Below are 57671 nucleotides of genomic sequence, written 5' to 3'. Positions count from 1 at the left end.
CTGAACGGAACCATTTCCATAATGCTAAGGCTTCTTCGTCGCCGTCTTCCAATTTTTTGAACCAGTCGCGCGCTTCATCGTCCATTTCTGGATGATCGACATCTTCTTTATGGAAACGAACGTAATACTTCAATAGATTGTTGATGGGGTCAGCCTTGACTTCAGCTTCGCTCCCCCACATTTTGTAGGCAGTGATCAACTTACCAAATTGAGTGCCCCAATCGCCTAAATGGTTGATTTTTACGGGCTTGTAATCAATTTTTGTCAAAATATTAGCTAATGAATTTCCAATCACGGTTGAGCGCAAATGCCCCATGGAAATTGGCTTGGCAATATTAGGTGAAGACATATCAATTGGCACTTGACCGGCATTGCCCAATTTGGCATCACCAAAATGCGCATCATTCGTGATTACTTGTGCCAAGATATCGGCTGAAAAATCAGCTTTTTTGAAGAAGAAGTTGACGTAAGGTCCCATCGCAACGACTTTTTCAAAGTTTGTCTGATCAATTTTTTCAACCACGTCACCGGCAATCATTTGTGGTGCTTTGTGCATAATTTTGGCTAACGTAAACGTTGGAAAAGCTAAGTCGCCTTGTTTTGACGTCTTTGGTTGTTCAATTTTGGCTAAGATATCTGCCATTTCTAACTCTGGCAAGGCTGGTGCTAAAGCATCTGCCACTTGTTGTTTGTAATCCATATTTTCCTCCTGAATTTTTTTCATGTGGTCACTGGACAAAAAAAGTCCCCTACATAGTCCTAAAACCTGTAAGAGACGAGAATTCCCGCGGTACCACTCTAATTGATATAATATCCACTTATTATTTATCTGGTTGTCTTCAAAAGCGCGCTTCACTCAGTTGACTGATCTGGCTTCCATCTTCCCAGACTCGCTTAACAGGTTAACTGACTTACTATTCTTTCTCATTAGACGAATTTTTTAACAAGCGTTAGTATAACAGAATTCATGCCTTTTGACTAGTCATGCGCAGGTGATAACTCATTCGTACCACGATGCCGATCAATCTCGGTATGCTTGGCGAGTGACTTCATCAACACCATGCAATGTAATTTGATGAGACAACCATGCCATACCTTGCCAAAAAAAGCCAGTGGTCTCAACTTGAACCTGCATGGACAACAACTTCGGATATGGGACAGCTTCGATCCCATTAAAATAATGACCATTTTCCCCCACCTGATCTGGCCGAAAAATAACCGGCGTCCACGCCGAAAAGGTCGATGGCGTGTGTCGAACGACCAAATAGGCGGTTGAGACCAGTTCGGCTTGACTGGTCTGCATCGTTTCAACGGTATTGCGCAATCGGCTAAGACACTCATCCACAGAATGTGGTGTTTTATCACTTAACGTCATACCCATTTCTTGCCTGTTTTCCGGACTCTCGGCAGCAACTAAAATTTCGGACCAGTCATAAAACCGTCTGATTTTAGTCGCAATTTCTAACTGTCCTGTTGTCAGCGTACAAAACTGATTGCCATTTTCTGCGAACGGATCAGACAACGGCGACCACGAAGTATTATATTTGACCGTCTGGTGTTGCGTGATCACTGTTATATCGACAATATCTTCGTATTCTTGCAACCGTTCGATGTCCTTAGCAGGAATCTGATCAATTGCTAACTTCAATTGAAAGCCTGCCAGACAAGGTTCTTCCGTGACCAATTTTTCCGGAACAATCGTCAACTCTTGTACAGCCGTTCCTGAGATTAAAATAACTTCTACATTTTCAAAACCAATTTTAAGTGCCACAATTGGTGATGGGTCAACAGTTGATCCCACCATTTTGAGTTGTTGTACCACAGTCTGCATCTCTTCTTGGGGTAAAACTTGGGTTGTTTTGGTCATCAGTTATCCTCCTCTAAACGATCATCAGTAATTATTTTCAGTCTACTGCTTTCCCCGGTTAGTTCAACCAATCGCGGCTACAAAAAATCGTTTTAAGCATATGCCTAAAACGATTTTGTAAAACTATTTTACTAATCACTACCGACTGAAGCATTTTAAATTATCGACAACCTTAGCTGCTCTGCAACAATCACAAATACCTACTTGTGACCGAATTCTGAACGGCCTTGATGCCAGCAACCAGGCCCTCGTACAAGACTTCGCCACCATTTTCACCGCCATCTGGGCCAATATCGATCAGCCAGTCAGCGCTTCGCATGATGTCCAGATTATGTTCAATCACAATCACTGTATTGCCACGATCAACTAAATCATTAATAATCCCGATAATTAACTCAATATCAGATGGATGTAACCCTGTTGTTGGCTCATCCAAAATGTACAACTGACCACGATGGGTCAACTCTTTGGCAATTTTCAACCGTTGGCCTTCACCACCAGATAATGTGCTGAGTGGTTGTCCCAATGTAATGTAAGCCAACCCTACCGTTTGGAGATGTGCCAATTTAGTCGCAATCTTCGTGCCTTTAAAGAAGTCCAGCGCATCTTCAATTGACAGTGCCATAATTTCTTGAATATTTTTACCTTGATAATGGTACTTCAAAACGGCCAAGTCAAAACGGCCACCATGGCAAAGTGGACAAGTAATGGTCGCATTTTCCATAAATGACAAGTTCAACTCTAAGACACCCTTACCACCACACTTAGGACAAGCACCCTTCGAGTTAGCACTAAACAAACTATCACTCACGTCATTCGCAGTTGCTAATAACTTGCGGATCTCACTCAATACCCCAAGGTAAGTCGCTGCGTTTGAACGGCTATTCGTGTGTAAGCCAGTCTGAGTAATCTGAATCGCTTCTAGGTGTTCGTGGGCAAAGACCTGCTCAACCAACGTGCTTTTTCCAGAACCGGCAACACCAGTAACCACAGTAAACAACCCTTTGGGAATCTTTAAGACTGCCGACTTTAAGTTATGCAGCTCACTTGGCTGGCTAACTAAAAAATCGTTGGGCTGACGTGGACTCTCCTTAATCGGCAAGTGACGATTAAGATATTGCCCGGTTAACGTGTCAGATTCAAGCAACGCCGCATAAGTTCCGGTAAACGTGACTTCACCACCATGCACCCCTGCCTTGGGGCCCATATCCACAATGAAATCGGCCACTTTTATCACGTCTGGATCATGTTCAACAACGAGCACCGTATTGCCATTATCGCGCAACTTTAGTAACAACTCATTTAAGCGATGCACATCCCGTGGATGTAGGCCAGTACTGGGTTCATCCAGAATATAGAGCAAGTCGGTCAAAGAATTCGATAAATATTTGACCGTTTTAACCCGCTGGGACTCCCCACCTGAAAGTGTCGTTGTCTCACGAGTCAAGCTTAAGTAGTCTAACCCGATACCAATTAAGCCAGCCACACGTGCTTGAACTTCCGCTACCAAATTAGCCATGGCTGGTGCGGTAAAATCAGTTAAAGCTTTTTGCAAATCAGTAAGTTGCATATCGGTCAAGTCGAAAATATTGTAACCATTGATTTTAGCAGCTAATACCTCGGGACGATAGCGCTGACCGTTACAATCCGGACAAGGTGCCATAATGGCAAATTTCTGAATTCGTTTACGAGCGCTCTCACTGACACCCTTACCGACTTTCAAATTCTGACGGTAAAAGCCTTGCTCGACCCCTTCAAAGTTGACATCCAACACCGAATTTTTATACTGTACTGTCACTTTCTTCTCACCATTTAAAAGGTGTGCCAGTTCGTCGGCTTCATAGTCAACAATCGGCTTGTCCATATCAAACCAATCAGTCGCAGCCAACACCTTGAACATAAAGGTGGTTTTACCATAACCAGGTAACTGAATTGCTCCGGCATTTAACGACTTGCTTTGATCAAGAATAGCGGCACGATTGACAACGTATGTCTGACCGATGCCTTCGCAGGTTGGACACATTCCCGTGGGTGAATTAAATGAAAATGCATCACTACCAGTTCCGTATTGTGGCTTGGCAAACCGTGAGTACAGAATCCGTAAAATCGAATTAATATCCGTGACAGTTCCTAAGGTTGAACGAGCATTGCCACCGATTGGTTTTTGATCAATCACGATGGCCGTCGACAAATGATGAACTTCATCGACGTCTGGCCGGTGATATTTTGGCAAATAAAGTCTGGTAAAAGCATCATAGGTGCTGTTCAACTGTCGACCAGCTTCCTGGGCGATGGTGTCAAAAACGATTGATGACTTGCCAGAGCCAGAAACACCAGTAAAAACCGTCAGCTTATTTTTAGGAATACGTAGACTCACATTCTTAAGATTATTTTCACGATCATTCACAATTTCAATGAAATCAGGATTAGACATGACAGATCCTCCTCGTAGTAATCTTCAACGACAAAACGAATTCAAATATAGCATAATTAACACGTTTTACAAAACAAGATGACTCCTTATTCATCCAGTGGCTAAAGCGCTGCCAAAAGTGAAGCTAAAAAAAGGCTCGCCAACAATGACGAGTCCAATATTTAGAACTTAAGTACCATATCCTGATGTGGAATACCATCTTCCAGATACACTGACGAAACCGGTGTGAAACCGAATGACCGATAGAAACGATCCAAGTAGTGTTGTGCTTGAATGTTAATTTGGTTCGTTGCCGGCCATAACTGCCGAATTCCTTGAATCGCATGCCGAATAAGGTCCTGACCATTCCCATTACCACGCGCCGCAGCACTCACCACAATCCGTCCAAAACGTGCTTGATTATTTGATTCTCGCATCAATCGTGCATACGCAACCAACTGTCCCTGCTCATTTGTGCCCAGCAAATGAGTAGCGGTTAAGTCAGTGTCGTCAACATCTTGGTAGGCACAATTTTGCTCGACCACAAAAATTTGCACCCGCAATTTGTAAATTGCCTGTAGTTGCCGTGGTGTTAAATCATCAATTTCAGCTGTTTTGAAAATTAGCATGAGACCCCTCCTAAAAATTTGCATAAAAAAACTAGTTACCTGATATTCAAGTAACTAGCGACCGATTTGGTGTTTAAGCGGGTGACGAGAATCGGACTCGCGACTCAAGCTTGGGAAGCTTGTATTTTACCACTAAACTACACCCGCATTGACAACAGAAAATAGTATAGCATATATTTTCTGCCTTGTCATCGCTAAATTTTAAAATTTATGCTTCTGGTTCTGGAACTTCTACGGGCGCTGGCGCTGCTTTAATCATCTTGGCATCCGCCTTACGGACCACCGCACGATGATTGTATTCATTAACAATTGGTTCATCAGATTTCGTGAATTCTTTGATTAAGATCAAGACTGAGTTTTCATATACTTTTTCAATTTCACCTTTAAAATCATGTTCAAGTGAAGCAAACTTTTTACCTTGGACGTAATCGCCAATTTTAAATTCTACCGTCATTAGAAAGCTCCTTCTTATTCAAATTGATAACAAATATTATCAAATAACCGCCTTAGTTGCAAGCCAAAGTTTTAATTTTTTACAGAAGTTTCGACTACTGGCGTGACTGTTTCCTGATTATGCCGCTCAGAACGAGCCAAATGACGTAATTCGTGCACCGCTTTAATATAAGCAGGCAATAGGACTGCACACGAACCGAGCCAAGCCAACGGTTCAGATGAACAAGCCCCGGTGTACCCGAATAGTCGCACCATGATTAATGCCGCAAACACCCGCATGAATAATTCAGCCGCGCCTGCCAAAGTTGGAATTGCGCTTCGTCCTAACCCTTGCAAAGTATTTCGCATGATGAACAACATTGAGAGCAAGATATACGTACTCCCAATCACATTAAAATAAGTTTGTGACAAGTTCAAGACTGCCATGTCTTGATGGCCAACGAATAGTCCAACGAGTTGCTTTCCCCAGATGATTTCAATCAAACCAGCTGCGACACTGAAACTACCAGACAGCCACATCGTCTGTTTGACCCCTTTGACGATACGATCATATTGATGGGCCCCAAAGTTTTGGGCTGCAAAAGTTGCCATCGTGACACCAAAGGACATGAGTGGCTGGGTTGCGACCTGATCAATCTTTTGTGCCGCGGTCGTCGCGGCCACCGAATTTGTCCCGAGACTGTTTAAAGCGGCTTGCAATACAATGGTCCCAATCGCAATAATCGACATTTGAAAGGCCATCGGCAACCCAACTTTTAAGTGGGCATTGACTTCTGGACGACGTAATTTGAAGTGCCGCCGACCAATATGCAAAATTGGAACCCGAACAATGATATAAACGACACACATCAATGTCGCAATTAATTGTGCCAAGATGGTTGCCCAACCAGCACCGGCAATCCCCCAGTGAAAACTAAGGATAAACAGCAATTCTAGGCCGATGTTAATCAACGAACTTACAATCAAAAACCACAATGGTGTCCGACTATCCCCGAGCGCACGAATGATATTTGATAGCAAGTTAAACGCAATCGGCGCTAACATGCCACCCAACATGATTTGTAAGAAGGTTCGTGCATCGTTAATAATATCCTTGGGTGTCTGCATTAAAATGAGAATATGGTCGACAAAGATTAAAGAAATAATGGTTAGAATAATCCCGACAATTAAACTAATCACAATACTGATTGCAAAACTGCGCCGCACACCTTTAAAATCTTTAGCACCATAATGCTGCGCAGTTAAAATTGACAAGCCAGCCGTTAATCCTTGTGCGAAGCCAATAATTAAGAACTGCACGCTCCCAGTTGAGCCAACTGCTGCTAAGGCTTTGACACCTAACGTCTGCCCAACAATTAATGTGTCTGATAAGCTATAAAATTGCTGAAAAATATTTCCGATAAGTAATGGAATCGTAAACCAAAAAATTAGTTTTAACGGTTTCCCCTTCGTTAAATCATTCATTTTTACGCTCCTTTCATTGATTAAGATTGTTACTCGGTAACCGTTTTCTTTCCCGCCAGCACTCAAGCAAACTTTGTTAGTATAACAACTTTACCCGAGCAATACTAGTCATTTATCTCAAAATATAAAAGTATTTGTTTTAGCGAAATTTTGATCAAATTTACTGCCAATTATGACCAGCCTTTTTCAATTAAATTCGCGGACTGTCAGTCAAAACTAAATTGGCCGATTGAACTTGGGTTCAAAAAATTAATTAACTGATAACAAATTCTTTTCGGATTGACTTGATTAAGATCAACATTACAGCTGGCACGACTTGACACCGATTTTCACAAACAATTAAATTAATTTAAGATGATAAATTGCCAAATTAAATGAGAATTTGATTTGACGTCGACAAAAATCGGTGGTACCTTCTAAGCAATCATAAAAATAACGACAACGTCTCGACGAGGAAAGTAAGTCTTGTCAGCTACCAAGTGAGCTTGGACCAGTGTGAACCAAGCGAGTGTGACATTACCGAAAAATGGCCTCTAAACGGCACCACTGAGCAAACGCCAGGTGATGACAGCCAGCTACTGTTAACCAGCTACCGTATGACATGTACGGGATAAGATCAATATTGCGAGGTATTGATAAACTAAGGTGGTACCACGAACGGCAACTTCGTCCTTTTCAGGCGAAGTTGTCGTTTTTTTGTCGTTGCAGTTAACCTTTCAAAATTAAGGAGTGGTCAGTATGACAGTAATCAGCAGTAACTTAGGGTATCCCCGTTTAGGCGAACATCGCGAATGGAAACATCTATTGGAACATTATTGGCAACACCGTTTAACTGACGATGAGTTTCATGCTAATGCCAAAAAATTACGGCTCGCTAACTTAAAAAAGGAACAGAATCTTGGCGTTGATGTCATCCCGGTTGCTGATAATTCAGACTACGACCATGTGCTGGATACTTTGGCTGCGTTTGGCGCCGTGCCAGCACGCTTTGGTCACTTTGATCACGCGCTGAGTTTATCCGACTATTACGCCATTGCTCGCGGCACCAAGACGGCCGTCGCGGCAGAAATGACGAAATGGTTCAATATTAATTATCACTACATCGTTCCAGAATTTGACGAAGTTAGTTTTAAATTGTTAGACAATCGCTGGTTACGCTATTACCAAGAAGCCAAAGCTGAGCTCGGTATTGATGGTAAACCAGTTATTTTAGGCCCGGTTTCCTTCTTGAAGCTTGGTAAACGCCATGGTGAGTATTTAGATGACGTGGCTTTGACTGAACTTTTACCCCAACTCTTGCCACTTTACGAACAAGTTTTCCAAGAACTGGCAGCCGCCGGAGCAAAATGGGTGCAACTTGATGAACCCACCCTGGTCAAGACGACAGCTTCTGCTGAACTCGCACCTTACCGCACGGCATTGACCCAGTTGCATCAAGCTGTTCCAGAACTAAATATTGAACTCCAAACTTATTTTGACAGTTTGGATCTATATGATGAAATCGTTCAGTTTCCGGTCCAGGCAATCGGGTTAGACTTAATTCACGACCATGGCGAAAACTTGGCACATTTACAAAATAGTGGCTTTCCAGCCGATAAAATTTTGGCTGCCGGCATCATTGACGGCCACAATATCTGGGCCAGTGACTTGACGAAAAAATGCCAATTAGTGCAAACTTTACAACAGATTGCGGCACCGGATCATCTCTGGTTACAGCCTGCAAACTCGTTATTACATGTGCCAATTACCACCGCCAATGAAACCAAGGCCGATCCAGTCTTGCTGGGTGGTCTGGCCTTTGCTGACCAAAAGTTACAAGAGTTAGCCGTATTGACTAAGGCTGCCAATCAAGGAATTCAAGCGGTCCAAGCTGACTTTGACCGAAACCAAGCCAACCTCAAAGCGCTGAATCATTCCAGTCATCGTAACAATCAGGCTGTCCGCGCCGCTGAAGCAGCGTTGCCAACGCAAACTTTTGAGCGTCAAGCCCCATTTGCGACTCGTATCAAGTTACAACACGACCGTTTGCACTTGCCATTACTGCCAACAACCACGATTGGGAGCTTTCCTCAAAGCGCAACTGTGCGGGCAAAACGTGCGGCTTGGCGTAAAGGTAAGCTTGCTGATGCCGACTACCAAGCCTTTCTCAAGGCGGAGACCAAGCGTTGGATTGCCTTACAAAACGATCTTGGCTTGGATGTCTTAGTTCACGGTGAATTCGAGCGGACCGACATGGTTGAATATTTTGGGCAAAAATTAACCGGTTTTTATGCGACACAAAATGGCTGGGTCCAATCTTACGGTTCCCGTGGTGTTCGACCACCCGTCATCTTTGGGGATGTTGCCTATACCAAGCCAATCACCGTTGCAGAATCTGTTTACGCCCAAAGCTTGACCAATAAGCCGGTCAAAGGGATGTTGACGGCACCATTAACGATTATCAACTGGAGTTTCGTGCGCGATGACATTTCAAAGGCACAAGTTCAAAATCAAATCGCGCTCGCGTTACGCCAAGAAGTCCAAAATCTAGAAAAGGCGGGCATTAAAATCATTCAAGTGGACGAACCAGCCTTGCGTGAAGGCCTGCCGCTGAAGCAACGACATTGGCAAGCCTACCTCGATGAAGCCGTCTATTCCTTTAAAATCACAACCACGGGTGTCGCCAATGACACTCAAATTCACACACATATGTGCTATTCGAATTTTAGCGATATCATCGATACCATCAAGGCCCTCGACGCTGATGTCATTTCAATTGAAACGTCTCGTAGCCACGGCGAATTGATTTCCGCTTTTGAACAGAATGGCTATGATCAAGAAATTGGTCTCGGGGTCTATGACATCCACAGCCCACGAGTCCCAAGCGTTGCCGAAATCGAAGCTAATATCCAACGCGCATTACGCGTCATCGATCCGCGTCAATTTTGGATCAACCCAGATTGTGGTCTCAAAACTCGTCAAGAGCCGGAAACTTTAGCCGCGTTGAAAAACATGGTGGCGGCTCGTGATGCCATCCAAGCCCAGCTCAGTACCCCAACGCGTTAGGAGATGTCACTATGGATTTACGACAAGCTTTACAACAACGGGTCTTAGTCGCAGACGGTGCCATGGGAACACTCTTATATGGAAACTATGGTATCTCCTCGGCCTTCGAAAATTTAAATTTAACCCATCCAGATACAATTTTACGCGTGCACGAGTCCTACATTAGTGCCGGTGCTGATGTGATTCAAACCAACACCTACGCTGCCAATCGGCTTAAATTAACCCGCTACGATTTGCAAGACCAAGTCGCAGCCATCAATCAAGCTGCAGTTAAACTTGCCGCACAGGCCCGCGCGCGCGCTGATCATCCGGTTTACATCTTAGGAACTATCGGCGGACTCGCTGGTGACACTGATCAAACCGTTTTGCAGGCAACAACTACCGAAATTGCCGCCAGCTTGACCGAACAGTTGACGGCACTATTGGCGACGGGCCAACTCGATGGGATTCTATTGGAAACTTATTATGACTTGCCAGAGCTGTTAGCGGCCTTAAAATTAGTCAAAGCACAGACTGACTTGCCAGTTATGACAAATGTGTCGATGTTAGCACCAGGCGTTCTCAGGGATGGGACGACCTTTGCAGCTGCCGTCACCCAGTTAGCGGCAGCCGGTGCTGACGTGGTCGGTACCAATTGTCGGCTCGGCCCCTACTATCTGGCACAGTCCTTTGAAAATCTTGCAGTTCCGGCTGATGTCAAATTGGCCGTTTACCCCAATTCAGGCTTACCCGGTACCGATCAAGATGGCCAGGTCGTTTATGATGGTGAACCCAGTTACTTCGAAGAATACGCAGAACGATTTCGCCAATTAGGCTTAAACCTGATTGGTGGTTGCTGCGGTACCACACCGATGCATACCGCGGCGCTCGTGCGTGGCTTAAACAGTCGCACAATCGTCGCCCACGCTGGGCAAACTAGTGTCCCTGAGACGACCCAACTTGCCCCGACGATTGGTCGCCATACCTTTTTACAAAAAGTTGCGACGCAAAAAACAGCTTTAGTCGAACTCGACCCACCGAAAGATTTTGCAACTACTAAATTTTTCAAAGGCGCTCAACGCTTGAAGGCTGCTGGGGTTGACGGGATTACCTTGTCAGACAACTCCCTCGCTACCGTACGAATTGCGAACGCGACGATTGCCGCCGAATTGAAATTGACCTATGGCATTACACCCATCGTGCATCTGACCACCCGCGATCATAACTTGATTGGCTTGCAATCCGAAATCATGGGACTACACAGTCTTGGTATCGAAGATATTCTCGCCGTGACTGGTGATCCGGCAAAATTAGGTGACTTCCCTGGGGCCACCTCGGTCGGCGATGTCCGTTCAGTGGAACTGATCAAATTGATCAAACAATTTAATAGTGGCATTGGACCTACCGGCAAGTCCTTAAAACAAGCCACCGATTTTCGGGTGGCAGGTGCCTTTAACCCAAATGCCTATCGAACCAATGTTTCCACTAAGTCGATTGAACGTAAAATAAGTTATGGTTGTGATTACATCATTACCCAACCGGTATTCGACCTTGCAAACGTGGCTGCCCTAGCCGATGCCTTAGCTACTAATCAGGTTGACATTCCAGTTTTCGTTGGCGTGATGCCATTAGTTTCCAAACGCAACGCTGAATTTTTGCACCACGAAGTTCATGGCATCCGGCTACCAAAGACGGTCCTTGATCGAATGGCACAGGCAGAAATCGATGGCAACGAACGCGCAGTTGGTATTCAAATTGCCAAAGAACTCATCGATGGGATCTGTGACCGTTTTAATGGCGTGCACATCGTGACACCATTTAATCGCTTTAAAACTGTGCTTGAACTGGTCAATTACGTTCAGGCAAAGAATTTAACTCGAACCAAATAAAAACTTAACGCCCCCGGGCAACACTTTCATGCTAAAATTAGACTCGAAGTGTTGAACGGAGGCGTTTTAATGATTTTAAGTATCCATCTTGGTAGTTGGCTCTGGCTCCTTGTCATGGTCATCGCGGGTCTAACGAGACATTCTGTCAAAGCGACGAACCGCTATCTGATTCTAAGTCGCATCGGTTATCTACTATTAATTATTAGTGGTGTGTATCTCAGCACCAAAACTTTTGGCGCTGCTTGGGCGCTCACCCTGCTTAAAGCAGTACTCGGTATCGGCACGATCGGCCTGATTGAAATTGCCTTTGCCCGTAAACAAGAAAGTCGGTTGAGTCCGCAATTGATTATGCTATTGGTTGCGGGTATCGTCTTAACAGTGATTTGTGGCTTCGGCTTACACTATTTGTTAGCTGGTCACTTGTTCTAAAAAAGCGTCTGGCAAATTGCCAAACGCTAATCGTTCCGATTACTTAATCGTTTCATAATATTACGCCGCATCCGCATTTTTTGGTTATGTTCCATGAAGATGAGCCGCGACGTCCCATAGTTAAAAATTCCGACCAAAACTTGATCAATAATTTTAACGAGCATCGGTGCCCAGAACAAGACTGAAATACCGAGAAACATTAAGAAAGTATCAAATAGATATGAGAGTCCCCGTGTTAACATGAATCCGGCGAACTCTTGGCACCAATGCCATAAATTTTTTGATTTAGATCGAAAGACCACCGTTTTATTGGCGTAAAAGCTGAATAACGTCGCTAACACCCATGCAATCGTATTTGAGAACAAATAATGTTCCAATAAAACCGAATGCAAGAGCCAGAAAGCAAGGATATTCACTAATGCGGCAATAAAGCCAAAAATTGCATATTTCCAAAAATATCGGTACCGCCGGTAAATTTTTATCAACACCTGCACCGTTTTCGCCGCCGTTTCTTCTAATTTATAAATAACCAAAAGTCATTTAAGAAACATCATAACTCATTTAAGTGGTCGCTGACAAGCGCAATATTGGCGTTACATCTAGCAGTCCACTATAATGAAACCTAACTTGCACTTATTCTTGGAGTGAATACTTATGACAGCTTTAAAAATTCTCCTCGGCCTTGCCGTGGGATGCCTGATCCTTGGCATTATTCTAATCGCATTACTGGTCCATGTCCACCATTTAAAACAGTCTGCTAAGGAACAAGCAACTTTGCTTAAATCCATCCGAACACGCTTGGTCCGGCAGACTTTAGCGAATCAGAAACAAGATACGGCGTTGGCACAACTTAAGGACGAGAACGATGCCTACAAACAAAAATTACTAAAACCTGGTCCCAAGCCGGTCAGTGTCCCTCAAAATCGGCGAATTAACGCTAATTCTCGGGCAATTTTCCGGTCGTACGTCGTTGGTCTGGATTATTATCAGAAGGAATTTGAAGCGGCCTTGGCTGATGCCAGTCGTCGCGGTTATTTCAAACCATATGATGACTATAATGACTCCGGTCTTAAGGCGGACTATTTATATGACAAAAAATATCGTGTCGATGCAGATGCCAACATTGGTGAAGTACAGTTGGTCGAAGAAGTTGACGGTGCCAAGCGGTCTGTACGAGTTGAACTTAAAGTCGCTGAACACGGTTACGTCATCGGCTACCTGCCTAAGAAGCAAGTCAATGAAGCCTTCAATGTCATTGACATTTATGCTAACTCCGTCATGACCCTTTCTTCCAAAACCCATCTAACTGGTGGTCAATGGAAGATGGCGATTGATGCAGTGGACGAAATGCACTACCTCAATGATCCCAACGCGCATCATCGTAGCTTGCCAGATTATGGCTCCATTGATACACCATTGCAGATTAAGACCGGACAAAAATCTTACTTCTTACAATTTACGTTATATGAAATGGAAATCCCAGCTAACCAAATTCCACTTTATAGTTTAATTGATACAGTCAAAGGTCAACGTGGTTCGGTTGTGACTGTTGAAGCTGAACCAACAACTTATATTGTTGCAGTTGAAGCAGGCCCAGATGCCGGCAAACAAATTAGCGTTGTTCCAACCGAGATCGACCGAATTATTTGGGTTCCTAACTGGAAATAAACGAGGTCCTAATATGAAAAAGCTTTTATTAGCAATCCTCTTGGTCATTAGTATTTTTGTCATGGCTCATGTTGATCGTCAAATGATTCAGCGGAGTCCCTATCCAAGTTTGTCGCAAGTCCAGACCAAATGACTGGAGGAACTATAATGAAGAAGCCAGTCTTACTAGTCAGTGTTTTAGGGCTCGTCGGTTTGCTTGCTGGCTGTGCGGCACAAGCTCAACCGACCATCACGTCGCAAAAAGCAAACGAAATTGCCGCAGCCAATCGTCAAGCAACCGCGGCTGACCAAGCAAAGGCTAAAGATGCTAGTGCGAAAAAACGCACTGGCAAACAATATCAAGCCGATAATGATCATATTACAGGCGCCAACGCGGCAGCCTTAGCAGTTCAACAAGTCTTACAAAATCCGCAAGATCAACTGTTCCAAGCCCTACCAAGTATCAACACTGATGGTCAAGGCCATCATTATTATCAAGTTGACGCTTTTACTAAAGCAACCAATGGACAGCGCGGACACTTTTTACACAGTTATTTCGTCTATCCAGACGGCGCAATTACCACAAAACAAACTGATTAACAGCAAGCCAGCCAATTTGCTTTGAATTGACTGGCTTTTTATTTAATTCTAGTTGTGATTCAAAAACAGACAAGTCTTGCCGCTGGTTTATAAATCAGTCTGTAACCTCTATTTACCATGGCGTAAACTGTGTACCAAATATGCACCGAGTATTTAAAACGTAATGTTTTCTAGGACAAACAAAAAAATAGGACTCTCGCTAAATGGTGATTTAACGGGAGTCCTATTTTTAAAATTTCACGTAATGTGACCTTTTATGCCCCAGGCAGGATTCGAACCTGTACATTGTTGCCAATACAGCGACCTGAACGCTGCGCGTCTGCCAGTTCCGCCACTGGGGCAATGGTTTTTAACAACACAATTAATTATAGCGAAAGTCGGGTTAAAAATAAACCTTTTTCTATTTTTAGCAACTTATTTGCAGAAAATTCATCAGAATTGGGTTACAACACGACATTTTAGTGTATACTAGATTCTGTTGGTTATTTGAACAACCTTGCTGGCGGTATTGGCGAAGTGGTTAACGCACCGGATTGTGGCTCCGGCACGCGTGGGTTCGATTCCCACATACCGCCCTAAGTAGTCACTCGGATAAAAAAGTAATTGCGATGGGCAAAACCTCGGAATTACTTTTTTTATACTATCATCGCAACATTCCGATTGCACTCATCTTCAATGACAATTAATGCGCCAGCCAATCACCTACCCAGATTGACTGGCGCATTTTTATGATCAACTATTCCGCAAGTTTTACGATTGTCCCATAGCCAGTCACGATTAGATAACGTGGCGCCACACTCACTTGTGCGATTTCAGTATTGAAATTGACATAAATCAGACCATCGCCATCCTGCGCCTCAGCTTTGTCCATCAAATCTTGCTTGACCTTTTCAATCAAGCCATCAAACCGCTCAAATTGATCAATTTCATCCGATTGAAACATCAAGTGCTCGGTTGCTGATACGACCGATTTAATCATATGTGACCGTTGCAAATCACCAGTTGTTAAAAACATGTCTGTAACCCCCTGTTAACATTAATTTTACTTGAAAAGTGCCACAACCGCAATCTAATGAAGACCCAGTTAGTAAGTTTTTTTGACAACGCATTAACCGTATTAAATTAATACTCTTTTCAGATTAGTTTAATTATTTTATTGCCAGAAGCAATAAATATTGCAAACACCTAATTAATTGCGTACAATATACTAGAATAAGAAAAAGGAGGCTGGTTTAATGGCAACTCCAACCAAGAATATTTTACTGGACGATCAACTTTGTTTTGCCCTATATACGGCTAACAAGCGTTTTAACCATTTTTACGCTGAGGCATTAGCGCCATTTAAGCTTACCTATCCGCAGTACATTACGCTTTTAGCCCTTTGGGAAAACAGCCCAATGACCGTACGCGAATTAGGCTCACATGTTAATTTGGACAGTGGAACCTTAACACCGCTGCTCAAACGGATGCAGACGCAAGGCTGGGTCGAACGTAATCGTGATGAAACTGATGAACGCCAAGTGAATATTTCACTTTCACAAAAAGCAATCGACGCTAAAACGGACATCTTTAACCATGTTAATTCATGTATGGAATTACTTGGTATGGATCAAAAGACTTATGACAACGCCCGTGATACCGTCAATTTTGCTTCTGAGCGGATAAAAAATGCCGATCCTAAAAAGATTGACTACACTGGTACCGAAGTATAATTAAAATCACTCGCAAAAATTTGCGAGTGATTTTTTAATTTAATAGACTAATTAACATAATACTCATCGCACCGGCATTAATTAAAAAATGTAAAATAATTGAATCCTGTATTTTTCCAGAAAACCGATAGACCATTGCTAAAATCAGTCCCATTGTGACGTAAATCATAAAGCTTGGTAAAGTTGAGCTACTATGTAGACTCCCAAACACCAGACTACTTAAACCAATTTTTAACCATTCCTGTTTAAAGAATAAATTCGTTAATACCCCACGAAATACTAGCTCTTCCACGATTGGCGTCAAAAAAACTGCACTAATCGCCATCATCCACATGGCAACTGGGCTGCCGCTCATCAAACTTTTTATGGCCGCATTGTTCTGGGTCTGGCTCTGTTGATACATCAAATGATTGATCAGTTGAAAAAGCCCCTCACTCACCAAAATCGCCAGATAGCCACCAAAAACATAAGCAATATCTTGATGATGTAATTTTTTCAATTGAACTTCACCACTATAATGTCGATAGGCCATCCCCGCTGCAACAATTACAACAATAAAAATGGCGAAATAAACAATTACTAACGCAATTTGCCAACCAATAAAGTCCTCATTTTCATTCAGTTCATTCACAAGCCGTAACAACATAGGCGGCAAGACAATCCCGATGATTAAACCAATGAGTAATCCAACACGCCATAGCCAACTCAGCCCTCGATCAACAACTTGCATTCAATTTCACCCCTTTTGTTTAATTCTACCGCAGCCATTAACAAGTTACACGATTTCGCATATGTGAAATATAATCCAATTGTGGCTTATATTTAATTCTAATATCTGTATAATAATTATTGTGTACGGAATATTACTTGGAGGACTAACAATGAAAAAAGGATTAACCATCGCTACGACACTGCTTGCGTCATTGACACTTGCTGCTTGTGGAAATACCACTTCCAAATCCAGTAAAACCAACTCAAAATCAAGCGGTATCATCGCAGCTAAGAAGAAAAAAGCTCGCGCTGCATCTGAGAGTAAAATAAGGGCAAGTTCTAAGCAAAAAGCGAACTCTGAAAGTTTGGCGCACGCTAAATCGACAAGCACTGCTCAAGCAAATTCTGAAAGCGAGTCTGCTGCAAACAGTTCATCCAGTATGGCAGCAAACAAATCGAGTTCTGAGAGTAGCTCGGTAGTCGCCAGTTCATCTAGTGCCCAGTCATCGGAATCTGCTGCCACCAGTCCCACCACAGGCACTAACGGCGCGTCAATTTCAATGGATGAAAATACACTTACTGGATTCATTAACAAATATGGTATGTCCCCCGTTGCCTACAAGATACAGAACGGCATGTCCGAAAAAGATGCCCTTGAAAGTACACCCAACAATATGAAGTCTTCTGGAGAAATTCAATTAGGGTATGCCGAATACGGTATCAAATAATTTTATAAACAGTTTTCTACCAATCAATTTCATTAAAAAGCTGCTATAAGTAACCAAGCTAAGTCTTGGTTATCAATAGCAGCGTTTTATTTTTGAAAATTATTTGCCACAAATGGGTATAAAAAATGACTCTACCGCTTGTCGCAGTAGGGCCAAAGAGTTAGGTTTAAGTACAATATGGGGGATTGTACTTACTCGTTCATCCACTTTGGGGGAGTAAAATGAACAAGTGTATAATTATTAGGTACATGTATATACTATTATATAATTGTGAAGAAAGTGTGAAGATTATCAACAAAGTTATAAATTTTGTAATTAATTTTCAAAAAATTTCCTGCTATAAGGCGGTCTTTTTCAATATCAAACTCAGTTTGCGTAGCCGCCGAACCAGACTAACAAAATGTCAAAGATTAAAAATAACAAATTAAATTGCAATAACCACCAATTCATCAGTCCTTTTTCACGAACCATGCCATAGATTGACAGTCCTAAGCCAATCAGTGGGATCAGCCCACCTTGCAATAGCCGATACACCGGCAAATAAAACGCCTCGGTCACGACAGAACCCGAGAGTTGTCCCAGTAAGACAAAAAACAAAAAGACTCCGATATTCAACAACGAACATGCGAAGGCCGTTTCGGTAATCGTCCCCATTGATAACCGATAATGATAACGAAAACGTAAAATCCCGGTACCAATCAAACCAACGACTAATATCAAGCTAACGACTAACATGGTTTATTTTCACGACTCCTTTTTTAAAGTCAAATTAACCATACGCTATTTACGGCACGCCGCCTACCAATCACCCGCAAGCTTAAGCTTTTTTTAGCAAAAAAAGACCCGCAGCATGACTGCCGGATCTACCCCATCACTTTTCTAACGCTTTGACGCTACTGGTACTTTTAATGTTTTTGTTTTGAGTCCAGTGACTTGCACTAGCACCTTTGACTGATCCTTGACCACCATTTTTAAAGCAAAAAGACCATTTTGTTTATTTGAAATCACTTGACGAACGTTTTTGCCCGCCTTCGCCGTGACGATTACGCCATGCTTGGTACGACCGTTAATGGTAGCAGTCTGGTTAGCTGCGTCATAGGTCATGGTAGCGGTCACATGGTGGCGATAGCGGTGACTATCGCCTTGCAGACTATACTCCGAACCTAGAATTAATAAGCATCCAGCGAGGATCATCAATGTTAGCGACCAAAATTGCTTCATTAACGTCTCTCCCTCCTAATCAGTCCCCAAGACTAATCAAGTTGATGATTCTATCATAGTCGAGTTGATTTACTTACAGACAAAAAAGGTGCAAAGCCTAAAATAGCTTGCACCAACGTTAACTTAATTTATATCACTTATACGATTTTGTTACATAAGAGTCACTAATTTAATTTAACCGGCAGTTGCGACTGCTTAATCAGTGCCAATAAATCGTGCATCTTACGGATCGCAATATCAATTGTTTCACCATTTGCAAAATAGCCCAATTGATCTTGCTTATTCACTCGTACGAGCATCTTCGGGTTAACCAAAAAACTCTTATGCACCCGAAATAGTTCTGGATGCGCCACTGTTTCGTCACTAATTTTGCCATTGTACTGGACGATTCGATCCGTTAGATGTAACACCAACTTGTTCCGACTAGTCCCCGTTTCAATAAATAACACCTGTGCCAGTGGCAAATTAAATAATTGTCCACCCTTCGAATAGGAGAACATGGCCTTGTTGGCAACGCCCTGCTTGTTGTATCGCTCATAGGCAATGCGGATGTCTTTCTCAACTTTAGCTTTCACGGCTTCTTGACCAAGATCTTTCACGATAAAGTCTAACGGTTCGATCCGCCGTTCAAACGTTAAAAAGGCCATTTCGGCATGCGTCGATACAAAAACAATCTTAGCGTTCACATCTTGCTCCCGAATCTTACTGGCAAGTTCAAGGCCATTTAGCTGCTGCCCAGCATATTCAATATCTAAAAAGTATAGGCCTTCAGTATCCGTGTTGGCACTCACATAATCCAATAATGTCTGGGCAGTATCAGTCGCCAAGGCCAACGTCATGTCAAAGTCATTGATCATGATATGATTAGTAATTATTTTTTTTAAAGTTGCTAATTGTTCTGGATCATCTTCTACAACAAAGGTCTTTAACAAGCCCCTCACTCACTTTCAATACTGATGATGAATTCAAACCGGGTCGCGGTCCCTAACTCATAGGTCACATTTTCCAAAGGATCCAGTAATTCACGCACGGTCGCTAAGCCTTGACCATGACCCGCTCCCTTAGTCGTTCGCCCAGCAGTCAACAATTCTGCTGGACGACTAATTGGTGTCGCCAATGAGTTCGAGAAAATCAGTTCAACCATTTTAGGGTATTTTACAACGGCGACCGCAATTTGACCATCACTTTCACCAGTAACCGCCTCAATGGCGTTATCCAACAAGATTCCGCTTACCCTTGCCAGGGTGACCGGGTCAATGGCTAATTCGTCAACTGGTTCACTCGCTTCCAGTCGAACTTGAATTCCCGCTTGCCGCGCAACTGAAAACTTGTTTTGAATGATTGCTTTTAGCGAGCGATCTTTAAGCCGATCTAAATTATCAAAATGGCCAAAATCACGGGTCAAACTGGTTTTAGACTGATCCACAACTTCATCAAAATAATGCGTCAAGGCTGGATTATCGGCAGCATGCACGTATTCACCCAATGACAACAAAATATTTTGATAATCATGGCGAAATTTTCGTAAATTCTGATAACTACTCTCTAAATTACTGACATAAATATCGTACTGTTTTCGCTCCAACGATTGCCGGTGGGCTTGAACTCGCATAGTGTAACTATAAAATAAGTAAATGAATGTGCCACCATTGATCATGAGAATGGCTACCAAGATAATCATCAAGATTCCTAAGAAACCAGAACCAATGTTATAGTTATCCGCTGCAGTTGCCACTGCAAAGAACGCAATCGCCACGACCGCTAGCGCACTGACCACGACATTTAACAAAACCCCATCCGTAAACTGTCGCTGATGACGTTTGTATAAAATTTGAAAACTAATGGCCACCGCCAACATACAAGCCGTGACAACCGTCTCGCCAACCAGTTCAAACAGCCAACCACTCCACTGATTCACGTCTAGGTGTAACAAATGAAACGCCGTCTCAGTTGCAAAATTACCGAAAAAGCTGAAGAAAATATAGGCCAAGGTCGCCGTCAAACTAGTGACAATAAAATATTTTTTGTTGCGGACAAACCACAACAGACCCATATTCACAATAAACGTCGCAATATCCGAGTAATCGTCAAACCACATGTATAAACCAGTTAGAAACAGTGTCATGATTGCAACTGTCAAGTAGACGCGCCGTTGTCGTAACTCTCGATTAATTAAGATCTGTAACATAAACACCAGCATAACCGAATAACAGTGGTCAAATGCCGCAATGTACCAATACACATAAACGATGGTGCGCCCCTCCCCAGTATACCGATAGTTCAATACTCTTATTGTATCGAAATCAACGCCATTTGTATATTTCATCTGGAGAAACTTAATAAACTTAAGCCTTTCTTTGCTTAAATTGTGCAATTTTGGTCATATAAAAACGACAAGCGGGCTTAACCAACTTGGCGCACTCAAAATTCACGTTAACTTAATGAAAATCTCCTGGCATGTAGCTTTCAATCACAGCGGTAATATTAAACGTTTCAAAGCTATGGAAACTAGCCTCGTCAATCTCAGCATACCGGACAGCAATTTGTGGGCGCTTCGTTAGATCGAACGTATCCACATAGTTGAATTCCAAATATTTTTTATGCTCACTATGAATAAATCCAGTATAAGTATCGCCATGTTTCTTAATACGACCTGACAACTGAATCACTTGATCTTTCTTAAAAGCCAGCTTCAACATGGTCTTCAACAATGAATGCTTGTGCTCGGCTTCCTTCTTCAAAAACTTGGACACAAGTCGTTCCGTATTCCAAATGTCATAATACCCACGTTGTTGCGCCAAACTAATAATGGTCGTCATACTCTTCAAATAATCTGAAGCAGCGATCACTTTGGCTAAGGAAGCCTTCCGGAAGACCACCAATCCATCTAACTCACCGTCAACATTAATGGCTTCGACTAAGACAAACTTTTCGTCTTGTTGCATGACATAGCCGACACTAAACTGTTCGTTGGTTCCTTTTGCATAGATCTCAACGAGAGTCTTGTTCTTGATTGCCTTGGCTAAATCGTCTCGAATCGCACTCATTGCGCGTTCCCCCATTCACTGATATCCAGTGAGTCATCACTGGCGAAAAATGTCATATTACATTTTCAATACCTATCATACCACTTGTAAAAGGACCAATTCAAACGGAGAATACTAGCAATTAACGTAGCTGCTTTTTACAAAATAAACTTATTAATTATTTCAGCGATGGCATTGTGGTTATTGTCAGCCGTTGTGACATACTTCGCCACCGACTTCACACTGTCGATGCCGTTTGCCACACTCACTGGCAAGCCAACTGCGTGCAACATTGACAAGTCATTGCCGTTATCGCCAGCAGCAATGATTTCGTCAGGTGTAATGCCCAACAATTTACCAAGCTGAACTGAGGCGGTCCCTTTATTGACCCCAGCCCGATTAAATTCGACATACCGATCAGATGAGTATGTGACGGTTAAAGCCGTTGGATCAACCTTGGCTTCGACAGCCCGCCGCATTTGTTTTCTCGCGGCCATCGTTGGTAGCGCCATGATCACTTTCATAATCGCCATCTCTTTAAACTGCTCAAAGTTGGGTTCATCCAATACTTTGAATGAGACCCCCCGATTGGTCAAATAAGCGGAATCATCTGGTGTCGGATGATAAATATATAGCACATCCTGGGTGTAAATATGCGTTGCCGCTTGTGGTTCAGCTGCGCCAGTCTCGAAAACAGTTTTAGCCATCTCGTATGGCATCGCGTTGACGGCAATTGGTCGATTACCAGCATTTTCGATTATCAAACCACCATTATACGAAATTGAATACTGGCCAGCTTTGTCCCGTAGTTGCATTTTTTCTAAGTCATTTTGAAATGACGTATAGCTGCGGCCAGAATTAGGTACAAAGTAAACCCCTTTGGCTGTCGCGGCCTGAATCGCTGCGGCGTTCTTTTCAGATAAGCTGCCATCATCATTCATGAGTGTTTCGTCCAAATCACACACGATCATTTTGTACATTAAAAAAGTCCTCTCAATCCTTAGTCATACCTTCACTTTAGCGAACTCAGCTTATAAATGCAACCGCTTTTATGCTGGATCAGGTAGTCTATCGGACGGCTGACCATCAAGAATAGCCAATTTTTTTGCTGGCGACATCTGTTAACATGTTGCTAACCCAGATAACTGTCAAAAAAATATGATAAAACACAATAAAACCTCATTACCACACTTTGCTTTAGTGTGCGGTGATGAGGTTTCAGACAGGGATTAACTTTGTTACTCTTTGGCTTTAAGTTGTGCTTCTAACCGTTTAATTCTTTGTTGCTTACGGTGAATATACCAAGCAATTAACAACAATATGATGGTCAACAAACCAAGACCGATCCATAGCCACCAATTGATATGGTGTTCGATGACCGCAGTTTTGTTTAATTGATCAGCACGTGCCCGCGTTATTTCAAAGCCTTTCGTAAACGACCAGTGCTGTGCTTTAGATTTTACAGTCAACTTAGCCGTGTATTTTCCGGACTTGAGCGCATTTCGCCCAATCCGCAGTGGCAAGTCATAAATTGAGTTAGGCGCAATCTGCCCATGTTGCTTAACTTGTTGATAGCTCACTTTCTGACTACCACGGCGATAAATTTTAACCTCGGTTTCAACCTGATTTAGAAATGCCGCCGTTCGATTTTGTATAGCCAGACTAATTTGGTTATAACCGTTGTTTTGGGTCGCATCAATTTTTCCCAACGTCACCCGGTTCTTTGTAAGCTGACGATCACCATGCAAGACGACCGCAACTGAGTAGGCATATTGATTTTTGATCGCCATCGAGCTCTTACTCTCTTGTTTTGTTGCCTTTTTCAAGAAGCTCAACCCACCAACAACACTACCATCATACGCTTTCGCCGGCATTTTTATTTTAAATGATACCAGCTGACTAGTCCCTGGTGCCAAGGTCAGTTTGTCGGCGGTCGTCGTAATGATCTGACTAACCTTGACAGGTAAATCAATATTCTTGCCCACCGAGGTTCCCTGATATTCAACGACCCCATTCGGATTAGTCGTCGCCGGTGCAATACCAGTATGCACCGTGATTTCTTGCTTGCTAGTGTTAGTTACTTTAACCGTCAGATTGGTCGTTTGATCAGGCTTTAGCTTCAAATCATAATATGACACAGCCTTGTCTGATTGAAACTTTGACGGAACCGGTGCGACTTCGAATCCAACCGTATTAGCCGATCCGGTTCCTGCCCAACCAAGACTAGCCATTCCAATCAACAAGCCGACCCCCAACTGCCACCATCTTTTCGTTAACATCATTTCTCCTCCTAATCGTGACTCGGAAAATGACATTAACGCATGGTTCGTTCATGCTTTTCCGATCAGTATTTATTAACTGTTGGCTGGTGTGGCCTCAACACTCCAAGTTAAGGTCGTTGAGTAAATTCCTTCAGCTCGTGCTGTTTTCAACGGTACCGTTAATTGTGACCCCGAAATATTAGCCACATTGTTACCATTACCTTTGCCCACAGCTGCATCCATCAGAACGTGATCACTATTAACCTCACCCAAAGAAACATTCTTATTTACATTTGCATCCGCACCTGTAGTTGAGGCGTCAGTATCCAAAACTCCATTCAACGTCAAAATAGCGCCTGTTAATTCTTTATTGACCGTTGCTTTGTCATTTTTAAAAACGTCATTTTGCTTAACAGATAATTTCCAACCAGCACCGCTTCCCCGTAAATCTGATACGGTAATCGCTGCATCTTTATTGATATTAGCATAGCGGTAATCTTTGTCACCCGCCTTAGCGGCTTCAATCTTATTACTACCAAAATCCAAGCTGGCAGCTGTCAAGTCTGTGGCACCATTATCAATGGTGAGTCCACCTTGTAAAAACTCAATCTTTCCTTTTGATATTTGAGGTTTAGGGTTATCCGTATCCGCCGCACTTGCCGTTAATCCAGCTGTTGTAAATAATGTTGTTGCGCATAAAAGTCCTAGAAGAATTTTTTTCATCGTAATAAGCTCCTCTTTTTTAAGTAAGTAATTAATTGACAACTAATTAAAATCATCAGTAACCCAATTCCACCAATAAACGCACTCAACCACCACTGTTCATTTGTTTGTGGTAGCCAGCCCCATGTTGCCTGACGCTCAGGTTGTTTAACGTCCGATTTGGTAGGCATTGAACTACTAGCCTTTGACGCTTCGGTCACGTGAAACTGATTGTCACCACCGTGCTGATTTGATGATGATTCAGTTTTTCCTTCAAATTGAATCGCGGCTGGGCTGTCAGCCGTGCTAACTGCACTGGCGATTGGTGTCAACAGCCACCCCCACAAAAGCAGGGCACTAATACCAATGACAATGACTCTCCAATATTTCACCACCACCACTCCTTTTTCGGCCTGTTATTCGTCGTCGGCTCACAACAATTGACGAAACAGTTTGTAACCATGCACAACCTTTTGACAATAACTAATCGGTCTGAAAAATACGCACTTAACTAGTTACTTTTTCATTTGTTAGCAACGCCTTGATTAAGTGTCCAAGTTACTGTGGCTTTGTACGTGTCTGGTGACACACGATCAGTTGGGACGTTTAAACGCAATACACCCATTGCTGACGCTGGACCAAGTACATTAACCACCTCATGTGAAACAGTTTTTTGACCATTAACAATTGAAATGGCCACGTCTGGAATCAACGTAGACTCGTATTTTTGTTGATCTTGATAACTGAGTACGGCTACACCTGTTAATGAATGGGCAGACTTTTCCCCCACGAAACCACCCTTCACCAGTGTGGCGTTTAATGACCACGTCGAACCCAGCGGGCGATTATCCTTAACAACCAAGCCGGTATCATACTTGGCATCATAGGTCTCTGATTTTCCGGTAATTTTATTCTGACCAAAATCGATGGCCCGAGGCGCAGAAACAAAAACTAAGTTACCGGGTCTGTACACAAACTTAATGACGGCATCCTCATCTGTAAAAGTTCCTTGAACACCATTCGGATTTTCAGGCAAATAACCATCAATCTCAATTGGTTTTAGCTGATAATTATCACCAATCGTCCCCGCAATTTGGGTATCTGGGGCCAAAGATTTGTCAGCGGTATCTACATACTTCACCGTAATTGTCTTACCCTTCACCCATTCGAATTCACTAACAGGGTATTTGACATCATATTTAGTCATCAAATCAGTCGACGTATAAATTTTATTATCATTTAGCCTACGCCATTTTCCAACATAGGGCGCGTCACGACTAGGATCGGGCAATCCCCAGCTAGTACTATTAAAGAAATTAAACTTTTGGCCCAACCAAAGCTGTTTAGGTGGTAACTTGCCGCCAAACGCATTTTTGTAATTCTGCGCTTGATTAGTGTCCCAACCGCTTAAATCTAATTTTTCAAGATTAGTATTCTCAAAGACAGATTCAAAATTAGTCACCTTTGCAGTATTCCAATTAGCGATTGGTAATGTTTCAAATTGTGGATTCCCATAAAACAGAAACGACATATCCGTCACTTGGCTGGTATCCCAGCCACTAATCTGAAGATCAGTCACTTTACTAATTTCTCGGAAGGTGCCACCCATTCTCTTAACTTTTCCCGTCTGCCATTTAGCAACCGGCAACTCGTTAAGACTACTCATTCCAGCAAAAGCAAGTTCCATATTTTCGACGTTAACGGTATTCCAACCTGCTACTGGTAACGTCGCTAATCCGCTCACCCCCTTAAAAATAGCCCCCATATTGGTTACGTTCTGAGTCTTCCAAGTAGCCACAGGCAATGTTTTTAAACCAGTGCAATCCAAGAAAGCTGAATTCATATTGGTCACGTTACTAACATCCCAATTGCCAATCGGTAAAGTTACTAACTTGGGGGACTTTGCAAATACCCCCACCATTGTCCCAAGCCTACTTGTATTCCACTTATCAACTGGCAAGCTAGTTAGACTGGTAAGGCCTTTAAAAGCGTAATCTAAATTCTCAACCGACCTCGTATCCCAGCCAGCAACATCTAAAGTTTTCAAACCAATGTCATTAGCGAAAGTACTTTGCATTTTAGTGACATTGTGCGTATCCCATCTAGCAACATCTAATGAAACTAACGAAGAACAATTATAAAAGGTATAACTGAGAATCGTCACTTTACTCGTATTCCAGGTGCTAATAGGCAGTGACGTCAATGAACTTGCACCAGAGAACATGTAAGCGAGATTCGTTACACCCGAAGTATCCCATTGACTAATCCCAGCAATATTAGTTAACGCTGAACAGTTGTAGAACATGCCTTCAAAGCTCTGCACCTTGGAAAAGTTCGACTGTCCAAAATCAATTTGCTGCAACCGCTGATCTCCTTGAAAGAGATATTTCAAGCTAGTTACATTAGCAATATCCAGATTGGCTAGACCATCAACATTAGTTAAATTAACTAACCCCGCAAACAGATAGCCATAATCCGTTATGTTTCTAGTCGTAATACGACCTTCAATCTTGATTTTCAAAACTTGATCCGGACTAGCACCTTGAGCCGTCAATTCTTTTGCAATCCAACTTGCGGCTTTAATTGAAACTGGCACGTAAAACGACCCACCGCTCAAATGCAATGTGCCATCTGTATCCAGCGTCATCGTAACACTACCATTAACTATCTGTGTTGCACGTGTGGTCGCTCGCTGAGAAATTTGCTTGCTACCATCTTTTTCCAGAGCTGTACTTGCACGACTGGTACCAGTCAATTCCGAATCGGTATGGGTTCTCAATTTCCTGTCTACCTGAGAATCAGCTGATTGTTGTGATACTTGATGACTAGCACTGCTTTGAGACACTGACTGCCTATCAGTGAACACACTCATCGAGGTCGACTGATCAGCACGCTCTCGCACTTGCGGCACCGCCAAAATAGTCGTTGGTGGCTCTAAGTAACTGACCACACCAATGGTCAATGCTAGACTTAGGCAGCTCCGGGTCCACAATCGCCGGTACTGCATACATCTCACTCCTTTCAATCTAATAGTTGTTTCCAATCATCTTGTACATTAGATATTTTACATTATTTCATGTGCGTAATGAAGGAAAAAAAGCTTATAAATTTTATGCCTAGCGAGATATTAAATTACATTCAAATTAATATTAATAAGATTAATTTGAGGATGTTTTTCAAAGATAGCGACTACTCAGTTCACTTTTTTCATCACTGACAAGATGTTAAGGAAATGCGAAGTCCATTTTTGTTTACTGTGCAAACCAACTAAAATCCCAACCATCTAAGCAAAGCGGTTGAGGCAACTCCGCGTTTTCGCTATACTAATTAAGACAAAACTTGAAGGGAGTCACACACTATGATTGAAGAATTCAAAACTTTTATTGCCCGCGGAAACGTCATTGATTTGGCCGTTGGGGTCATTATTGGGTCCGCGTTCACTGCTATCGTCAAATCTCTGACCGATTATCTCATCAATCCACTAATCGGAATTTTTCTTGGCAAAATTGATCTTTCCAACTTAAAGTTTACGATTGGCGAAGCAACTTTTAAATATGGTGCCTTTCTCAACTCGGTGATCAATTTTTTCATTGTCGCCATCGTCGTCTTCTTCTTGGTCAAAATAATTAATCGCGTGATTCACACGGAGCTTGACGAAGAAGAAGTCGAAGAAACGCCGGACTTATCAGAACAATACTTGAGTGAGATTCGTGATTTGCTCAAAGAACAAGCTAAAAAATAACCCCAAGCAAAGTTTCTACCAAATGTCTATATGGTATTGAAACTTTTTTTGTTATACAATATGTTGTGCAATTTTCTATAAAGAGGGGCTATCATGGTGATAATAACAGCAGGAATGATTGGGGTCGGCAAAACCACGTTAACTGGTTTAATCGCCGACCACCTTGGTACAAAAGCATTTTACGAACCCGTTGGTGACAATCCAGTCTTGCCACTATATTACTCGGATCCAAAGAACTACGGTTTCCTACTACAAATTTATTTTTTAAATAAACGTTTTGGCATGATTAAACAAGCACTGGCTGACGATAATAACGTCCTCGACCGTTCGATTTATGAAGACGCGCTGTTCACCAAAGAAAACAACGCTGAAGGTAACATTTCAGACACTGAATTAAATGTCTATCTGCAATTATTAGATAACATGATGACTGAATTAACTGAATTGCCTAAGAAGGCACCAGATTTGATGGTTTACTCAGAAACTGACTTTGAAACTATTCTTTATCGGATCAAGAAGCGTGGTCGTGACTATGAACAATTCGACAATAACCCAGAATTGGAATCATACTACTACAAGATGTGGACCGCTTATCGCAAGTGGTTCGACGAATACGACGCCAGTCCTAAGATGAAGATCGATTTACAAAAATACAACTTAGAAAAGCCCGAGAATCGTGAAGCCGTTTTAGCACAAATTGATGCTGAATTAGGTAAGATTCGCAATCCAGCTAACGTCTAACAAAAATAGCACTGCCGTCACGGAAATCTCCGTTGACGACAGTGCTATTTTTTTGCAGTGCTAACTCACAGCGCGTACATCGCGAGCTAATTCAAAATCATTGGTGATGACTGCACTGACTTGCTTATTAAACAGTTGACGCATCTCATCAGGATCATCCACGGTCCAAACCCGTTCAGAAACATGTGGCATGGCTTGATAATGCTCCAGATGCAACCCTTCCAAATGTTCACTTGCACAGAAGCCTTCCGGGTCCCCAATCCGAGCGGAAGATAGAAAAGCGTACTTCTGCGTTGGATCTAACTTATAGCCCCGTTCCAAGCTGTGCAAATTAAACGAGGAAAATACCACCGGATAAACTAAATCGGCTTGATGAACTAACCGTAACACGATCCGTTCAATGCCTTGATAATAGTGTTTATCCGTTTTGAATTCCAGGTTCAAATGTACTGGCTCGCCACCCACCAATTCCAACAACTCAGTTAAGGCCGGAATAGGTTCCCCATTTGCTAATGAGAACTGGCGTAATTCGGCAAAAGTATATTCAGAGATCTTGCCTTTGCCATCCGTGGTGCGGTCAATTTTTTCGTCATGCATGATGACCGGAACATTATCCTTTGTCAAATGCACATCGAATTCCAAACCATCAATCTTTTGACCGACCGCATAGGCGAAACCAGCTAATGAATTTTCAGGAAACTTCACTGGCACACCCCGGTGACCATAAATTAACGATTTACTTGTCATTGTTTTTCAGCTCTTTTCGCTTATTTCGTCCAGCCATTGGCCAGGTTATTTGATTCTAACACTTTATTGTACGAATCTTCAGCAGCTTTTAAAGATTTGTAGACATCTTTGCCAGCATAAATTTGTTGCATGGCATTTTGAATCAATGAACGCGCCGCAACCACCCCGTCAACAAAGATCCCAGAGTTCGTGTAATTAGCTTTAGCACTCTTCAACTGATCACTCGGAACTTTGAGCATTGGCAGTTTTTCATAGGACTGCTTTAAGATTGGTTCATTGGCAGAGTCTTTGTTAATGGCCAAATAACCAGTTGCTTTTTCCCAACGGGCTTGGTTTTTAGGATTAATCAAAAACTTCGTGAATTCCCAGGCACCTTTTTGAACAGCTTCAGATTTATCATTTGAAATCCAAAGTGATGCCCCACCAACGGAGATCCCATTAGCCTTAACCCCGTCTGGACGTGGGTAATACGTCACGCCGAGATTCTTACCCAAACCTTTGGCTAACACACTCATATCCGCGGAAGTCTGCATATAAATCCCTAACTTGTTGGACAAGAAAACTGCCATTTCGTTTTTGTGTGACCCAAAGTTCATGAAGTCGCCGTATTTCACCCGATCTTGGACCCAAGTCATTGACTTGATGGCCGTTGGACCAGTGAAGTTCACCTTAGTCGAAATCCCAGTATGACCGTCATTCTTATTGGCAAATTCTTCATTGGCATTTGATAAGAACTGTTCAAATAACCATGAGTATGATTCAACACTGATCCCCTTTACCTTATGATTAGAACGATCATAAAGCTGCTTTGAAACACGCGTAATATCACTATAAGTTGGATTAACTGGTGGTGGCGTAATATTATACTTCTTCAATAGGCCAGCGTTATAGTAAAGTGTCGTTTGAGACGTATTGAATGGCATCGCTAATAGTGTATTATTCCGTGTCGCGACCCCTCTGGCAACTGAAGCAATCTTGCTGACGTCATAATTTTCTTTATCAATGAATTTCTGCATTGGGACGGTAAAACCACTGTGATACATTTGACTCGTGGAAATATCCATTGATTGGAAAATCGCTGGTGACGCATCAGTGCCATGGGTGTTCATAATCTTTTGAATGACGTCGTTGTAACCACCTTGGAATTGCGGCACGACTTCATACTTTGACTGTGACTTATTGAATTCATTAATAAAAGTCACTAATTTTTTCTGACCGGGACCTTTCATTTCATGCCAAAAGACCACGCGTGTTCGACCAGCAGCGGCATGCACTTGAGATCTCGAATAACCAAAGACTCCCAGTCCAATAATAAGAACGACCGCAGCCGCACTAAAAAGTTGCCAATAACGTTTGAATAACTGATTAAGTTTTTTCATTTGACGGATCCCTCATTTAAGCCTGATTTAAAGTAATGTTGGCCAATGTATAACACAATCAAAGTTGGCACGACCACGATTGCTGCACTGGCTTGGACCATACCCCAATCATTAAAGGTTTCTTCTGATTGTAATTGTCGTAACCCATCTTGCACTGGACGCAAGTGGTCACTAAAAGTGGTCAGCATTGGCCAGAGATATTGATTCCAAGCGCCTAAAAAGCTATAGGCGGCTAACGTACACAAACTAATCTTGGAATATGGCATAACCACTTTCCAATAGAACTGCCAATGTGATAAACCGTCAACATCCGCCGCCTCTTTCAAATCTCGCGGAATTTGTTTAAAGGTTTGCCGTAACATGAAAATCCCAAACGCCGAAGTCAAGAATGGAATCACCATGACTGAATAGTGATTCAATAAACCTAACATTTTAACAGTTGCAAAGTTTGGAATCACTTCTGCTTCAAATGGCAACATCATTGTTCCCAGTACCACGTAGAAGAAAAAGTCACGATACTTAAAATCTAGGAAAACAAAGGCATATGCGCCAAGTGAACAGAAGAATAAATGCGCCAACGTCACCAACGTGGCAATCACCAAACTATTTAGCAAATAGCGCAAAATCTTCGTTTGTGTGAAGGCTGTGACATAGTTATGCAGCGTTAACTGACCGCCACCCCAAAGTGTCCCTTTGGCGATATCCATGGAAGGTAAAAAGCTCGTCCAAATACCAAGTGCGAACGGAAAAATCACGATAAACGCTAAAATTCCTAACAATAGATATTTAAAGGTATTGCCAAGTAGGCGTTTCTTGGTTGCTTGTTTCATGATGGTATTTTCCATTAGTAATTCACCCGCTTTGCTAAAAGCTTAAATTGAACAAATGTAATAATTGCAATAATGATCGTTAAGAAAATGGCTTCCGTACTAGCTTGCGCGTAGTTACCATTCATAAACGCGTCTTTATAAACGCGATAAACCAGCAAATTAGTGGCGTTAGTTGGACCACCACCGGTCATCAAATCGATCAGCCCAAAGCTCTTGAAACCAGAGATTAACGTAATCACCGCCACAAAGAACATGGTTGGGGAGATCATTGGTAACGTAATGTGCCAGAACTGATAGCGTGATGAGGCACCAGAAACAGAGGCCGCATCGTACAAACTCTTAGGAACGGCTTGCAGCGCGCCAAAGAATAGCAAGAACGTAAACCCTAAATGCATCCAAACTGTCGTCGCAATCACCGCAGTCATCGCCCAACCCGGCGTCGTTAACCAAGCAATTGGGTGGAATCCAAAAGCCGTCACGACTTTATTTAAAATCCCGATTGAGGGGTTAAACATGAATAACCAGAAAACGGCTGAAACGGAAACGGAAACACCCATCGTTGCGGTGAAAATGTTACGGAAGAAACCAATTCCACGCAACTTTTGATTAGCCAATGCCGCTAGCAATAGGCCAAAAATAATCGTGAAGATAGAAACGCTAATCACGTACGTCCCGGTTGCTTTTAAGCTTGCAATGTAAGACGTGGATTTAAGTAAAATAGCATAATTTTTCAAGCCAACGAACACAGTTGGATTCCCGAAGGTGTCCGTTAAAAACAGGCTTAAATATAGAGTCCGTAACATTGGAAAGAAAACAAAGACTGTTAATAATAAGATGGATGGGCCTAAAAACAACCAGGCATAATACTTGTCGTTTTTCTTTAACTCAAAGCTTTTGACTTTCGCCGTAATTTCTTGATTGGCTTCTGGGCCCTTTGGTTGTTGCTTAGTTGACGGCAACGATTCGATCATCTTTAACCCCTCCTTGTTCCGCAATTAAGGCTTCATTTTCATCGAAGACAAAGGCTGGTCCAAGAGCAGTCACTGCCACTCGTTGGTCCAAATCAATATGCACTTGACCGTCTTTCACGATTCGAATTTCAACATCATTGTCCATCACCGCTTCAATAATGGTTTGATCACCAAGCGCTTCAACGTTAATCACCGTGGCATTACCTTCATTACCGTTCACCGGCTTGAGACCAAGTTGGTTTGGTCGAATACCGACTGTGTAAGTTCCGGTTGCAATTGGCGCATCCAGTTCAACTTGCAAGAATTCATCAACAATCAACTTGGTTGTCGCCGTCTGACCACTTGTCGTTGCCGTTAATAAGTTGATTTGTGGGGTACCAAAGAACTGAGCCACAAAATGGTTCGCAGGATGATTGTAGATCCCCAATGGCGAGTCAATTTGTTGCACATGTTGGTCGTGTAGGACCATCACGTGATCGGCCATGGTCATCGCTTCGGTCTGATCATGGGTCACATAAATCAAAGTTAGACCAAGCTTGCGTTGCAACTCACGAATTTCTGACCGCATCCGGACCCGCAATTGCGCATCCAAGTTAGAAAGCGGTTCGTCCATCAGACAAATCTTCGAATCACTGGCGATTGCCCGCGCTAAAGCAACCCGTTGGCGTTGACCACCAGAAAGTTCACGCGGTTTACGATCGCGATACTGCGTTAGATTAACCATTTTCAAGGCGTCATCAACCCGTTGCGTGATTTCTGCCGCTGCCATTTTTCGTGCTTTGAGGCCAAATGCCACGTTGTCTGCCACGCTTAAAAATGGATATAACGCGTAACTTTGGAAAACCATAGATAAGTTACGGTCCTTTGGTGGCACGTTATTCATGACCTGACCATTAATTTTTAAAATACCATCTGAAATAGGAATGATCCCCGCAACCATTCGTAACAATGTACTTTTCCCACAACCAGATGGGCCGACAATCACAAATAACTCGCCATCTTGAACTTCGGCATTAACCTCACTCAATACTGGCTTGTCGCTATGATCGTACGTCTTAGTGATGCCTTTTAATTCAATTCCCATGTCTGTCCTGCTCCCTTAAACAATTTATTAGTGATTTGAACGAATCAACCACTTTCTAAATCATGCCAGATGAACGTTTCAATCGTGTCGACTTGCTGTAAAGTTTATGTATGGCTTGCGTAAAAAAATGGCATTCGTTCCCGCTTACGATGACATCATAAAAGCCTGTTCGGCATTTGACTGTCGAACAGGCTTTGAAAACTAATTTTCAATTTAAAGTCGTCGGGTGGCCCGCGGCTCATTTTTAATGAACTGGTGTTGCTGATCCGTCCGGACGACCAAGACATCACAGGAGGCATTGCGCGTAACGTAGGACGCGTTGGACCCAATCAAGAAGCGTGAGACGGCATTTAGGCCAGTGGCGCCGAGAACGATTAAATCCGTGCCATACCGAGCCGGTAATGTCGTTGCTAAAAGGCTTTTAGAGTTTCCTGAATGTAAATGAACTTGTACATCCGCAACACCGGCAGTCACTGCCGCTTGGCGTGCTTGCACCAAGTTTGCCTTGAGCTTGCTAGTCAGTTCATCTAACACTTGCGGTGTTGCAGCCCCAAATCCCATCGGTCCTTGAGTGATGCCAATAAACTTTTCGGTATTAATGATCGTCACAATATCCAATGTGGCTTGCATTTCGCTAGCAATCGCAATCGCCTTAGCCAAGGCTAATTGTGACTGTGGTGACGTATCAACGCCAACCAGTACCTGCTGATAACCGGTCATGATCAACAACCTCCTTTTTCAAAAAAATCAGCCTTTTAAAAACGACTTATCAGTTGCGAGTACCGCAATCGATTCACCATAAATGGCCATTGCAGCCATTAAATCATCGATTGGTTGGAACTCATTTGCTTGATGCATCGTATCTTCCGTATGTGGGAACAGCGCACCAAATGCCACCCCACGTGCCATCATCCGGCCATAGGTGCCACCACCGACAATTTCTGGTTGTGAGTCTTTGTCCCCTGTTTGACGTCGGTAAACTGCCATCAAATCTTTGACAATTGGGTCACTTGGATCAACATAATGTGGCACCATAAAGTCACCTTGGCTGATAGTTGCCCCGGCTGGTAACTCTGTCGTTATTTTTTTTGTCAAATCTGCTGGTTCGATTCCCTTAGGATAACGGAAATTCAAGGTCAACGCACCACCATCTTGTTGATCAAAATGCAACAACCCAACATTCATCGTCAAGTCACCCATCACTTTATCCGTGAAAGCCAACCCGAGTTGCTCAACACGCGAATCATCATGTAATTTAGTGGCAATAAAGCCCAAGAAATCCTGGGCATCTGCTGCGAAGGTGTACTGGCTTAAGAATGAAGCCAGATAAGTCCCAGCATTAATGCCGTTGCGAGGTTCCATCCCATGGGCGGCTTTCCCAACAACTTCCAATTTCAAGCCCGAGTCGTCCTGCGTCGCCTTACCAGTAATTGGTTGGGCTGCGATGAAGGCTTCAAAATTAGTCACCACTTGATCATCCGCTGGCGTTTTAATCACCGCAACCGCTTCTCGTGGCACCATGTTCTCCCGTAAACCAGAGTCAAAAGTCTTCAACTCAAATGACCCTTTCGCTTGGTTACCAAAGCGGACTTGCAAACTCACATTGCCTTTTTCACCATTAATTAGTGGAAATTCAGCATCTGGTGAAAAACCCAGAGTTGGTGCTGGTTCAACTTCGAAGTACCGTTTCATCCCGGTCCAATTGCTTTCTTCGTCAGTCCCAACGATAAAGCGAACCTCCTTATTCAACTTCAAGCCAAGTTCCTTGACCATTTTCAAACCGTAATAGGCTGCCATTCCAGGTCCCTTGTCATCGGAGGCACCACGCGCGTACAATTTGCCATCCTTAATCGTCGGTTCGAATGGATCCGTATCCCAACCGTTACCCGCGGGCATTTCATCTACATGAGCTAGCACGGCTAAGGTTTCATCGCCTTCACCATATTCCGCGTAACCGACCAAGTTATCAATATTCTTAGTCTTGAAACCATCTCGTTCAGCAATCGCTAAGAAGGTCGTCAAAGCCTGTTTGGGGCCGGGTCCTAACGGTGCATCCGTCGTTGCTTGACTATCATCTCGGAAACTTGGTACGCGTAACATCGTGGTTAAATCTGCTAAATAATCTGCCTGGTGTTTTGCAGCTTCAGCTTGCCAATCAATTGTCATGTGTGATTCCTCCCAATCGTTTACTAATTTAATTCTAGCATAGGTTATCGGAAGTTAATAATCGGAAGCAACCGCTCTCAAAAAATCATGGTATACTCAAAATAAACAATCGAAAGCGGGTCTTCATTTGCAATCAATCACTTCTGAACTAGTCCATCAAACCATTCGTCGTCGCCCAGCCGAATCACATAAAGGCACGTACGGCCGCGTGATGTTGATCGGTGGTAACCAAAACTTTGGTGGTGCAATTATTATGGCCGCCACGGCGGCAATTTATAGTGGCGCTGGCCTCGTCACGGTCGCAACCGACCTAGTCAATCTGACGAGCTTACATGCCCAACTGCCGGAAGCGATGGTCGTCGACTACCACCAGACCGCAATGATGACCCAATTACTAAAAACAATGGATGTTATCGTCATTGGTCCCGGTTTGGGCACAGACCAGTTTGCAGCCCGTTTGCTCACAACGGTATTAGCACAAGTTCAACCACAGCAGCGCGTCGTCATAGACGGTTCAGCTTTGACTTTGCTGGCGACTCGCACACAACCCTTACCAGCTGCACAAATTGTGGTCACCCCACATCAAATGGAATGGCAACGACTCAGCGGCCTAAAAATTGCCGACCAAACGCCGACGGCTAATCATTTAGCCCAACAACGGCTAGGTGTCACCGCCATTGTTAAAGCACATCACACAACCGTCTATACCACTGATCGCGTGTGGTTCAACCCAGGCGGCACTCCAGCAATGGCAACCGGCGGCATGGGTGACACGCTTGCTGGCATGATTGGCGGCTTTACCGCGCAATTCAAAGACTTCACCAACGCAATTCTCAGTGCGGTCTATCTGCATAGTGAAATTGCCGATGATTTGGCACAAGCTCGTTACGTGGTTTTGCCACACCAAATTAGTGCCGAGATTCCAAAATACATGCACCGCTACAGCCTCAACTAAAAAAATCAGGACTCAGCTAAAAAGCTAAGTCCTGATTTTTTTAGTTAATCGATGTCAGCCGTCTGACCGGCATCGTCTTTCAAGGCAGCTAGTTCCTCATCGGTCAACGCCCGATAATTTCCCGCTAACAAGCCGACGGGTAACGTTAATGAGCCAAAGGCAATCCGCCGTAATTGGACGACGCGTTCACCCAAGGTTCCAACCATCCGTTTAACTTGATGATACTTGCCCTCATGAATTTCAATCTGCAAGGTGGTATAGTTCTCAATTTCATGGAAGGCCACAATTCTGGCTTGGGCCGGTTGTAATTGTGTCCCGTCCTTCAAAGTAATGCCGTCATTGAAACCAGTGACTTGTTCAGGCGTGATTTCACCAGTCACTTCGGCCTCATAAATTTTGGTCACATGGTGTGACGGCGACAACAACGCGTGGGACAAGGCCCCGTCATTGGTAATAACCAACACACCTTCAGTATCCTTATCCAAACGACCGACGGGGAATAAGTCGTCGCGATAATCAGTTGTATTGAATAAATCAAGTACGGTCTTTGCCTGCGTGTCTGCCGTTGCTGTAATCACGCCAACTGGCTTGTTTAAAACGTAATAAAAGAATTCTTGATATCGAACTGGCTCATCATCCAATAAGACCGTGTCACTACCAGGATTAACCTGTTGTTTACCCGATAAGACCGGCTCGCCATTGGTCGTAATGTGACCATCTTTAATCAGACGCCGCACCTGAGTCCGTGTGCCAATTCGCATCGCATGTAAAAATTTATCAATTCGCATAATTCACCTACTTAATCCGGAGTTTGCGCCGTAAACCATTGGCCCGTCCACCAATCATCAGATCAGCCAAGCGTGAACGCAGGGCAAAGTATGCATAGACTGCCCCACCTACAGCAACTGCCAACATGACGATTACGAACGCTTGGGTTTTGCTTTGTTCATTCATGACGAAATTCAGACCGTGCACGACTAATGTCGCAGCTACGTATGTCATAATCGAAAAAATCAAAATTCGATTTACTTTTGGCAATAGCTTCACGTAACGCACACCAAAATTGACTTCCAAATCGTATAACGCCATCATGCTTGCTACCATCATCCCAATCGCCGTTGCTACCAAAGGTCCTGCGGCAGTCAAGAAATAAATACATGGCCACTGAACAACCAGCTTAACGCCTAATCCAATCAGATAGAACCGAATAATATCTCGATTTCTGGATAACCCCTGCATGAGTGCGGAAGCAACGGTAAACAACCCTAGCACGATAGCAGTAAAAGCTGAAACTTCAAGAATCATCGTTCCAGATTGACTATAGCCGTAGAACAACGTGTTCAGTGGCTGGGCGACTGCCGCCATCCCTAATGCACCAGGAATCATAATAAATAGGAACAAGGTAAAAGCGTCTTCTAGTTGTTTCCGAATGTTACGGCGATTGTGGGCCGCCAAAGATTCCGATAGTAATGGTACGACCGTCACCGCAATGGCAGAAGCCAAAGAAACGATAATCATCACTAATTTGTTCGCATTAAAGGCAAATAACGCGTACAAATCGTTAATGACGGCAACTTTAGTATGGAACGTCATCTGCATGATTGGTTGGAAAGTCGCTTGATCTAGCAGATTAAACACGGTTGTCGCAGTGTCAATCACAATAAACGGAATCGCTTGAACAATAATATCTCGAAATAATTGCCACACCGGAATCGCTAATTTAGCGTCACTTTGAGCAGCTAACCGATTGAGTTCTGGCCGTTGCCGGTAATAATACCAACCGAGCAGCAAGAAACTAGCAGCCGCCCCAACAAAGGCCGCAAAGGTGGATTGCGTAATTGCGTTCACCCAATCACCATTTTGGACACGCATAATAAAGTATGTCGCAGCCAGCATGTAAACGACCCGAAAGACTTGTTCGACAAACTGGGAAATTGCCGACGGTGCCATCTGCTGGTAACCTTGGAAAAAGCCTCGGGTTAAAGACATTGATGGAATAATCACTAAGGCAATCGCTAGCGCCCGCAATACGGGAATCACGTTAGGATCGCCACCACCGAAGACAAATCCAATCGGCTTTGCGCCAAACCAAAGAATGCAACCGCTCAAAATCCCTAATGCCGTTGTCAGCAACAGTCCACGTTTGAATAGTCGTTGACCAACACCGTATTCATTAATCGCATTATATTCTGAAATCTGTTTGGAAATCGCTGATGGAATCCCACCAATGGCTACCAACAAGAAGAAGCTATATATGTTATAACCCTTCGCATACAGCGCGTTCCCTTGTTGTGAGCTATTCCCTAGCCAAATGACCCAAGGAATAATATAAATGGCACCCAGAATTCGTGAAAAGAGGCTTCCTGCAGTCATCCAAGCTGAGCCCCGCACCATTTTTTGGTGGGCATCAGCCTCGGAGTTAACGTGCCCCTGCTGTGGCTGGTTAGCCTTTGGTTCCTCAGACATCGTCCGTACCTACTTTCTTAGTTCAATCTTAACCATTTTAGAGGAAATACTGTGAAGTTGCAATTCAATTTCGAACTTCCGGATGACTTTAAACGAACCTTAAGTAACCCAACTTCTCCAGCCAAACTAAAACACCTTGTTCTCACATTAACCCGTGAGGACAAGGTGTTTCAAAGAGTTGCGCTTAATTGGCAACAATATTAACTAATTTACCTGGAATTGCAATGACTTTGCGAACCGTCTTACCAGCCGTAAATTCTTGCACTTTTTCATCCGCTAAAGCTAAAGCTTCAAGTTCGTCTTTACCCATATCTTTGGCAACTTCGGCATGTGACCGAACTTTACCATTAACTTGTAAAACGATTTGAGCTGTCGCTTCAACCAACTTAGATTCATCATAAGTTGGCCAAGTTGCGTACGTGATTGTCTTGTCGTGACCTAGCAAGGCCCAGAGTTCTTCAGACAAATGCGGCGTGATTGGGGCTAACAATTTAACTAAGCCTTCAATATAAATGATTGGTAAATCATCTACCTTGTAAGCTTCATTCACGAAGACCATCATTTGCGAAATGGCAATGTTAAAGCGCATCGCTTCGTAATCTTCGGTAACTTTCTTGACCGTTTCATTGTAGACCTTTGTCAACTTACCGTCATTGATTGTAGTGACCCGATCGCGCACGTGATTGTTTTCATCAATCATTAAGCGCCAGACCCGTTCGATCCATTTATTGGCGCCGTGCAGCCCATCAGTGCTCCACGGAATTGAGGCTTCCAATGGACCCATGAACATTTCATACAACCGAAGCGTGTCGGCACCGTATTGTTCAACGATATCATCAGGGTTAACCACGTTGCCACGTGACTTCGACATTTTTTCGTGGTTATCACCCAAGATCATCCCTTGGTTAACCAACTTCTGGAAAGGTTCCTTGTTTGGTACAACGCCTAGGTCATACAAGAACTTGTGCCAGAAACGAGCATACAATAAATGTAAGACCGCATGTTCCGCCCCGCCGACGTATAAGTCGACTGGTGACCAGTATTGCAACTTCTTGTAGTCAGCAAGTGCATCTGGATTATGTGGATCAACGTAACGTAAGAAGTACCATGAACTCCCGGCCCATTGTGGCATCGTGTTCGTTTCACGTTTCCCTTTACGACCATTTTCATCCACAACATTGACCCAGTCATCGATATTAGCTAATGGACTTTCACCGGTTCCTGAAGGTTCCAAGTTCTTAGTTGCAGGTAAACGCAATGGTAACTCATCTTCGGGCACTAACGTGGTTTCGCCATCTTCCCAATGGATCACAGGTATTGGTTCACCCCAATAACGTTGTCGTGAGAAGATCCAGTCCCGCAAGCGGTAATTGACTTTCTTTTCGCCACAATCATGTTCAACCAACCAATCGATCATTTTATCAATAGCTGGTTGCTTTTCTAAGCCATCAACCATGCCGGAATTGATATGTTTCCCGTCACCGGTATACGCTTGCTCGTCATAGTCGTTTTCACCAGCAATGACTGGCTTGATTGGCAAATCAAACTTCTTTGCAAATTCATAATCACGATCATCATGCGCTGGTACGGCCATAATTGCGCCCGTCCCATATGAAGCTAAGACATAGTCGGCAATCCAGATTGGTAATTTTTCGCCATTGACAGGATCAATCCCATAACTTCCAGTGAAGACTCCGGTCTTGTCTTTGTTTAAATCAGTCCGTTCCAAGTCAGATTTACTGGAAATCTTAGCTTGGTAAGCCTTGATCGCATCCGCTTGTTCAGGGGTGGTTAACGCGTCAACCAACTCATGTTCAGGTGCTAAGACCATATAGGTTGCCCCATACAGCGTATCGGGACGTGTTGAAAAGACTTCAATTGACTTATCTTCTTGACCAGCAACCTTGAATTGAATTGAAGCCCCAACAGAGCGGCCAATCCAGTTTCGTTGTTGTTCCTTAATATTTTCAGGCCAGTCAATGTCGTCTAAGTCATCGATTAAACGGTCCGCATAAGCAGTAATTTTAAGGCTCCATTGTTTCATTGGGACACGATAAACATCATAGCCGCCACGCTCAGTCTTGCCGTCGATAACCTCTTCGTTAGAAACGACCGTGCCACCCATCATATCAGGTGCCCAGTTGACCAACGTTTCAGATTCATAGGCTAAACCCTTTTTATAGAGTTGTTCAAAAATCCACTGCGTCCACTTGTAGTAACTTGGATCTGTCGTGTTAACTTCCCGGTCCCAGTCATATGAAAAACCTAGTGAACGAATTTGGCGTTTAAAGTTTTTAATATTTTGAGCCGTGAAGTTCTTAGGATTGTGACCAGTCTTCATTGCGTACTGTTCCGCTGGTAACCCAAAAGCATCCCAACCCATTGGGTGCAAGACGTTGAAGCCTTGCATCCGTTTCATCCGTGACATAATATCCGTCGCGGTATAGCCTTCTGGATGCCCAACGTGTAATCCTTGACCTGATGGGTATGGGAACATGTCCAAGGCGTAATATTTCTTTTTATCGGTGTTATCTAAAGCTTTGAAGGTTTTGTTTTCCTTCCAATAGTGTTGCCACTTGCGTTCAATGACTTTATGGTTGTATGCCATAATTGTGCCCCTTTCTTCTGCTATGTAGCCTAGCAAATACGACCTTGAGTTGGATTGCGTGCTTGCTTTCTTGATGGCGTTAAGTTCTTTCTTGATAGCCGAAACGTGCTCACCAGCAAACCTGGCTTGGTCACCACTCTACAAAAAAAGCCCCATAAGCAAAAAGCGCTTATAGGACGAAACATAGTTCCGCGGTACCACCTATGATTCCACGACTAGCGTGGCCTCTTGAGATTCTTAACGCGAAACCACGTCCGTGCCTACAAGTCACCTTTCAGCCGGAAGACTCGAAGGTGAGTTCATGAGCGGTGAATCGTCGTTTTCAACTACCACGGCGTTTCTGTAAAACATCGCTGACTACTAATCCTTCTCAGAGTCGTAAAGTTATTGGTACTAATACTAGCAAACCCACACTCGTTTTTCAAGGGGCTATCACGTGACTGACCATTAAAGTTTTTTCACCAACTAATTAGTTAATTTATAAAAATGATATAATAATTGCAACAAATTTATTATTGGAGGCATTACCTTGATGAAAACAACCTGGCATCGAAGCGACTTGGGCATGGGAATCTTAGCCTTGTTTTGGTTGTGCTGGAGCTGGGCTGTCTGGCAACATGCCGCAATCATTGCTTGGTTTGACCAAGCCATTGCGCTACCACTCCATCACAGTCCTGAATGGTTTCAAACTGCGATGGTTCACTATACTCATCTCGGTGACCCGCATAGTATCACGACCCTAACCCTCATCATTGGCTTAGTTTTAATTCTTATCCGCCAAACTAAGGGCGCCATTTTCTTTTGGTTCAATACCTGGGTCCTAGCCGGTTACGGCAATTATCTAGTCAAGCAGCTCATTGAACGCCCCCGTCCGACCGCCTGGCGATTAGTTCAAATTGGTGGTTACAGCTATCCAAGCGGCCATTCTACCACCACCACTATCCTGATTGGCAGCCTGTTGGTCATCGCCTATGACTTACTTAAAAATCAGCAGCTCAAACGATGGTTATTTGGACTCGGAATCGCTATAATTTTATTGATGATGATCAGTCGGATTGTCGTTGGCGTGCATTATCCAAGCGATACCTTGGGTGGGCTCATGCTTGGCACCTGCTTAACATACCTGAGTGCCCGTTTGAGTCATGGTCATCGCCACGGCAATTTTAAGTTTAAAAACCACATTCACTAGCCAAGGGAGGAACCCAAAATCCAACTCAGTTCAGCATTAGCTTTTAGTCATACATTGATGAATCAGGTCATTGACCCTGGTGACACCGTCATTGATGCGACCGTCGGCAATGGTCACGACACCGTTTATCTCGCAAAATTGGTCGGTCCGAACGGTCACGTTTATGGCTTTGATCCCCAACAAATGGCCATTAAGAATACCACAGCCGCTCTTAAAGCTGACCGACTCGAGCATCAAGTGACGTTGACCCACGCTGGCCACGAGACGCTAGGCTCGGTTATTGCCACCAGCCAACCGATTAAATGTGCCTGCTTCAATCTGGGTTACTTACCCGGTGGTGATAAAACCATCATTACTAAACCGGCCACGACCCTCACCGCGATTCAAGCGATTCAAGAGCGACTGGTCACTAACGGCCTGATTATTTTAGTCGTCTACGCTGGCCATCCTGGCGGCCAACAAGAAGCACAGGCTGTCACCGACTACGCTCGCCAATTGGATCAGCGCAATTATCAAGTCCTGCGTTACAGCTTTATGAACCAGGTTCACTTTCCGCCAGACTTAATTGCCATCCAAAAACGTTAAAAAAGTAGTTGCCTTCACCTCATCGGGATGACAACTACTTTTTTGCTAGCGCTATTACGACAAACTGACCATGCCACGTTGACCATAACCGAGATATTGACGCGACAGCTCGATAAAAAATGACGTCATCGCTGGTGTCAGATGGCGATTCATCGCCAAAACTGACAGTTGGCGTTTCAACTGCTGAGCCACTTGTTCATCATAGTGACCACTCGCCAACCCCTTTTGAGCAGCCAATAATAATTGACGCTCGGCTGGTGAAATCGTTGAATTCTGAACAAGGTCGCCAACTTGGTTCAATATTGCTGGTCGTTTAGATTTTAAAAACATCTGATCATCCCCCTTCAATATCATCTTATCACCATAAATTGGATTGGCATTATATCAACATGAATGCCGATTTTGACGACACTAACGTCAAAAAAGAACGCCACGATAACATTCAAGACTACCGTGACGCTTCCAACCTTATTTTAACCAGTTCATTAGTGCCGTACTGATTTGACGTTGCTGGCTCGCATTGCTAATCGTCGCTTGGCGATCCCCCTTTTGATGACCATAACTTCCGAAGCCACCGTGGTTACCGCCTTTGATCGCTAGATAATGCGTGTTCTTAGGTAAATAACGCCGATTTTGACGATAATTATGCCAATTCAGCACACCATCGCGCGATCCCGTCACTGAAAGCGCCGGCAGACTGCTAGCGTCAAGCCGACCTTTTTCATCTGAATAACTCGCTAAAAAGAACACACCCTTTAGCCCCTTAGTCTGATGCTTAGCCGCATAACGACTCGCCATCACACCACCTAGTGAATGACCACCAATGACATAATTTTGCCGAGCTGATTCGGGGACCGCGGTCGCCCGATTACTTGCCAGTACGGCCAAATCCAATGGAAAATGCATCAGATAAACCGAATATCCTTGACGAGCCAATTGAGCCGCCCAAATACTATAACTATCCGGTGCGACTAATGCCCCCGGATAAAAGACGATTGTCGTTTTGTCCGCATCACCCTTAAAGTAAGTATACTTGTGGGTCGTTTGCGTGGCTTGGCGGGCCGCCCGTGTTGCGTCCGCTGATGGTGCGTATTCTTTTGATTTGATGACGCTCACAGCCACCAGTACCGCTAAAAGGACAACGATAACCCCAGCGAGGCTAAATTTTAGCCACTTTTTCATAACTTATTCCTTCTTCAACCGTTCGGCATGTTGCGCCGCAGTCATTTGTTTGCCACGATCCAAACTGTTCACGATAAACGCTAGAACGATCAAGACTAAGCCGATTAAATAAACCCAGTGTAGCCCAGTATATAAAATACCGCGCAACGTTGGTAATAATTTGGCCGGCAACTCGGTGGCCGTCTGCGGATTAATCAATTTATTCATCATCGCCATGTTCGTCCCGTGATGTTGTGCAATGCCTTGATTCATGCCAACATTCAGGGCAATCCCGAAAATAGAAATCATCACAGTTTGCCCAATTGTTCGACTCAAAGTGTTGAACGAAGTCGCGACCCCCACATTTTTCGGTGAAACCAAGTGTTGCGAAGTTACCGTTGTTGCCGTGATCGTAATCCCGAAACCAATCCCGCCGACAGCGGTAATGGCAAAGAACCAAATAAATGGGGTTGAAACTGGAATTAAGGCCAAACAAATCCCGGTAAAGAGAATAAAGAACAAACTCAAATACAGAATTCGCCGTGGTGCCCATTTAGCCAACAGGCGACCGGTCACAAACGACCCGATAATCCACATTAAGGAACTCGGCGTAACCGCAAAACCAGCTAAGGATGCTGGCACACCTAAAATTCCCTGAGTCCAAGTTGGAATATAGACTTCCACCGCCATCAAAAAGCCACTGATCAGCGCGGCAACAGCATTTTGAATCACAAACGTGCGATTTTTAAATAAGTTCATAGAAATAACCGGCTCTGGCGTATGGCTTTCGCGCCGAATGAATAACCACAAGCTAAGTGCACTCACAACCCAAGCAACTAGCACCGTCGCCCAGTTAATCGTGGCATTGCTCAACAACTGGAAACTGAGCATTAAACACAACAGAAACAGCATTAACCAAAAGCTACCAAGATAATCAACTTTAACATCCGTATGCCGCTTCGGTTCACGCAAATAGAATTGAAATAAGAATAAGGTAATCAGACCGACTGGCACATTAATAAAGAAGATCCAATGCCAACTTAGCTTGTCGACAATCAAGCCCCCAATTAAGGGCGCTAGTACGGACGCAATCCCCCACGCGGAACTATTGAACCCGAGCACCTTGGCACGGCGTTCAAACGAATAAATGTCTGCGATAATCGTCATCGACACCGGCATTAAGGCCCCGGCACCGATGCCTTGAATCGCCCGCCAAAAAATCAAGACGGGCATCGAGTCAGATAACCCACTCATCATCGAACCGACAATAAAGATTAATAATCCAGCCTGCATCACCGGCTTACGACCAATCAAGTCGGTCAACTTACCATAAATTGGGGTCATCATGGCGTTGGTCAATAAATAAATTGAAAAGACCCAGTTCATCAGGGATACCCCATGAAGATCCCCGACGATGGTTGGTAAGGCGGTTGAAACGATAGTTCCTTCAATCGCACTCATAAAAGTCGCCACGTAAATGGCAATGGTCACTGCCACGACGTTGGTTTTTCGCTGTTGCATAATTGCTTCCTCTCTCTGTATCCATTTGTTACTTACAAGTTAGTACAATTCGGTTCCTTTAGAATTTTTTTTGCTAGGCGCGATTCTAAAAAAGCACCAATTCAGCCAAAAATGACTGCTTTTACTCTTTCTTGATCAGCTGGTCAGCCAAGTGGCAAATCGTTTTATCATAGGATATTGCGGTACACAATTAGTTTAAAAGTCTGCCTAAACGTTGCAATATACTCCGACCAGTAGTCCCTTCCGCCTGCACTCTAGGCCGCAAAAAAAGCGACCCTTGGAAAAGGTCGCTTTTAGCGTCGAGTACCTACAGACCGTGATGGCCGATAAGCTCGTCACGTTTTTATTTGTTAAGTTCTAGTTCACTGAATTCTGCTTGTAAGGCGTCAACCTTATCAGTGTGTTCCCATGGTAAATCAATATCAGTCCGACCAAAATGACCATAAGCCGCTGTTTGGCGGTAAATTGGGCGTTGTAAGTCTAACATTTTGATGATCCCAGCTGGCCGTAAATCAAAGTTCTTACGGATAGCAGCGATTAAGGCTTCATCACTAACCTTACCAGTACCGGCGGTGTCAACAGCGATTGAGACTGGTTCTGCAACCCCAATGGCGTAGGCCAATTGGACTTCCACACGGTCTGCTAACTTCGCCGCAACCAAGTTCTTGGCAATGTAACGTGCCGCATAACTTGCAGAACGGTCAACCTTAGTAGCATCCTTCCCTGAGAAGGCACCACCACCATGATGGGCAAAACCACCATAAGTATCCACAATCACTTTTCGTCCAGTCAAACCGGCATCCCCTTGAGGACCGCCGATAACAAAACGACCAGTTGGGTTAACGAGATACTTGGTCTTGGCATCCAACAAATTAGCTGGAATAATTGCCTTGATAACTTGATCGATCACTGTCTGACGAATCGTCTCTAAATCAACATCAGGATCATGTTGTGTTGACAAAACAACCGTATCCACACGTAGTGGCTGATTCTGTTCATCATATTCAACAGTCACTTGGGCCTTGGCATCTGGCCGTAACCACTTAATTGTCCCATCTTTACGTAATGCGGCAATTTTACGCATTAAGCGATGACTCAACGCGATTGGTAATGGCATGAGCTCGGGCGTTTCGTTAATGGCATAACCAAACATCATCCCTTGATCCCCAGCACCAATCTGGTCTAATGGATCCGCGTCACCTTCACGTGTTTCCAAGGAATCATCGACCCCTTGCGCAATATCTGGTGATTGTTCGTCCAATGAAACTAAGACGGCACAATTGTCACCATCAAAACCGTATTGACCATCAGCATAGCCAATCGACTTGATCGTATCACGAACAACTTTTTGGATATCAACGTAGGCTTTGGTCGAAACTTCACCAAAGACGAGCACTAACCCCGTTGTCACAGAAGTTTCAACGGCAACCCGGGCTTGCGGGTCTTGTTCTAACATAGCATCTAGAATGGCGTCACTAATTTGATCCGCGATTTTATCGGGATGACCCTCAGAAACAGATTCAGATGTAAAAAGGTGTCTTTCACTCACTTTAAAATTCCCCCTTGAAATATTTCGGTTACAAGGCATCTAAGCGTGTTAAAGTTGGCAGGTAAACAATGCTCACAACCAGTTTTAGCACATTCGACGGATCAATTTGACCCGCCGCTTATCCTTTCGGGAACTGCTCATAACTATACAAGACTATCACAACCAAGATTTTTTTTAAAGAATCTTATCAAATTATTGACTGCTCGCTCGTCTATCGGTTAGGATTAAACTAATACTTTTCAGAAAGATGTTATTCTATGATTCGAATTGGAAAACTTAAATTAAACCGTGAAATCGTCCATATGGCGATTTTTATGATTATTCAAAGCATCATCTGTTGGTGGGCAGCGTTAGACTATGGCCGCTCTTTCCAAACCGCAAAATTTTCCGCTGCACAGTTACCTTTAATTGGCTACACGTTAGCCATTACAGCCACGGTGTTCATCATTCTTGATGGCCGCATCCCAGCCCAGTGGAGTTTGATTGCGATTGGCATCTCAGTAGCTTTTGCCTTCACCAACATTATTGCCAGTGAGTCAGAACTACTCTACCTACTTTTAACTTGTAGCGTCTGGTTGTTCATCATGGCGATCCCTAGATTTGGCATGCAAAACTATTTTGGCCTGATTGTTTTTAGTATCGTGATGTCCTATACGATTCCCGTCGCCGTCTTCTACTTACAAAATCAGTACCTCTCGACGACCTTCCTATGGAAATTGGTGCCTTTGGTTGCCAGCTACGTGTTCCTGTATGTCCCAAGCTTTAGTAAGCAGCGTCAAATTAACCAATTGATTTCCGCCATTACTGGCGTCATCTTGGTAGTAGCAATCTTTTTACAACCGATTACCTGGCAGACCATTACCGCAATCATCCTCACCATTGCAGTTTGGTTTAGTCAACAATCATTTGGCCGCTTACGACTGCATCTCATGATCAATGCAGTGCTTCAATTAATCTTCATGTTTTTACTTTATTAAACAGAAAATGCGGTTCTCACTAATGAGAACCGCATTTTTTTAGGCCCGAACTAATCGATGGATCGTGGCAATATCTGCTGGCGTGGTGCGGCAGCAGCCACCAATAATCTTGGCCCCCGCTGCCAACCAAGTAGGTACAAAATCGTCAAATTGATGACTTAAATCCGTTTTCCGCCATGTCTTAGTCTGTGGATCATATTCATCCCCAGAATTAGGATAAACAATCACTGGTATCGACACTGCCGACGTCAACGTTTTGATCGCCGGCGTAATGTTTTCCAATGTCGTGCAGTTCACACCAACTGCCACAACATTCGGCTGAGCAGCGACCCATTTGGCAGCCGTTGCTAATGAGGTCCCATCACACAGTGTCGCCGGGTCTTTCAGACTAAAGCTAACCCAGTACGCTTGTTCTGAGAATTCAGTCGTCACTAACTGGACTAAGGCTTGCACCTCTGCAAAATTAGGCATGGTCTCTAATGCGAGTACATCCACCCCAGCTGCTGTAACAAGCTGCAAGCGTTCACGATGAAATGCTTGGTACTCCGCGGTTGTTTTTTGGTAGGCACCAGTATATTCACTGCCGTCCGCTAAATAAGCCCCGTATGGTCCAATACTACCGGCAACTAAGCCGGCAAAATCAGGATGTTGACTGGCATAAGCGTCACGTGCTTGAACAGCGACTTGAACTGCTTGTTGCGTCAACTTACGAGCCGATTCAGCCGGAATGCCGGCGGCAACGAAAGCTGGTACATTAGCTTGATAAGTATTCGTGGTAGCAATTTGAGCCCCGGCGGCAAAATAGCTCTGGTGAACTGCCGCAATAGCGTCTAGATGGTCAATCATCGCAGTCGCTGACCATAAGGCACTGTCCGTGTCGACTCCCCGTTTTTCTAATTCGGTCGCCATTGCCCCATCTGAGACGACTGGACCTTTCTGTAATAACGTTTTCATTGACGAAACTTGCATAATCAGTTTCCTTTCCACACTTAAAATATGATATGATTATCTCATCTTATTCTAATTATTTGAAAACTGCAAGGAGCATTCTGATGTCAAAACAAACACATTTAAATCGTCAGATGGAATCGCGACATGTTTTAATGATTTCACTCGGCGGCGTGATTGGGACCGGGCTGTTTCTCAGCTCTGGCTATACCATTCACCAAGCAGGTCCAATTGGTACCTTATTGGCCTATACAATTGGGGCTATTTTGGTTTACCTCGTCATGCTTTGTCTCGGTGAACTTGCGGTGGCAATGCCCTATACTGGTGCCTTTCACGTCTATGCTAAAAAGTACATTGGCCCAGGGACAGGGTTCACAGTCGCAATTTTGTATTGGCTGACTTGGACAATTGCCCTAGGATCGGAATTCACTGCGGCCGGACTGATCATGCAAACTTGGTTCCCACATAGTCCGACTTGGCTCTGGAGTCTATTTTTCATGGCCGTTATTTTTACCGTAAACGCCTTGTCCGTGCGCTGGTTTGCGGAAGCCGAATTCTGGTTTGCCAGTATTAAGGTCGTTGCGATTATTGCGTTTATCGTGCTCGGTAGTTTGGCAATCGTCGGTTGGCTGCCACTCCACGGTCACACGACCGCGCCACTGCTTTCAAACTATACAAAAAATGGCTGGTTTCCAAATGGCTTTGGTGGCGTCTTCACAACTATGCTCACAGTTAACTTCGCCTTTTCAGGAACTGAACTCATCGGGATCACCGCTGGAGAAGCTAAAGACCCTGCCAGGACCATCCCGACGGCCATCAGAACCACGCTGTGGCGACTGATTATCTTTTTTGTCGGCAGCATGTTCGTGATGGCCGCACTGATTCCTTATAAACAAGCTGGCGTCACCCAGAGTCCGTTCGTGCTCGTCTTCAAAGAAATTGGCATTCCTTATGCTGCAGATATTATGAATTTTGTCGTCTTAACGGCAATCATGTCTGCCGCAAACTCAGGACTATACGCCTCGACACGCATGCTTTGGTCACTCGCCAATGAAGGCACCATTTCCAAAGTTTTCAAGCGCACGACCAAAAATGACGTGCCATTGATTGCATTGATTACGAGTATGTTAGGTGGGATTCTTGCGTTGTTATCTAGCGTTTACGCTGCCGGCTCTGTTTATCTGGTCTTAGTCTCCATTTCCGGGTTAGCCGTCGTCATCGTTTGGATGGCGATTGCATTGTCAGAAATCAACTTCCGTAAGGCGTACGTTAAAAGTGGTAAAAGTTTAGCCGATTTAACTTACAAAACACCCGGCTATCCAATCGTTCCTTGGCTCGCATTTATTTTGAGTGGCCTATCTTGTATGCTGATTTGGTTTGATCCCAATCAACGGATCGCCTTGTATTACACCGTGCCATTCGTCTTAATTTGTTATCTTGGTTATTATTTAAGTCAAAAGTTCAAATCACATAAAGAGGGTTAATTATGGCAACTATTAGTAAAAATACCGCTCAATTACTGGTTGAGTGTTTAGAAAATGAGGGCGTTAAATTCGTCTTTGGGATTCCTGGTGAAGAAAATATTCATCTGGTCGACGCAATTAATCGGTCGACCAAGATCAATTTTATTCTCACACGCCACGAACAAGGTGCGTCATTTATGGCGAGTGTCTATGGCCGTTTAACTGGTAATCCTGGCGTTTGCGTCGCCACCCTTGGCCCAGGGGCAATTAATTTATTATTAGGTGTCGCGGATGCCGAAACGAACTCAACACCACTGGTTGCCATCAGTGCGCAAGGTGGCTTGGATCGGTTGCACAAAGAGTCCCATCAAGTAATTGACTTGGTCTCAATGTTCAAACCTGTAACCCAATATGCTAGCATGGTCTTAACGGGCCACGCGGTTCCAGAAATGGTTCGTAAAGCCTTCTCCATCTCCAAGCGCGATAAGCCCGGTGCCACCTATCTTTCAATTCCACAAGATGTTGAAATGGCACCGGCTGACCCTGAAAGCCGCCCCTTACCAATTGCGCCAATTTCGGTCACCCAACCCACTGCAAGTGATATTGACCGCGCTGTGAAGTTAATTGCGGCAGCCAAACACCCAATTATTTTAGCTGGTGATGGGGTCACTTGGAAACATGCCGAGCAGTATGTCCAACAACTGAGTGAACTATTGAATATTCCGGTCGCCACAACTTTTATGAGTAAAGGGGTCATTTCTGACCGTCATAAAAATGCCTTGGGTGTTGTCGGCTTCATGCGTAAAGACTATGAAAACTTTGCCTTTGAAGAATCCGATTTAATCATTGCCATTGGCTTCTCGATTCAACAATTTGATCCGAAGAAGATCAATCCTCGTGGCGATAAGAAGATTATTCATATCAACATGTTCCGCCAAGACACAGATAGCCATTATGACGTCACCTTAAATATTATCGCCAACATTCGCCCTAGCTTAGCAGCCTTAATCAAAGCGTTACAAGAACAAGACATTCATTTTGAACATCGCAAACCAATGATTCGTGCCATGATTCAAAAAGAATTAACGACGGGTGCTGCCAGCAATGCAATACCCATGTTGCCACAAAAAGTGGTCAGTGATACGCGGGAAGTCTTAGCGGATGACGATATTGTCTTAGTCGATACTGGTGCCGTCAAAATGTGGATGGCACGGCTCTATCAGACTTATCTGCCAAATACCTGCTTGATTGATAATGGCCTATCCACGATGGCATGGACCTTGCCGGGCGCTTTAGGGGCAAAATTAGCCTATCCAGATCGGACCGTTGTCGCCGTCATGGGTGATGGGAGTTTCATGATGAACTCTCAAGAAATTGAAACGGCCATCCGTGAAAAATTACACCTCGTGTTCGTTATTTGGGAGGATGCGTCCTATGGTCTCATCAAGTGGAAGATGGATATGGAACTACAACATCATGACGAGGTCGATTTCGGTAATCCGGACTTTGTGAAATATGCCGAAAGTTTTGGTGCCATTGGTTACCGTGTTGAGCACGCCGACGACTTCAAAACAATGCTTAAGCAGGCCGTCTCAGCACAGACCGGTGTGCATATTATCACTGTTCCTGTTGACTACCGCGAAAATTTAAAATTAATTGAAAAACTTGGTAACACAACCATTCGCCTTTAATATTGAAAAAGCCAGTCTAACCGACATGTTGATTAGACTGGCTTTTTGCCCATTTGATGACCATTAATTTCAATTTAACTGAATTCTTTACAATTTCTTTTCAGACATTATGCTAAAATAAAAACCGTCGTTATCACAAGGATAACGACGATCTCGAAACGAATTGGCTTGAATATACGTGCTAATATATTACTTCGTTTCAAGACCATTATAACAGATTTATCTGCGGTTGTATTTACTCGCCAGGAACATATGACCATTTCTTATCAATTGTCAACTATACTTACTAACGTTTCATTTTAACGGCCAAAGGAGTCTTTTTTATGCCAAAAATTGCAATTTTATCCGACATTCACGGCAACGCTACCGCCTTAGAAGCCGTGCTAGCAGACGCGAAAGCCCAAGCAGTGACCGAATATTGGACGATTGGTGATAACACAGTTCGCGGTCCGGAAGCAGAACGCGTGATGCAACTACTTGATCAAGTTGAACCAACTGCCGCTGTCCTTGGTAATCACGAACAAAATTATCAAAAAGTTTTGGCTGCGACCCCAAAAAGTTTTACTAAACCGAAACAAATCATGGCAACTATTCTAACTGATTTTGACCGACAACAATTAACGAAAGACCACTTTCAACAGCTGTTAGATCTCCCCATTACCCAAACCAAACAAGTTGGCCCGTTAACAATCCGTTTACAACATGTCCTACCTGACTTCGTTAGTGGACACACGCTTGCACCAACCGAAGTGCAGCCTAACTTTGATAAGGCAGCAAGTGGTAATGCAGATTTGGTCATTTATGCGCACACCCATCAACCACTCATGCGTTACTCAACTCGTGGTCAATTGATTCTGAATGCAGGAACAGTTGGCTTGCCAACTGCGCCACGACCTGCATTACGTCAACCACGCGCAATGTATCTCATTTTAACGATTGACGATACAGGGCTACAGGCGATCGACTATCGCCAGGTCGATTTCGACTGGCAACAAGCAATTGAAATTGCTAAGAAACGCCAGCTACCCTACCTTGAATTCTATACCGAAACGTTACGAACCAATGCCTACCAATACAAACCTAGCGCGGTCGCAGCGTACAATGACGCACATCAACTGGCCACACAAGCCCGAGCTATTTTAATGAAAACGGTCTAATGAAAAAGCTGTGAGAATGCGAGGGAAAATAGTTTAAATCTGAACGCATTTCTGTATACTGTTAAAGTCAGACCGATTCAAAGTCTGGTTTTAAGAGAGGAGTCACAGCACAATGTATTTTAAACAAGCAACTTTAGACGATATCGACACAATTATTGATATTTTAAGTGATGGTCGGAATCAATTGGCCGAAGCCGGCGTCAATCAATGGCAAGGCGACTATCCATCCCGCAATCAAATTACAGCAGATATCATGCAAGGTTCTGCCTACTTGTTCAACTCGACCGACGATGCCACGGTTGGTGCGGTCGCGGTCGTGCCATCGCCAGATGCAACGTATGACACTGCCAAAGCTAATTGGCTTAATACGAGCGCACCATACGTGGTTATCCACCGTGTGGCCATCCATTCAACACATGCCGGTCATGGCTATGCGACACAATTATTCGAAAAAATTATTGCCCATATTACCAGTGAACATCCCGAGATCAAAAGTATCCGGATTGACACACATGCCGATAACCATGCCATGCAACACTTAATTGATAAGATGTCCTTTGAGCGCGTTGGCGAAATGGTTGGTGTTTACCACCAAGATGATGTTTGTTACGTTTACGAAAAACTAATCAAATAAATAAAAAGACACCGATTAACGTGATGAAAAATTCGTTAATTGATGTCTTTTTTAATCGCTCATTTTGTTAGTTGCCTGATACTTGGATTCCCAATCAATCGTGCCATGCTCAAGTACTGGCTGATTTAGCAAAAAGTCGCGTTGCGCCACGCGTTCGGGTCTATCTAAAAAAGTATAGCCTTGCGGTGTGATAAAGTTTTAAAATTTTTCACGTAGCGTTGCTAAGCTTAACAATGGTAATCGTGCCCAACTAGTAATTGGAATAACTAATCCCGAATCCTTGGCTGCAAAATAGGCTTGGATTTCATGATAATCGTCATGCTGAATTTCAGCACCAATCGCTGCTAACATCTGAGCATTACCTTGAATGGGTCGATCACAGGTGATAAATAAGTCGATCCCCCCCGATCGACCAGTCGTATAAACAAACGCCTGAAACGCATCGGTAAAAAAGCGTCGCCGGTACTCAATTACTTTGTCTCCTGCCACAATGGCCGCTGTGTTTTCTGGATGTAACGATAAGAGTAGTGTTGGCTTCAAAGAATCATAATTATTCAACGACAATCCCTTCCATTCCACACTTTTTACAGCGCACAATTTTTTCAGCAATATTACTGTATTTTTATCGATGTCTTACCTTTTTTACACAATAACAGGTACGGAACAAGCCAGGCTAAAATTGTCAGCCCAATCAATCCCACCTGCCTAATTGGTGCCAAATAGAATTTGAATGGCATCTCGAAACCAGCCCGTATTAGCTGTGATAACATGCTGAATCCATACGAAGTCACTAAATGCATCGTAGACAAGTTAAGCAGCGACAATAACGTATAAACGACTACTGCAATGATCTGGCCCCGGCGCTGATACTCGCCTAAGAAAATCAAACTGAGTAAACCGATCAGACTAGTTATAATGGCAACTGCTAACGACGCAACCTTCAATAGCTGGGGACTACCATCGTTTAATAATTGCTCTAACAGTAACATCATCAAAACGAATAAAGTCGGCAGCATCGAGAATCGGATTGCAATCTTCTTGGCAGCGACTGGTTGCCGGCCATGCCACTGTTTTTTCAAAGCTTGCTCAGCGGTGTCATGCATTGCTCCTACCGCTGATTCAGAATGTGGCACTGGTCGCTGGCCTTCAATCTGTGAACGTTCAGCCTGATAACGTCGTTCGGCCCGAACCAGCAACCACAGTGAAACTAGATAGAATGCACTTAATAAAACGATGGTGATGACTTTAAGCATGAAATTAGTTGGTCGCGAGCTTACCCCACCTTCATCTGAGTAGATCCGATTTGGTGCATTAACTAATGCAATAATCCATAATAGTACTGTTCCAGTGCTCAGGTTAAAGAGCAGTATCAATGGTAAATTAAACTGTTTTTGATACGGAAGTCTTAAGTTAAGCCAAGGCAAGAAGAATAAGAGTAAATAGAAACCGAATGATAAAATTGCAAACCAAAAATAGGACCCATTGGTTAAATAAAACTGGATTGTTTCAGCGGTCCCTAACATTAATATAATGATCATTAATATTAGACCAACAACTTTGCTAAGTCTCTTTTGAAAATACTGTATTTTCAAGCTAATTTTAAAATTCGACTGAAAATGGATGTAACATATTGATTTGGTGATTCCATATTGAATGACCATCAAAGCCACAATTATGCCTACCACAGCTAAAAATACCATCTTTCTGCACTTCCTATCCCATGTTTACAATTGGATTATTCTTCAAAAAAAAGCACCAACGTAAATTATACGTTGGTGCTTAAATAATACCGGCGATCGGGGTCGAACCGATACTCCCTCAACGGGAACTGGATTTTGAGTCCAGCGCGTCTGCCAATTCCGCCACGCCGGCATAAAAAAGAATTGGACTTAATAATGTACTGATCAGGTTTACAACCCTATCAGGAAAGGCGGTAACCGGATTTGAACCGGTGATGAAGGTTTTGCAGACCTCTGCCTTACCACTTGGCTATACCGCCATCATTTTGCCCAAACCCAATTGGGTTAGCTGGGTTCGAACCAGCGCATGATGGAGTCAAAGTCCATTGCCTTACCACTTGGCTATAACCCAATCAAAGGGCGGTATGTGGGAATCGAACCCACGCGTGCCGGAGCCACAATCCGGTGCGTTAACCACTTCGCCAATACCGCCATCATGGCAGGGATAGTAGGAGTTGAACCCACATCGATGGTTTTGGAGACCATTGTTCTACCATTGAACTATATCCCTATAAAAAATGGAGGGGAGTGGATTCGAACCACCGAACCCGAAGGAGCGGATTTACAGTCCGCCGCGTTTAGCCAGACTTCG

53 protein-coding genes, 8 tRNA genes, 1 riboswitch and 1 other annotated feature (1 of these 63 running past the window's edge) are annotated in these 57671 nt (G+C 43.7%); of the genes, 18 read left to right on the top strand and 43 right to left on the bottom strand.

Annotation, left to right across the window (positions count from 1 at the left end; all coding sequences use genetic code 11):
- The 7 genes from argS to FFM64_RS07425 all read right to left on the bottom strand — a co-directional run.
- On the bottom strand, positions 1–700 hold the start of the coding sequence (gene argS, locus FFM64_RS07455; RefSeq protein ID WP_137607386.1) for an arginine--tRNA ligase. It extends 989 nt beyond the left edge of the window; only the first 700 of its 1689 coding nucleotides appear in the window; its start codon is at positions 698–700; its stop codon lies beyond the left edge, outside the window.
- Between the two features lie 321 nt (positions 701–1021).
- Positions 1022–1867, bottom strand: a complete 846-nt coding sequence (locus FFM64_RS07450; protein WP_137607385.1) for a hypothetical protein — start codon at positions 1865–1867, stop codon at positions 1022–1024.
- A gap of 190 nt (positions 1868–2057) precedes the next feature.
- Positions 2058–4301: an ATP-binding cassette domain-containing protein gene (locus FFM64_RS07445; RefSeq protein ID WP_137607384.1), complete on the bottom strand. Its 2244-nt coding sequence runs from the start codon at positions 4299–4301 to the stop codon at positions 2058–2060.
- Between the two features lie 161 nt (positions 4302–4462).
- The gene (locus FFM64_RS07440; RefSeq protein ID WP_137607383.1) at positions 4463–4909 is read right to left on the bottom strand and encodes a GNAT family N-acetyltransferase; all 447 of its coding nucleotides are present in this window, start codon (positions 4907–4909) and stop codon (positions 4463–4465) included.
- 76 nt (positions 4910–4985) lie between these two features.
- Positions 4986–5056, bottom strand: a tRNA-Gly gene (locus FFM64_RS07435).
- A 61-nt stretch (positions 5057–5117) separates the two neighbouring features.
- Positions 5118–5363, bottom strand: a complete 246-nt coding sequence (locus tag FFM64_RS07430) for a DUF2187 domain-containing protein (protein WP_137607382.1) — start codon at positions 5361–5363, stop codon at positions 5118–5120.
- 71 nt (positions 5364–5434) lie between these two features.
- Positions 5435–6826, bottom strand: a complete 1392-nt coding sequence (locus FFM64_RS07425) for an MATE family efflux transporter (protein WP_171000331.1) — start codon at positions 6824–6826, stop codon at positions 5435–5437.
- Positions 6827–7564: 738 nt separating this feature from the next.
- Between FFM64_RS07425 and metE the strand changes: the two genes are divergently transcribed.
- From metE to FFM64_RS07410, 3 genes are all read left to right on the top strand, one after another.
- Positions 7565–9871, top strand: a complete 2307-nt coding sequence (metE, locus tag FFM64_RS07420) for a 5-methyltetrahydropteroyltriglutamate--homocysteine S-methyltransferase (protein ID WP_137607381.1) — start codon at positions 7565–7567, stop codon at positions 9869–9871.
- Between the two features lie 11 nt (positions 9872–9882).
- On the top strand, positions 9883–11739 hold the full coding sequence (locus tag FFM64_RS07415; RefSeq protein ID WP_137607380.1) for a bifunctional homocysteine S-methyltransferase/methylenetetrahydrofolate reductase: 1857 nt from the start codon (positions 9883–9885) through the stop codon (positions 11737–11739).
- 69 nt (positions 11740–11808) lie between these two features.
- Entirely contained in the window at positions 11809–12168 is a 360-nt protein-coding gene (locus FFM64_RS07410) for a DUF1516 family protein (RefSeq protein ID WP_137607379.1), read from the top strand.
- A 26-nt stretch (positions 12169–12194) separates the two neighbouring features.
- On the opposite strand, the gene FFM64_RS07405 is transcribed toward FFM64_RS07410, so the two are convergent.
- The gene (locus FFM64_RS07405) at positions 12195–12656 is read right to left on the bottom strand and encodes a GtrA family protein (protein WP_223876933.1); all 462 of its coding nucleotides are present in this window, start codon (positions 12654–12656) and stop codon (positions 12195–12197) included.
- A gap of 166 nt (positions 12657–12822) precedes the next feature.
- Here FFM64_RS07405 and FFM64_RS07400 point away from each other — a divergent pair, with 166 nt between their 5' ends.
- Positions 12823–13836, top strand: a complete 1014-nt coding sequence (locus FFM64_RS07400; protein WP_137607377.1) for a hypothetical protein — start codon at positions 12823–12825, stop codon at positions 13834–13836.
- 147 nt (positions 13837–13983) lie between these two features.
- Positions 13984–14415: a hypothetical protein gene (locus FFM64_RS07395; protein WP_223876926.1), complete on the top strand. Its 432-nt coding sequence runs from the start codon at positions 13984–13986 to the stop codon at positions 14413–14415.
- A gap of 257 nt (positions 14416–14672) precedes the next feature.
- Here the strand turns inward: FFM64_RS07395 and FFM64_RS07390 are convergent.
- Positions 14673–14756 (bottom strand) — tRNA-Leu (locus FFM64_RS07390).
- A gap of 161 nt (positions 14757–14917) precedes the next feature.
- Between FFM64_RS07390 and FFM64_RS07385 the strand changes: the two genes are divergently transcribed.
- Positions 14918–14990 (top strand) — tRNA-His (locus FFM64_RS07385).
- 161 nt (positions 14991–15151) lie between these two features.
- Here the strand turns inward: FFM64_RS07385 and FFM64_RS07380 are convergent.
- Positions 15152–15430 (bottom strand): hypothetical protein, encoded by a 279-nt coding sequence (locus FFM64_RS07380; protein WP_137607375.1) that lies wholly within the window; start codon positions 15428–15430, stop codon positions 15152–15154.
- Positions 15431–15650: 220 nt separating this feature from the next.
- Between FFM64_RS07380 and FFM64_RS07375 the strand changes: the two genes are divergently transcribed.
- On the top strand, positions 15651–16127 hold the full coding sequence (locus FFM64_RS07375; protein WP_137607374.1) for a MarR family winged helix-turn-helix transcriptional regulator: 477 nt from the start codon (positions 15651–15653) through the stop codon (positions 16125–16127).
- A 34-nt stretch (positions 16128–16161) separates the two neighbouring features.
- On the opposite strand, the gene FFM64_RS07370 is transcribed toward FFM64_RS07375, so the two are convergent.
- Positions 16162–16857 (bottom strand): CPBP family intramembrane glutamic endopeptidase, encoded by a 696-nt coding sequence (locus FFM64_RS07370; protein WP_137607373.1) that lies wholly within the window; start codon positions 16855–16857, stop codon positions 16162–16164.
- Between the two features lie 151 nt (positions 16858–17008).
- On the opposite strand from FFM64_RS07370, the gene FFM64_RS07365 reads away from it, so the two are divergent.
- A complete protein-coding gene (locus FFM64_RS07365) occupies positions 17009–17566 on the top strand; it encodes a hypothetical protein (protein ID WP_137607372.1) in 558 nt (185 codons plus the stop codon).
- Positions 17567–17932: 366 nt separating this feature from the next.
- Here FFM64_RS07365 and FFM64_RS07360 read toward each other — a convergent pair whose 3' ends face one another.
- The 10 genes from FFM64_RS07360 to FFM64_RS07315 all read right to left on the bottom strand — a co-directional run bounded on the left by FFM64_RS07360 (position 17933) and on the right by FFM64_RS07315 (position 27783).
- On the bottom strand, positions 17933–18301 hold the full coding sequence (locus FFM64_RS07360) for a hypothetical protein (RefSeq protein ID WP_137607371.1): 369 nt from the start codon (positions 18299–18301) through the stop codon (positions 17933–17935).
- 144 nt (positions 18302–18445) lie between these two features.
- The gene (locus FFM64_RS07355; RefSeq protein ID WP_137607370.1) at positions 18446–18787 is read right to left on the bottom strand and encodes a hypothetical protein; all 342 of its coding nucleotides are present in this window, start codon (positions 18785–18787) and stop codon (positions 18446–18448) included.
- A 164-nt stretch (positions 18788–18951) separates the two neighbouring features.
- Complete coding sequence (locus tag FFM64_RS07350) at positions 18952–19728, bottom strand: LytR/AlgR family response regulator transcription factor (RefSeq protein WP_223876925.1); 777 nt, start codon at positions 19726–19728, stop codon at positions 18952–18954.
- A complete protein-coding gene (locus FFM64_RS07345) occupies positions 19725–21113 on the bottom strand; it encodes a sensor histidine kinase (RefSeq protein WP_223876924.1) in 1389 nt (462 codons plus the stop codon). Before FFM64_RS07345 ends, FFM64_RS07350 begins: the two co-directional genes overlap by 4 nt.
- A gap of 112 nt (positions 21114–21225) precedes the next feature.
- On the bottom strand, positions 21226–21834 hold the full coding sequence (locus tag FFM64_RS07340) for a hypothetical protein (protein ID WP_137607368.1): 609 nt from the start codon (positions 21832–21834) through the stop codon (positions 21226–21228).
- A 137-nt stretch (positions 21835–21971) separates the two neighbouring features.
- On the bottom strand, positions 21972–22793 hold the full coding sequence (locus FFM64_RS07335; RefSeq protein ID WP_137607367.1) for a Cof-type HAD-IIB family hydrolase: 822 nt from the start codon (positions 22791–22793) through the stop codon (positions 21972–21974).
- Positions 22794–23051: 258 nt separating this feature from the next.
- Positions 23052–24095: a WxLIP family cell surface protein gene (locus FFM64_RS07330; RefSeq protein ID WP_137607366.1), complete on the bottom strand. Its 1044-nt coding sequence runs from the start codon at positions 24093–24095 to the stop codon at positions 23052–23054.
- A gap of 72 nt (positions 24096–24167) precedes the next feature.
- On the bottom strand, positions 24168–24839 hold the full coding sequence (locus FFM64_RS07325) for a WxL domain-containing protein (RefSeq protein ID WP_223876923.1): 672 nt from the start codon (positions 24837–24839) through the stop codon (positions 24168–24170).
- Positions 24794–25168, bottom strand: a complete 375-nt coding sequence (locus FFM64_RS07320; RefSeq protein ID WP_223876922.1) for an EF2685/EF0750 family sortase-dependent surface protein — start codon at positions 25166–25168, stop codon at positions 24794–24796. The genes FFM64_RS07325 and FFM64_RS07320 overlap by 46 nt, the downstream gene beginning before the upstream one ends.
- Positions 25169–25299: 131 nt before the next feature.
- The gene (locus tag FFM64_RS07315; protein ID WP_137607364.1) at positions 25300–27783 is read right to left on the bottom strand and encodes a BspA family leucine-rich repeat surface protein; all 2484 of its coding nucleotides are present in this window, start codon (positions 27781–27783) and stop codon (positions 25300–25302) included.
- Between the two features lie 351 nt (positions 27784–28134).
- Here FFM64_RS07315 and mscL point away from each other — a divergent pair, with 351 nt between their 5' ends.
- Positions 28135–28518 (top strand): large-conductance mechanosensitive channel protein MscL, encoded by a 384-nt coding sequence (gene mscL / locus FFM64_RS07310; RefSeq protein WP_137607363.1) that lies wholly within the window; start codon positions 28135–28137, stop codon positions 28516–28518.
- Between the two features lie 93 nt (positions 28519–28611).
- The gene (locus FFM64_RS07305) at positions 28612–29259 is read left to right on the top strand and encodes a deoxynucleoside kinase (RefSeq protein WP_137607362.1); all 648 of its coding nucleotides are present in this window, start codon (positions 28612–28614) and stop codon (positions 29257–29259) included.
- Positions 29260–29319: 60 nt separating this feature from the next.
- On the opposite strand, the gene FFM64_RS07300 is transcribed toward FFM64_RS07305, so the two are convergent.
- From FFM64_RS07300 to pepV, 7 genes are all read right to left on the bottom strand, one after another.
- Positions 29320–30006, bottom strand: coding sequence for a glycerophosphodiester phosphodiesterase (locus FFM64_RS07300; RefSeq protein ID WP_137607361.1), 687 nt, complete (start codon positions 30004–30006; stop codon positions 29320–29322).
- Positions 30007–30026: 20 nt separating this feature from the next.
- A complete protein-coding gene (locus FFM64_RS07295; protein ID WP_137607360.1) occupies positions 30027–31385 on the bottom strand; it encodes an ABC transporter substrate-binding protein in 1359 nt (452 codons plus the stop codon).
- Positions 31382–32230: a carbohydrate ABC transporter permease gene (locus FFM64_RS07290; protein WP_137607359.1), complete on the bottom strand. Its 849-nt coding sequence runs from the start codon at positions 32228–32230 to the stop codon at positions 31382–31384. Before FFM64_RS07290 ends, FFM64_RS07295 begins: the two co-directional genes overlap by 4 nt.
- On the bottom strand, positions 32230–33186 hold the full coding sequence (locus FFM64_RS07285) for a carbohydrate ABC transporter permease (protein WP_137607358.1): 957 nt from the start codon (positions 33184–33186) through the stop codon (positions 32230–32232). The genes FFM64_RS07290 and FFM64_RS07285 overlap by 1 nt, the downstream gene beginning before the upstream one ends.
- Positions 33161–34270 carry an ABC transporter ATP-binding protein gene (locus FFM64_RS07280; RefSeq protein WP_137607357.1) on the bottom strand — a complete coding sequence of 370 codons (1110 nt, stop codon included), beginning with the start codon at positions 34268–34270 and terminating at the stop codon, positions 33161–33163. The genes FFM64_RS07285 and FFM64_RS07280 overlap by 26 nt, the downstream gene beginning before the upstream one ends.
- A 213-nt stretch (positions 34271–34483) precedes the next feature.
- On the bottom strand, positions 34484–34990 hold the full coding sequence (locus tag FFM64_RS07275; protein WP_137607356.1) for a universal stress protein: 507 nt from the start codon (positions 34988–34990) through the stop codon (positions 34484–34486).
- 27 nt (positions 34991–35017) lie between these two features.
- Complete coding sequence (gene pepV / locus FFM64_RS07270; RefSeq protein WP_137607355.1) at positions 35018–36436, bottom strand: dipeptidase PepV; 1419 nt, start codon at positions 36434–36436, stop codon at positions 35018–35020.
- Between the two features lie 127 nt (positions 36437–36563).
- Here pepV and FFM64_RS07265 point away from each other — a divergent pair, with 127 nt between their 5' ends.
- A complete protein-coding gene (locus tag FFM64_RS07265) occupies positions 36564–37391 on the top strand; it encodes an NAD(P)H-hydrate dehydratase (RefSeq protein WP_137607354.1) in 828 nt (275 codons plus the stop codon).
- A gap of 44 nt (positions 37392–37435) precedes the next feature.
- On the opposite strand, the gene FFM64_RS07260 is transcribed toward FFM64_RS07265, so the two are convergent.
- The 3 genes from FFM64_RS07260 to leuS form a co-directional block, all read right to left on the bottom strand.
- Complete coding sequence (locus FFM64_RS07260; RefSeq protein ID WP_137607353.1) at positions 37436–38179, bottom strand: pseudouridine synthase; 744 nt, start codon at positions 38177–38179, stop codon at positions 37436–37438.
- A 7-nt stretch (positions 38180–38186) separates the two neighbouring features.
- Complete coding sequence (locus tag FFM64_RS07255) at positions 38187–39857, bottom strand: putative polysaccharide biosynthesis protein (protein WP_137607352.1); 1671 nt, start codon at positions 39855–39857, stop codon at positions 38187–38189.
- 184 nt (positions 39858–40041) lie between these two features.
- The gene (leuS, locus tag FFM64_RS07250; RefSeq protein ID WP_137607351.1) at positions 40042–42465 is read right to left on the bottom strand and encodes a leucine--tRNA ligase; all 2424 of its coding nucleotides are present in this window, start codon (positions 42463–42465) and stop codon (positions 40042–40044) included.
- Positions 42466–42634: 169 nt separating this feature from the next.
- Positions 42635–42848: a binding site (T-box leader), on the bottom strand.
- Between the two features lie 149 nt (positions 42849–42997).
- Here leuS and FFM64_RS07245 point away from each other — a divergent pair.
- Positions 42998–43654, top strand: a complete 657-nt coding sequence (locus tag FFM64_RS07245) for a phosphatase PAP2 family protein (RefSeq protein ID WP_171000329.1) — start codon at positions 42998–43000, stop codon at positions 43652–43654.
- An 18-nt stretch (positions 43655–43672) separates the two neighbouring features.
- Positions 43673–44239, top strand: coding sequence for a tRNA 5-(aminomethyl)-2-thiouridylate-methyltransferase MnmM (gene mnmM / locus FFM64_RS07240; protein WP_479686867.1), 567 nt, complete (start codon positions 43673–43675; stop codon positions 44237–44239).
- A gap of 54 nt (positions 44240–44293) precedes the next feature.
- On the opposite strand, the gene FFM64_RS07235 is transcribed toward mnmM, so the two are convergent.
- From FFM64_RS07235 to metK, 4 genes are all read right to left on the bottom strand, one after another.
- A complete protein-coding gene (locus tag FFM64_RS07235) occupies positions 44294–44569 on the bottom strand; it encodes a bacteriocin immunity family protein (protein ID WP_171000328.1) in 276 nt (91 codons plus the stop codon).
- 138 nt (positions 44570–44707) lie between these two features.
- Positions 44708–45421 (bottom strand): alpha/beta family hydrolase, encoded by a 714-nt coding sequence (locus FFM64_RS07230; protein ID WP_137607347.1) that lies wholly within the window; start codon positions 45419–45421, stop codon positions 44708–44710.
- Between the two features lie 3 nt (positions 45422–45424).
- The gene (locus tag FFM64_RS07225) at positions 45425–46921 is read right to left on the bottom strand and encodes an MDR family MFS transporter (protein ID WP_137607346.1); all 1497 of its coding nucleotides are present in this window, start codon (positions 46919–46921) and stop codon (positions 45425–45427) included.
- A 343-nt stretch (positions 46922–47264) separates the two neighbouring features.
- Complete coding sequence (gene metK / locus FFM64_RS07220; RefSeq protein ID WP_137607345.1) at positions 47265–48470, bottom strand: methionine adenosyltransferase; 1206 nt, start codon at positions 48468–48470, stop codon at positions 47265–47267.
- A riboswitch (SMK box riboswitch) is annotated at positions 48468–48618 on the bottom strand. (Overlaps the previous gene by 3 nt.)
- Positions 48619–48727: 109 nt before the next feature.
- On the opposite strand from metK, the gene FFM64_RS07215 reads away from it, so the two are divergent.
- Entirely contained in the window at positions 48728–49447 is a 720-nt protein-coding gene (locus FFM64_RS07215; RefSeq protein ID WP_137607344.1) for a hypothetical protein, read from the top strand.
- Between the two features lie 39 nt (positions 49448–49486).
- Here FFM64_RS07215 and mmuM read toward each other — a convergent pair whose 3' ends face one another.
- Complete coding sequence (mmuM, locus tag FFM64_RS07210) at positions 49487–50401, bottom strand: homocysteine S-methyltransferase (RefSeq protein WP_137607343.1); 915 nt, start codon at positions 50399–50401, stop codon at positions 49487–49489.
- A 98-nt stretch (positions 50402–50499) separates the two neighbouring features.
- Between mmuM and FFM64_RS07205 the strand changes: the two genes are divergently transcribed.
- The 4 genes from FFM64_RS07205 (at position 50500) to FFM64_RS07190 (ending at position 55340) form a co-directional block, all read left to right on the top strand.
- Positions 50500–51879: an amino acid permease gene (locus FFM64_RS07205; RefSeq protein WP_137607342.1), complete on the top strand. Its 1380-nt coding sequence runs from the start codon at positions 50500–50502 to the stop codon at positions 51877–51879.
- A gap of 2 nt (positions 51880–51881) precedes the next feature.
- Positions 51882–53549 carry an acetolactate synthase large subunit gene (locus tag FFM64_RS07200; protein ID WP_137607341.1) on the top strand — a complete coding sequence of 556 codons (1668 nt, stop codon included), beginning with the start codon at positions 51882–51884 and terminating at the stop codon, positions 53547–53549.
- Between the two features lie 323 nt (positions 53550–53872).
- Positions 53873–54706 (top strand): metallophosphoesterase family protein, encoded by an 834-nt coding sequence (locus FFM64_RS07195; protein WP_137607340.1) that lies wholly within the window; start codon positions 53873–53875, stop codon positions 54704–54706.
- 112 nt (positions 54707–54818) lie between these two features.
- Entirely contained in the window at positions 54819–55340 is a 522-nt protein-coding gene (locus FFM64_RS07190) for a GNAT family N-acetyltransferase (protein WP_137607339.1), read from the top strand.
- 198 nt (positions 55341–55538) lie between these two features.
- Here the strand turns inward: FFM64_RS07190 and FFM64_RS07185 are convergent, their stop codons facing one another.
- From FFM64_RS07185 to FFM64_RS07155, 7 genes are all read right to left on the bottom strand, one after another.
- Positions 55539–55898 (bottom strand): hypothetical protein, encoded by a 360-nt coding sequence (locus FFM64_RS07185; protein ID WP_137607338.1) that lies wholly within the window; start codon positions 55896–55898, stop codon positions 55539–55541.
- 53 nt (positions 55899–55951) lie between these two features.
- Positions 55952–56878, bottom strand: a complete 927-nt coding sequence (locus FFM64_RS07180; RefSeq protein WP_137607337.1) for a hypothetical protein — start codon at positions 56876–56878, stop codon at positions 55952–55954.
- A 249-nt stretch (positions 56879–57127) separates the two neighbouring features.
- A tRNA-Leu gene (locus tag FFM64_RS07175) sits at positions 57128–57212 on the bottom strand.
- Between the two features lie 56 nt (positions 57213–57268).
- A tRNA-Cys gene (locus FFM64_RS07170) sits at positions 57269–57339 on the bottom strand.
- A 20-nt stretch (positions 57340–57359) separates the two neighbouring features.
- Positions 57360–57431: transfer RNA gene (locus FFM64_RS07165), tRNA-Gln, on the bottom strand.
- Positions 57432–57438: 7 nt separating this feature from the next.
- A tRNA-His gene (locus FFM64_RS07160) sits at positions 57439–57511 on the bottom strand.
- A gap of 5 nt (positions 57512–57516) precedes the next feature.
- Positions 57517–57590: transfer RNA gene (locus FFM64_RS07155), tRNA-Trp, on the bottom strand.
- Positions 57591–57671 lie beyond the last annotated feature (81 nt).

It is taken from the genome of Lactiplantibacillus daoliensis (assembly GCF_005405005.1).
Taxonomy (GTDB): domain Bacteria; phylum Bacillota; class Bacilli; order Lactobacillales; family Lactobacillaceae; genus Lactiplantibacillus; species Lactiplantibacillus daoliensis.
The sequence above is the reverse complement of the archived record's forward strand: the minus strand, read 5'-3'. Positions and strand labels throughout refer to the sequence as shown.

What these genes read in the sequence shown, in the direction of transcription:
- FFM64_RS07450 (WP_137607385.1), bottom strand. Translation starts at nt 1,867, where the DNA reads ATGACCAAAACAACCCAAGTTTTACCCCAAGAAGAGATGCAGACTGTG.
- FFM64_RS07445 (WP_137607384.1), bottom strand. Translation starts at nt 4,301, where the DNA reads ATGTCTAATCCTGATTTCATTGAAATTGTGAATGATCGTGAAAATAAT.
- FFM64_RS07440 (WP_137607383.1), bottom strand. Translation starts at nt 4,909, where the DNA reads ATGCTAATTTTCAAAACAGCTGAAATTGATGATTTAACACCACGGCAA.
- FFM64_RS07430 (WP_137607382.1), bottom strand. Translation starts at nt 5,363, where the DNA reads ATGACGGTAGAATTTAAAATTGGCGATTACGTCCAAGGTAAAAAGTTT.
- FFM64_RS07425 (WP_171000331.1), bottom strand. Translation starts at nt 6,826, where the DNA reads ATGAATGATTTAACGAAGGGGAAACCGTTAAAACTAATTTTTTGGTTT.
- metE (WP_137607381.1), top strand. Translation starts at nt 7,565, where the DNA reads ATGACAGTAATCAGCAGTAACTTAGGGTATCCCCGTTTAGGCGAACAT.
- FFM64_RS07415 (WP_137607380.1), top strand. Translation starts at nt 9,883, where the DNA reads ATGGATTTACGACAAGCTTTACAACAACGGGTCTTAGTCGCAGACGGT.
- FFM64_RS07410 (WP_137607379.1), top strand. Translation starts at nt 11,809, where the DNA reads ATGATTTTAAGTATCCATCTTGGTAGTTGGCTCTGGCTCCTTGTCATG.
- FFM64_RS07400 (WP_137607377.1), top strand. Translation starts at nt 12,823, where the DNA reads ATGACAGCTTTAAAAATTCTCCTCGGCCTTGCCGTGGGATGCCTGATC.
- FFM64_RS07395 (WP_223876926.1), top strand. Translation starts at nt 13,984, where the DNA reads ATGAAGAAGCCAGTCTTACTAGTCAGTGTTTTAGGGCTCGTCGGTTTG.
- FFM64_RS07380 (WP_137607375.1), bottom strand. Translation starts at nt 15,430, where the DNA reads ATGTTTTTAACAACTGGTGATTTGCAACGGTCACATATGATTAAATCG.
- FFM64_RS07375 (WP_137607374.1), top strand. Translation starts at nt 15,651, where the DNA reads ATGGCAACTCCAACCAAGAATATTTTACTGGACGATCAACTTTGTTTT.
- FFM64_RS07370 (WP_137607373.1), bottom strand. Translation starts at nt 16,857, where the DNA reads ATGCAAGTTGTTGATCGAGGGCTGAGTTGGCTATGGCGTGTTGGATTA.
- FFM64_RS07365 (WP_137607372.1), top strand. Translation starts at nt 17,009, where the DNA reads ATGAAAAAAGGATTAACCATCGCTACGACACTGCTTGCGTCATTGACA.
- FFM64_RS07360 (WP_137607371.1), bottom strand. Translation starts at nt 18,301, where the DNA reads ATGTTAGTCGTTAGCTTGATATTAGTCGTTGGTTTGATTGGTACCGGG.
- FFM64_RS07355 (WP_137607370.1), bottom strand. Translation starts at nt 18,787, where the DNA reads ATGAAGCAATTTTGGTCGCTAACATTGATGATCCTCGCTGGATGCTTA.
- FFM64_RS07345 (WP_223876924.1), bottom strand. Translation starts at nt 21,113, where the DNA reads ATGAAATATACAAATGGCGTTGATTTCGATACAATAAGAGTATTGAAC.
- FFM64_RS07340 (WP_137607368.1), bottom strand. Translation starts at nt 21,834, where the DNA reads ATGAGTGCGATTCGAGACGATTTAGCCAAGGCAATCAAGAACAAGACT.
- FFM64_RS07335 (WP_137607367.1), bottom strand. Translation starts at nt 22,793, where the DNA reads ATGTACAAAATGATCGTGTGTGATTTGGACGAAACACTCATGAATGAT.
- FFM64_RS07330 (WP_137607366.1), bottom strand. Translation starts at nt 24,095, where the DNA reads ATGATGTTAACGAAAAGATGGTGGCAGTTGGGGGTCGGCTTGTTGATT.
- FFM64_RS07315 (WP_137607364.1), bottom strand. Translation starts at nt 27,783, where the DNA reads ATGCAGTACCGGCGATTGTGGACCCGGAGCTGCCTAAGTCTAGCATTG.
- mscL (WP_137607363.1), top strand. Translation starts at nt 28,135, where the DNA reads ATGATTGAAGAATTCAAAACTTTTATTGCCCGCGGAAACGTCATTGAT.
- FFM64_RS07305 (WP_137607362.1), top strand. Translation starts at nt 28,612, where the DNA reads ATGGTGATAATAACAGCAGGAATGATTGGGGTCGGCAAAACCACGTTA.
- FFM64_RS07300 (WP_137607361.1), bottom strand. Translation starts at nt 30,006, where the DNA reads ATGACAAGTAAATCGTTAATTTATGGTCACCGGGGTGTGCCAGTGAAG.
- FFM64_RS07295 (WP_137607360.1), bottom strand. Translation starts at nt 31,385, where the DNA reads ATGAAAAAACTTAATCAGTTATTCAAACGTTATTGGCAACTTTTTAGT.
- FFM64_RS07290 (WP_137607359.1), bottom strand. Translation starts at nt 32,230, where the DNA reads ATGGAAAATACCATCATGAAACAAGCAACCAAGAAACGCCTACTTGGC.
- FFM64_RS07285 (WP_137607358.1), bottom strand. Translation starts at nt 33,186, where the DNA reads ATGATCGAATCGTTGCCGTCAACTAAGCAACAACCAAAGGGCCCAGAA.
- FFM64_RS07280 (WP_137607357.1), bottom strand. Translation starts at nt 34,270, where the DNA reads ATGGGAATTGAATTAAAAGGCATCACTAAGACGTACGATCATAGCGAC.
- FFM64_RS07275 (WP_137607356.1), bottom strand. Translation starts at nt 34,990, where the DNA reads ATGACCGGTTATCAGCAGGTACTGGTTGGCGTTGATACGTCACCACAG.
- pepV (WP_137607355.1), bottom strand. Translation starts at nt 36,436, where the DNA reads ATGACAATTGATTGGCAAGCTGAAGCTGCAAAACACCAGGCAGATTAT.
- FFM64_RS07260 (WP_137607353.1), bottom strand. Translation starts at nt 38,179, where the DNA reads ATGCGAATTGATAAATTTTTACATGCGATGCGAATTGGCACACGGACT.
- FFM64_RS07255 (WP_137607352.1), bottom strand. Translation starts at nt 39,857, where the DNA reads ATGTCTGAGGAACCAAAGGCTAACCAGCCACAGCAGGGGCACGTTAAC.
- leuS (WP_137607351.1), bottom strand. Translation starts at nt 42,465, where the DNA reads ATGGCATACAACCATAAAGTCATTGAACGCAAGTGGCAACACTATTGG.
- FFM64_RS07245 (WP_171000329.1), top strand. Translation starts at nt 42,998, where the DNA reads ATGAAAACAACCTGGCATCGAAGCGACTTGGGCATGGGAATCTTAGCC.
- FFM64_RS07235 (WP_171000328.1), bottom strand. Translation starts at nt 44,569, where the DNA reads ATGTTTTTAAAATCTAAACGACCAGCAATATTGAACCAAGTTGGCGAC.
- FFM64_RS07230 (WP_137607347.1), bottom strand. Translation starts at nt 45,421, where the DNA reads ATGAAAAAGTGGCTAAAATTTAGCCTCGCTGGGGTTATCGTTGTCCTT.
- FFM64_RS07225 (WP_137607346.1), bottom strand. Translation starts at nt 46,921, where the DNA reads ATGCAACAGCGAAAAACCAACGTCGTGGCAGTGACCATTGCCATTTAC.
- FFM64_RS07215 (WP_137607344.1), top strand. Translation starts at nt 48,728, where the DNA reads ATGATTCGAATTGGAAAACTTAAATTAAACCGTGAAATCGTCCATATG.
- mmuM (WP_137607343.1), bottom strand. Translation starts at nt 50,401, where the DNA reads ATGAAAACGTTATTACAGAAAGGTCCAGTCGTCTCAGATGGGGCAATG.
- FFM64_RS07205 (WP_137607342.1), top strand. Translation starts at nt 50,500, where the DNA reads ATGTCAAAACAAACACATTTAAATCGTCAGATGGAATCGCGACATGTT.
- FFM64_RS07200 (WP_137607341.1), top strand. Translation starts at nt 51,882, where the DNA reads ATGGCAACTATTAGTAAAAATACCGCTCAATTACTGGTTGAGTGTTTA.
- FFM64_RS07195 (WP_137607340.1), top strand. Translation starts at nt 53,873, where the DNA reads ATGCCAAAAATTGCAATTTTATCCGACATTCACGGCAACGCTACCGCC.
- FFM64_RS07190 (WP_137607339.1), top strand. Translation starts at nt 54,819, where the DNA reads ATGTATTTTAAACAAGCAACTTTAGACGATATCGACACAATTATTGAT.
- FFM64_RS07180 (WP_137607337.1), bottom strand. Translation starts at nt 56,878, where the DNA reads ATGATCATTATATTAATGTTAGGGACCGCTGAAACAATCCAGTTTTAT.